Source organism: Citrobacter sedlakii NBRC 105722, assembly GCF_000759835.1.
Lineage (GTDB): Bacteria > Pseudomonadota > Gammaproteobacteria > Enterobacterales > Enterobacteriaceae > Citrobacter_A > Citrobacter_A sedlakii.
Genome location: NZ_BBNB01000017.1, coordinates 1 through 57,671, shown reverse-complemented (window position 1 = coordinate 57,671; position 57,671 = coordinate 1). Strand labels below are relative to the sequence as shown.

The following is a 57,671-nucleotide window of genomic DNA, read 5'->3' as shown; positions in this document are numbered from 1 at the left end:
CCGGCGCTGCCCAATCGCCAGTGCGGCTGTCTTGGCGTACCGTTGAAACCGGGAATGGCGCTCTCCCAGGCAAGGTTCAGCTTAAGCCGCTCCGGGCAATAGATAATATTCTGCAGCACGAGGTCATTAACCGAGGTGTAGGAGTGCTTGTCTTCCGCGCGAATGTAAAACAGATCGCCACGCGTAATCCGGTACGGACGATCATTGAGCACGTGCAGCCCGTTACCACGCCACACCATTACCAGTTCACAGAATTCATGGGTATGTTCAGCAAACACGCTCTGCGGATAGCGATCGGCGACGGCGACAGCCTGTTCATCACCGGCAAAAAAGTCTTTTTTTAACAGGACTAACTGATTCGCCACCAAAGTCTTCCCTGCCGGATGACGGTTACCGCCTTACCCGGCCTACAAAAAGCGTGACACGCAGGCCGGATAGAACGCTAACGCATCGCTATCCGGCTCCATCATTGCATCATTACTAACAAATCTCGCAGCAAAAAACGGTGACTGCATTCGCGTTACTGAAGTAACGCATCGCGTCCCTGACGGATATCGCGTGGCGACCAGTTAAACTCGCGACGAAATAGCGTCGAAAAGTGGTTACTGTCGCCGAAACCGCAGTGATAGGCGATGTCCGTTACGCTTTCATCACTGTGTCGCAGGAGGTGGCGAGCTTTGATAAGACGAAGGCGATTAAGATAGCGCTGGGGCGTCAGCCCGGTGTGCTGCTTGAGCTGACGATGCAGAGTACGCAGCGACAGCGAGAACCGGTCAGCCAGCGCCTCCCAGCATACTTCTTCGGCGAAATGGTCTTCCAGCCACGCCATCAGTTGATTCAGTCGCGCGTCGTTATTTTCCGCCCCTTCCATCAGACTGCTTCTGCGCAGTAATACCAGCAGTTGCATAAACACAATTTCGCGGTTCGCCAGCGCGGGGAGATCCATTTCTTCATCGCGTTGTTCCATCTGCGCCACCAGGTGGCGCACCTGTTGAAGCACGCTTTGGTTCACCCGCCAGTGCGAAGGGTACGCCCCATCCTGTTCCTGGGGCAGCAGTTGATCCAGCCCGGACAAAAACTGGAACGCATCGGGCGAACGGTAGAGCACATTGGTCAGGCAAAGGTTATCGGTGTGTTCATATAAGTGCCGATCGTGATCGCGAACAAAACAGACGGTGCCGCCGCTAATGGTATACGGCTGTCCGTTAAACACATGGATGCCTGTGCCGTGTTCCACAATCACAATTTCATGAAAATCATGGTGATGCTCCGGAAAGGCAGACTGTGGCAGCCGGGGCTCAATGGCGACAGGCGCTTTACCTGATGGGAAAAAATCCACGCTGTGCAGTACGGTCATGATGATCCCTTCCGGATGAAATGAACATGGCAAAATAGTAATTAAGGGTTATCAACCTCACCTTAAATTTTCGACACGAAACTGAGCAAACAGCGTCAATTTTTCAAGAAAAGGCGGGAAAGATCCGGAAATGCGGTCGACATCACATCAGGAAAACGGGGCGGTATAACTGGAAACTGTGAACGCTATCACGTTCATCTTTGCTTTCTTGCCAGCGGCTAATTATGGCTGTCAGTAACAAGAAGGTGAGCCATGACGAGGTTTTTTAGACTGAGCGCAATGAAACTCAGAAGGACCTCGCTATGACTTTTCGCCATTGTGTCGCTGTCGATCTCGGCGCATCCAGCGGACGCGTAATGCTGGCGCGCTATGACAGTGAACATCGCACCCTGACGCTGCGTGAAATCCACCGCTTCGTAAACTGCCTGCAAAAACAGGACGGTTTTGATACGTGGGACGTCGACAGTCTTGAAGACGCCATTCGCCTCGGGCTGGAGAAAGTTTGCGATGAAGGCATCCGCATTGACAGCATCGGCATCGACACCTGGGGTGTGGACTATGTCCTGCTGGATAAGCAGGGCCAGCGGGTCGGGCTACCGGTCTCCTACCGCGACAGCCGCACCACCGGCATTATGCCGCTGGCGCAGGCGCAGATCGGTAAAGGCGATATTTATCAGCGTAGCGGGATCCAGTTTCTGCCGTTCAATACGCTGTACCAACTGCGCGCGCTGGTCGAACAGCAGCCAGAACTGGTGTCGCAAGTGGCTCACGCGCTGCTGATCCCTGACTACTTCAGCTATCGTCTTACCGGCGAAATGAACTGGGAATACACCAACGCCACCACCACCCAACTGGTCAATATCAACAGCGACGACTGGGATGAGACCCTGCTGGCCTGGACCGGTGCGGAGAAAACCTGGTTTGGCCGCCCTACGCATCCCGGCAATGTCATTGGCTACTGGATTTGTCCGCAGAAGAACGCAATTCCGGTGGTTGCCGTCGCCAGTCATGACACCGCCAGCGCGGTGATCGCCTCTCCGCTGGCCGATACCCATAGCGCCTACCTCTCGTCGGGAACCTGGTCGTTAATGGGCTTTGAAAGCCGTACGCCGTACACCAACGACGCGGCGTTGGCGGCCAATATCACCAACGAAGGCGGCGCGGAAGGCCGTTACCGGGTGCTGAAAAATATCATGGGGCTGTGGCTGCTCCAGCGCGTGCTGAAAGAACGCCAGATCGGCGATCTCCCTGCGCTGATCGCCGAAACGCAGACGTTAAAAGCCTGCCGCTTCCTGATCAACCCTAACGACGATCGCTTTATCAACCCGGACGACATGTGCGCGGAAATACAGGCGGCCTGCCGCGAATCCGGACAACCGGTACCGGTCAGCGACGCGGAACTGGCGCGCTGCATTTTCGACAGCCTGGCGCTGCTGTACGCCGATGTGCTTGAAGAACTGGCGGCCCTGCGCGGCGAGGCCTTCACCCAGTTACACATCGTCGGCGGCGGCTGCCAGAACGCCCTGCTTAACCAACTCTGCGCCGACGCCTGCGGCATCCGCGTGATGGCCGGTCCGATCGAAGCCTCTACGCTCGGTAATATCGGCATTCAACTGATGACCTTAGATGAACTGAGCAACGTCGATGACTTCCGCCAGGTGGTCACCGCCAACTATAACCTGACGACTTTTACCCCTCATCCTGACAGTGAAATTGCCCGCTATGTCGCGCAATTTCACGCAAAACGACAGACAAAGGAGCTTTGCGCATGACCACTCAACTGGAACAAGCCTGGGAACTGGCGAAACAACGCTTCGCCGCTGTAGGTATTGATGTCGAGGAGGCGCTGCGCCAGCTCGATCGTCTGCCGGTATCCATGCACTGCTGGCAGGGCGATGACGTAGCCGGTTTTGAAAATCCGGAAGGATCGCTTACCGGCGGCATTCAGGCCACCGGCAACTACCCGGGTAAAGCACGTAACGCCACGGAGCTTCGCGCCGACCTTGAGCAAGCGCTGAGCCTGATCCCAGGGCCGAAGCGCCTGAACCTGCACGCCATTTATCTGGAGTCGGAGACCCCGGTTTCCCGCGACCAGATAAAACCGGAACACTTTAAAAACTGGGTGGAATGGGCAAAAGCGAACCAGCTCGGGCTGGACTTTAACCCGTCCTGCTTCTCGCATCCGTTGAGCGCAGACGGCTTCACCCTTTCCCATGCCGACGACAAAACCCGTCAGTTCTGGATCGATCACTGCAAGGCCAGCCGCCGCGTTTCCGCTTACTTTGGCGAACAACTGGGCACGCCGTCGGTGATGAATATCTGGATCCCGGACGGCATGAAAGACATTACCGTTGACCGCTTAGCGCCGCGCCAGCGTCTGCTGGACGCACTGGACGAGGTGATCAGCGAGAAACTCGATCCAGCGCATCACATCGATGCCGTGGAAAGCAAACTGTTTGGCATCGGCGCGGAAAGCTACACCGTCGGCTCCAACGAATTTTATATGGGCTATGCCACCAGCCGCCAGACCGCGCTGTGCCTGGACGCAGGCCACTTCCATCCAACTGAAGTGATTTCCGACAAGATCTCTGCCGCGATGCTTTACGTGCCGCGCCTGCTGCTGCACGTCAGCCGCCCGGTCCGTTGGGACAGCGACCACGTGGTGCTGCTGGACGACGAGACCCAGGCGATCGCCAGCGAGATCGTACGCCACAATTTGTTCGACCGCGTCCATATCGGTCTCGATTTCTTCGACGCCTCCATCAACCGCATCGCGGCATGGGTTATCGGCACCCGCAACATGAAAAAAGCGCTGCTGCGCGCGTTGCTGGAGCCAACAGAACAACTGCGCCAGCTGGAAGCCAGCGGCGATTACACCGCGCGTCTGGCGCTGCTGGAAGAACAAAAATCACTGCCGTGGCAGGCGGTTTGGGAAATGTACTGCCAGCGTCACGATACGCCAGCCGGTAGCCAGTGGCTGGAAAACGTACGCGCATACGAGAAAGCGCTCCTCAGTCAACGTCGTTAAGACAAATCGTAGGCCCGATCGGCCCAGCGCCATCGGGCAAATAATGAGACAGGTACACTATATTATGCAAAACATTACCGATTCCTGGTTTGTTCAGGGGATGATCAAAGCCACCTCCGATGCCTGGCTGAAAGGCTGGGACGAGCGCAACGGCGGCAACCTGACGCTGCGTCTCGACGAGGCGGATATTGCGCCGTTCAGCGCAGACTTCCACGCCGCGCCACGTTACATCGCCCTGAGCCAGCCAATGCCGCTGTTGGCGAACACGCCGTTTATCGTGACCGGTTCCGGTAAATTTTTCCGCAATGTGCAGCTCGACCCGGCAGCCAATTTAGGCGTGGTGAAAGTCGATAGCGACGGCGCGGGCTATCACATTTTATGGGGACTGACCCACGAGGCGGTGCCGACCTCTGAACTGCCGGCGCACTTCCTCTCCCACTGCGAGCGCATCAACGCGACCCATGGCAAAGATCGTGTGATCATGCACTGCCACGCGACCAACCTGATCGCCCTGACCTACGTGCTGGAAAACAGCACCGATCTCATCACCCGCAAGCTGTGGGAAGGCAGTACCGAGTGTCTGGTGGTGTTCCCGGACGGCGTCGGCATTCTGCCGTGGATGGTGCCGGGCACCGACGACATCGGCCAGGCCACCGCACAGGAAATGCAAAAACATTCGCTGGTCCTGTGGCCGTTCCACGGCGTGTTTGGCAGCGGCCCGACGCTGGATGAAGCGTTCGGCCTGATCGACACCGCAGAGAAGTCCGCCGAAGTGTTAGTCAAAGTGTTGTCGATGGGCGGCATGAAGCAAACCATCAGCCGTGAAGAACTGATCGCGCTGGGTAAACGTTTCGGCGTCACCCCACTCGCCAGCGCATTAGAACTGTATTAATCGCAACATCGCGCCCCGCTCACCGTTGCCGCGCTGAAACCTTACCAGAGCGGCAATATGTGGATCTCCCGTTTCGCTGTTGCATATGTCGATGTGGCTAACGGTTTTGACTGGCAGGCCGTGGCAGCCTGTGGGGTACTGAGCGGCATCCCTATCCCTGGCGGTTCCGGCGCCATGCAAGCGCAGCGCCGCCGGACATAATTTCATCGTAATTAAGGAGAATAACATGAGCTTTATGCTGGCACTTCCCAAAATCAGCCTGCACGGCGCAGGGGCGATTGGCGATATGGTGAATCTGGTTGCGAACAAGCAGTGGGGAAAAGCGCTGATCGTCACCGACGGTCAATTGGTGAAGCTTGGGCTACTCGATAGCCTGTTCACCGCGCTGGATGCGCACCAGATGTCGTATCACCTGTTTGACGAGGTGTTCCCGAATCCAACCGAAGCGCTGGTGCAAAAGGGTTACGCGGCGTATCAGGAGACGAACTGCGACTACATCATCGCATTTGGCGGCGGCAGCCCAATCGATACCGCCAAAGCGGTGAAAATCCTTACCGCTAATCCGGCGCCATCCACGTCCTATTCCGGCGTGGGCAAAGTGAAGAACCCGGGCGTACCGCTGGTCGCGATCAACACCACCGCCGGGACAGCGGCTGAGATGACCAGCAACGCGGTGATTATTGACGCCGAACGTCAGGTAAAAGAAGTGATCATCGACCCGAATATCATTCCGGATATTGCGGTAGACGATGCCAGCGTGATGCTGGATATTCCGGCGTCCGTCACCGCGGCGACCGGTATGGATGCCCTGACCCACGCGGTGGAAGCCTACGTTTCCGTTGGCGCGCACCCGCTAACCGACGCTAACGCGCTGGAAGCTATCCGTCTGATCAACCTGTGGCTGCCGAAAGCCGTGGATGATGGCCACAACATGGAAGCCCGTGAGCAGATGGCGTTCGGTCAGTATCTGGCGGGGATGGCATTCAACAGCGCCGGCCTGGGGCTGGTTCATGCGCTGGCGCATCAGCCGGGCGCGACTCACAACCTGCCGCACGGCGTTTGCAACGCCATTCTGCTGCCGATCATTGAAAACTTTAACCGCCCGAACGCCGTCGCGCGTTTTGCCCGCATCGCCGGAGCGATGGGGGTGGATACCCGCGGCATGAGCGATGAAGCGGCAAGTATGGAAGCGATTAATGCGATCCGCGCCCTGAGCAAACGCGTGGGTATTCCGGAAGGGTTCAGCGCACTCGGCGTAACCAAAGAGGACATCGAAGGCTGGCTGGATAAAGCGCTGGCTGACCCATGCGCGCCATGCAACCCGCGCACTGCCAGCCGTGATGAAGTCCGCGAGCTATACCTGGAGGCGTTATGATCCGTAAAGCATTCGTGATGCAGGTTAACGGCGACGCGCACGAAGAGTATCAGCGCCGCCATAACCCCATCTGGCCGGAGCTGGAAGCGGTGCTAAAAGCGCACGGCGCGCATCACTATGCGATCTATCTCGACGAAGCGCGCAACCTGCTGTTCGCCACCGTGGAGATTGAGTCCGAAGAGCGCTGGAACGCGGTCGCGAATACTGACGTGTGTCAGCGCTGGTGGAAACATATGCGCGACGTGATGCCCGCAAACCCGGACAACAGCCCGGTCAGCGCGGAACTGAAGGAAGTGTTTTATCTGGCGTAAGCGCCAGTGAGTCCAGGCCCGGTGAATACCGGGCCTTTTTGCATCAGAAGTAATATTTGAAGCGAACGCGGGCGCCGTAGCGGTCGTCGGAATCGTCGCCGTGAACGTCATCGCCGTCGCTGTTCATGATGGAATAATAGGTACCGAGATAAATATTGAAGTTCTCCATATCCATCACGTTGGCGAACTGATAGGACGCATGAATAGTATGAATGTCATAGGTGCCTTCATCGTTAATCCAGCAATCATCGTCGCAGACGACACCTGAATATTCATCAATCTTATTATGCGCGTAAATATACCCCAGCTCAAAGCGCTTCCACAGGGCGTTCACCCCGGCGGTAAAGTCTTTTTCACTGCTGGCATCCAGATACGCGGTGCTGACGTTAAGCACCACTCCGTTGTCCGGATCGGTCTTTAAGCCGTCCCAGGTCATGGTTAAGCCATAGCCGGTGCGGTCGGACTGATCGACAAAGTCGCCCTGTGCGTCGGTGTAGCCGTAGGCGTTATTGACCACGTTCGATTCCATCGCCGCGGCCACCGAGAACTCATCTTTTGACCACGCGATAACCGGGCGCAGATAGGCAACGTTTTTCTGTTGATCCATCTCACGACCATGGTAGTCACCCTCATTAAACAGCGCGGTACCGTCTTCCAGCAGGGTGTTGAGTTCGAAATACCAGTTATCGATTTGCTTGCTGACAAGGAAGTTACCGCCCGCGTCGGAACGTCCGCGCCCTTCTTTCATCATGTAGATATAGCCGCTGCCGTCGTCGTACAGATCGTTAGCGGTATTGCCGGAATGTTCCACAAACGTATCCTGATTCAGCGGGAACATATCGTAGGCTTCGAAACGCCCGACTTTCACCTTCCAGTCGTTTTCCTTGCCGAAGAAGAAGACCGCGTCATCAATGTCCACCGTGCCGGACATGTCCCCTAACGGCTGCGCCGAGAAGCCAGCGAAATAGCCGTTATCCAGCTTCCGCATCCCGTCAAAACCCAGCAGGATACGGCCATTCAGATCCCATTGTTCATTCGTTGTGTCAGGATCCATATTGGCATTGGTCATCGCCAGCAGGCCATGTTTGCTTTCGGCATCCATGTTGAATTCCACATCGCCGTAGATTTTCAAATCGCCGTAGCCGGAGAGCTGCAGATTTGGCGTCGCGGCGTTTTTCTGCGTTTCTTCCGTCGGTGTCTGTCCGTTAACCGGAGTGTTGCCCTGAGCGGCTTTGATTTCGCGGATCTCCGCAGCCTGCTGGACCTGTAATTGTTGTACCTGGCTTTCCGCCTGGGCCGCCCGGTTTTCCGCCGCCGCCAGTCGGGCCTCTAATTGCTCAAGCCGTTGTTCCAGAGTCAATTGCGCTGTTTTAGCGAAACCGGTATTTGCCACTAATAATAATCCGATTGCTAAAGATAACGTCGATTTCTTCATTTATTCGCTTTCCTTGAAATAAAGAATGATCAGCATTTTCCTGTAGGAATACGCGTGGTGAATAATGAGATAAGAACAATTTTATTTTTATATATATTGACACCAGCAATTGAACCCATGAATGATTAAACAGCGATTGCGGGTGTTTTCACAGGCTAATAATTATTATCATCCTGATTTATTGGTGTAAATGCAGCAAATACACAGTTCGTGAGGAATCTAACAAAAGCGGGGAAATAAACGAAATATCGTAAAAAGTTATAAATATAGATTTAATGAAAATATAATTTTGATTAATCATTGAGCGTGACGTTATTACACCACGCTCGAATTAATCGAAATAATCTTAATTTTGTTCAGCGACCAGAATTGCCTGCGTATCCGGTGCCAGCGCCTTAAATATATGTTCCCGATCGGCGGGGTAACAAATATAGTCACCCACACCTAATTCTTCCGGCGCGTCGGTCAGACCAACCAGCGCTTTACCCTGCGTCACGATGATATGCTCTATCGACCCGGGCGGATGGGGCTGTGAAACGCGGTCGGCTCCCGGCTGGGTCAGCAGTAAATAGATATCGCGACGTGCGCCAGGGGGGCACGCGGCCAGCAAAATGGCCTGATAGTGCGCCTGCTCCGCCACCACTTTTGTCCCTTCGCCCCGCCGAATCACCTGCGTTTTTTGCACCTGCGGTTCCAGCAGCCGCGCAAAGGGGATATCCAGCGCCACGCAGAGCGACCAGAGCGTTTCCAGGCTAGGATTACCGTTTCCCGCTTCCAGCTGTGAAAGTGTGGATTTGGCGATGCCTGCCCGGCGGGCGATTTCCGCCAGCGACAGTCCTGTCCGCTGACGTTCGCGTACCAGACTTTTAGCAATCACGCTGATGGGCTGTGTCATTCACGTCTCCGCGTTTTTTATAACGAACGATTCGTTCGTCTTGTAAATCGATCATGTTCCGTTCATTATAATGGAAACTCGTTCGATATGGCTAAAATGGATGAAACACCTCTTTTCCAGTCTGAAAGCAGACACGATAAAAGCGATATTTCTGGTATGCCTGGCCGTCGGCGTAGTGGGCATGTCCTACGGCTCGCTGGCGATGGCCTACGGTTTCCCGGTCTGGGTACCGTTTGTGCTCTCGATTTTTGTACTGGCCGGCGCGTCAGAATTCATGTTCATCGGCATTGTCGCCAGCGGCGGAAACCCGTTAGCGGCAGCGGCAGCCGGTTTACTGGTTAACGCCCGCCACGTACCTTTCGGCGTGACGGTGCGCGATCTGGTCGGCACCCGCGCCGCCAGCTTTTTGGGCTGCCACATTATGAACGATGAGAGCGTGGTGTTTGGCCTGTCGCAGAAAACGCCGGAGCAGCGTAAAGCCGCTTACTGGCTTTGCGGTCTGGGCGTTGCCATTCTCTGGCCGGTAGGTACCCTGCTGGGTACGGTGGTGGGACAGTTGCTGCCCGCGCCGGAAACCATCGGTCTCGACGCCGTGTTCCCGGCGATCCTGCTCGCGCTTGTGGTACCTGCTTTCAAAAACCGTACTACTTTAATTCGCGGCCTGAGCGGCGCCGCCGTGTCGCTTGCTGCCGTGCCTTTTGCGCCGGTCGGGCTGCCGGTGCTGCTTTCCCTGCTTGGCTTACTGACGAGGAAAAAATAATGGGCAACATGACGCTGTTTATCCTCGGCATCGCAATTTTATCGGCGGGTACCTACCTGATGCGCCTCGGCGGCGCAAAGCTGGGGAGTCGTCTGGCGCTTTCCGAGCGTTCGCAGGCGCTGCTTTCCGATGCCGCGACGGTATTGCTGTTTTCCGTTGCGCTGGCGACCACCTTCTACGAAGGCGAACACTTTGCGGGTATGGCGCGCGTGTTGGGCGTGGCTTTCGCGGTATTTCTCGCCTGGCGGAAAATGCCGCTGATTGTGGTGATTATCGCTGCGGCGGTGGTGACGGCGCTCTTGAGAATGGCGGGAGTGCACTAACCACTAAAACAATCGCCGATCGCGATCACATCCTGTTTAAAACTGAGTTTCATTTTTCTGATTAAGCGTAGAAAGTAGTTAGTGTCGAAGAAAAATATCAGTGTCTAGCGTCGAATAATAATCGACGCTATTTTCTACTCTACGCGGGACAAGAAAGATGGCGCGGACAGCCAAAGAAAAATTATTGCATCATATTCTGACGCATTATGCGGAAAGCATTACGGGATTCACGGCCCAGGACTGTACTTGCTTTATGCAGGTCAACCGTAGCGTCATTAGTCACTACCTGAACCGACTGTGCGACGAGGGGCGTTTACGCAAAGAAAACACGCGCCCGGTGCGCTTCTTTATTCAGCATAATGGCGCACAAAATGAGCAAGCGTCCCGTTTAGTGTCGAAAAAGGCTGATGCTTTCCAGAGTCTGACCGGCGCCGAGGGTAGCCTGGCGGAAGCGGTCGCTCTCTGCCGCTCAGCGGTGGACTATCCGGGAGACGGCTTACCTGTGCTGATCTCAGGCGAAAGCGGCGTGGGCAAGAGCCATCTCGCCTCGCTGATCTATCAGTACGCCATCGGACGCGGCGTTATCGCCGCTGATAAACCGTTTGTCGAACTAAACTGCGCTGACTACGCCAACAACCCCGAACTGCTCTCCGCCACGCTGTTCGGCTATACCCGCGGCGCCTTCACCGGCGCCGATCGTGAGAAACAGGGCGCGTTTGACGACGCCAACGGCGGCTTTCTGTTCCTTGATGAAGTGCATCGTCTGTCCGCGGAAAACCAGGAAAAACTGTTCCTGTTTATGGATAAAGGCTATTTCTATCGACTCGGCGATAACCGCACCCGCCATCCGGCTTCGTTACGCTTTATCTTCGCCACCACGGAAAATATTGACACGGCGTTGCTCAATACCTTCCGCCGACGCATCCCGGTTCGGGTAACGTTGCCTAACTTTATTTCGCGACCGCTCACAGAGCGTATCGCACAGGTCACTCTGTTCCTGTGTCAGGAAGCGGCCAACCTGGGCAGGGACATCCACCTCGATAATCAGTTGATGCGCCAGCTCGTCTCTTCGCCGGTGCGCGGCAACATCGGCGAACTGAAAAACCAGATCAAAGTCATGTGCGCCAGCGCGTGGAGCAATCACCGCGACGCCGATATCATCAGGCTACGCGGTACGCATCCGGACGGCGAAATGCTGGTGATTTCCGCCGACACAGGAGGACAGGAACCCGACGCCAGTATGCTGCTGCCTAAGGCGATGCATGATGAGGTCATTTTCCGCGATTTTTGCCACAGCGGTAATGTTCTGCTGCTGAACCGCAAAATCGAGCAGTTGCTGGCGACGGTGAAGGGCGTGGTTTCCACTGAAACGCTGTATAACGGCTACGTCTGGCAGAACACAATGCATGCGGTAAACGAACTGGAGTGTCTGACCGGCATCACCTGCGGTCCGGAGATCCGTAAAGCGCTCTGGCTTTGCCTGACCTACGCGTTGCATACGCCACAACAGGCGGAACAGGCCGATGAACTGCTGACCATTGCCGACTACGTTTCCGGCAAAGCGCGCCTGCTAACGGAGGAGTGTATTGCGCTGCTGGCGAAGCACGTCACGCATCAGCAGTTACCGCTGTTGCAGCCATTGTTCAGTTGTATCTTTCATTCTGTGGCCGGGGAAGATTCGCCGATTCAGGGCATTATTGTTTCCCACGGGCGCTCGACTGCGTCGAGCATTGCCGGCATCGCCAACCAGCTGACCGGCGGCTATTACTTTAAAGCCTTCGATATGCCCAACGCGACCTCAACCCGGGAAATTATCGACCTGCTGATAAGCCATCTGTCACGTCTTAAGCACGGCGGCGGGCTGATTATTCTGGTCGATATGGGCTCGCTGAAAGCGATCTACGAAGAGATTAAACTTCATCTGCACGGCGAGCTGCTGGTGATTAACAACGTCAGCACCGCAATGGCGCTGGATATTGCCTCGAAAATCCAGGACAAGTTGCCAATGGAGGCGATTATCGAAGGGGCGAAAGGCGCGTGGGAAGTAGAAACGCGTTATTACGCCGGAATACTTCCCGGCAACAAAATCATCATTTCGTGCATTTCCGGCGAGGGTATTTCCCGTAAGCTTAAAGATATCGTGCAGCGCTATCTGGCGCAGGAGGAGATCGACATCATCACGATGGAGTATGACGATCTGAAGTGGAAAATCGCCCGCGCCGACCCGGCGCTTAACGGCACGCGGCTGATTATCACCACCACCGAACTGGAGGCGGGGTACATCCCGCAGCTCAGCGTCGAACAGCTGATTAAAGAGAAAACGCTGGTGCTGAAGCGCGACTACTTTAACGGATTAGTCATGGAAGGCGCTCTGGAGCCGATGATCGAGGAGGTGGTCAAATTGTTTACCGTCGAGGGGGTTGCCAGCAGGTTGAACTTCCTCAATCCGGTGGTGATCATCGACGAAGTGGAAGCCGTTATTAAGCAGTATGAGTCTTTCTACAAAATCCACTTTGAAAGCTATCTGCGTATCAACCTGTTTATGCATATCGCGCTGATGATTGAGCGCGTCATGGTGAATAACGGCGTCCGGCACCGCGAAGAAGCTGAACTCACGTTGGATCAGCAGGCTTTTGTCGCCGTACATGACACTTTTTTCCAGGCGCTAAACCGTAAATACAATATCACCCTGCCGCTGACCGAAGTGCTCATGATTTATGAAATTATGGAGCCGTGGATAGCCACCGAAGCGCTCTGTTAACGTTTCTGCCAGCTACAGACTGGCAGACGCTTCGACGCTGCGTTCGCAGCCCTTTTCGACACAGCAAAAGCCCTCGAACACTACGTTTTACTTCATTAAATTCAATAAGATAAAAATATGGCATGCCGCTTGCAATACCTTCAACAGATACTGAAAAATGAAGGAATGCACAATGCGAGAGTTGTACATCGCAACCCACGGGCACTATGCGCAGGGCATTGTCTCAGCGCTGAATCTGCTGGTCGGCGACGATCATGGCGTAACGCCGATTTGCGCCTACTGCGGCGACATCGGCTCAACGGCGGAACTGGCAGCCCGCTTTGAAGCGATCGTTCAGCAGACGATTAGCCAACAAAAGGAACTGGTGCTGTTTACCGATATGCCCGGCGGCAGCGTTAACAACACCGCCGTCCAACTGCTGGTTAAATATCCGCATATCCATGTGATCAGCGGCGCAAATTTGATCATGCTGATGGAGTTCTGCCTTTCTGAACAGACCGAAACCTTAGCGCGTATCCAGGACGCCATCACCGCCGCCAGCGGTGCGATGCAGTATGTGAACCGCCTGCCTGAAATTCTTACCGCTCGTCAGGCGGAATCAAGCGTCCCTGCTGACGATATGGACGGCTTTTTTGCCGCGGAGAGGCCATTATGACCATCGCTCTGGAAACGCTTGACCCGCGCTATTTCAAACCGCAACCGGGCCTGGATCGGCGCTGGCTGAGCGAAGCGCTGAAGGAAGTTATCACGCAGATAGACGCGATGCTGCCGCGCTTTACCACAACCTTTCCGGCAGCCAGCGCGGTTGATGGTCGCTATCCTGTCGTTGAAAAAGTCGACTGGACCGAAGGCTTCTGGACCGGAATGCTGTGGCTGGCCTGGGAGGTCACCGGTGCCGATAAGTATCGCGTCATTGCGGAAGGACTGCTCGACAGCTTTGAAGAACGCCTTGATAAGCAGATTAAGGTTGATACGCACGACCTGGGATTTCTGTACCTGCTCTCCTGCGTTAACGCCTGGAAACTGACGGGCAACCGTCGCGCGCGCGAACTTGCGCTGCGCGCCGCCGAACGGCTGTATCAGCGCTTTAACGCAACGGCTGGAGTGATTCAGGCCTGGGGCGATTTGAACGATCCCGCGCGCCAGGGACGAATGATCATCGACTGTAATCTCAACGTCCCGCTGCTGTTCTGGGCGGCAAACGAAACGGGCAATAGCGCCTGGCGTGAAGCGGCTACCCACCATCTGGCGCAGGCGGCGCGCTATCTGGTGCGCGACGATGCCTCAACGTTTCATACCTTTTATATGGATATCCACAGCGGCCAGCCGCTGCGCGGCGATACCCATCAGGGCTTCAGCGACAGCTCCTGCTGGGCGCGCGGTCAGGCCTGGGGTATTTACGGTTTCGCGCTGGGTTTTCGTCATACCGGCGACGCCTGCCAGCCGGAGCTGGCGCGTAAACTGGCCCACTATTTTCTCAACCGGCTGCCGGACGATTACATCTGCTACTGGGATCTGATTTTCACTCCGCAGGATAACGCCTGGCGCGACACTTCCGCCGCCGCTGTCGCCGCCTGTGGGCTGGCGGAGCTGTTAACCCTGCTGCCGCTCAGCGACCCGCTGCGTCCCGCCTACGCGAACGCCATCGAACTGATGATGCGCAATTTACGTGAGCGCTACTTTGCCCACACGCAGGACGGCCTGCTGCGTGAAGGCGTTTACAACTATGGCCGCAACGTGGGTATTAATGAACCTAACCTTTGGGGCGATTATTTTTATTTCGAAGCCCTGGTTCGTCTTTCCCGCGTCTGGACACCCTACTTTTGCTAACTGGAGCTACACATGATTTCTTTAATTCGTATTGACGATCGCTTAATTCATGGCCAGGTCGCCGTTGTCTGGACTAAGCACCTCGGCGTCAACCGCATCCTTGTCGCCAACGATCAAATCGTAAATAACGACGTGCAGAAAATGTCGCTGCGGATGGCGGCGCCCGACACCGCGAAATGCGCCATCATGGCGGTAAAAGATGCGGGCGATGTGCTTAACGATCCGCGTTCCGAAGCGATGAAAATTATGGTGATCGTTAACAATGCCGCCGATGCCCGGCGTCTGGTTGAACAGGTGCCCGCGATAAAAAGCCTCAACGTCGCCAACTTCGGGCGCATTACCGATAATCTGGCGGCGAAAAAACGCATCAGCGATACCGTGTACGTCACGCCGGAAGACGTAGCGGATTTTCATGCCATCGCCGCGCGCGGCGTAAAAGTTGAATACCAGGTTCTGCCCTCTCATCCGGTGAAGAATTTGATTGAGATGCTGGATAGCGCCGCCAGCTAAGCGAGGTCGTCATGTTAACGTCTGCATTATTTGTCGCACTGGTGATGTATATCGCCAAGTTCGCCGACCATACGCTCGGCCAGCCGCTAATCGAACGTCCGCTGATTTGCGGCGCGATGGTGGGCTTTGTGCTGGGGGATTTTCAGCAGGGGATTATTATCGGCGCCACGCTGGAGCTGATTTTTCTTGGCACCATCACCATTGGCGGTTCAGTACCGGCCGATCTCGCCGTCGGTTCCGTCCTGGCGACGGCCTTCACCATCCTGACCAAAGCTGAACCCGCCGTCGCAGTGGCGCTGGCGCTACCAATCAGCCTGCTGGCGGTATTCGTGTATCAGGTGCTAAAGCTGGTTTACACCGCACTGGTGGAAAAATATGACGCATTGCTGGAGGAGGGACGCGATCGCGCGGCGCTGGGCATCACGCTGGGAATGACGATGTTTTACGGCGTGCCCTTTGCGGTACTGGCGTTCTTCGGCATTCTTTTCGGCACCGACGTCATCCGCAGTCTGGTCGAAAGCATTCCGGACCCGGTGATGCGCGGAATGACGGCGGTCGGTGGTATTCTGCCCGCGTTAGGCTTCGCCATTCTGTTGAAAGCGCTGTGGAACCGTAATATCGCCGCGTTCTTCTTTATCGGCTTTGCGATGGCGGCTTATTTACAATTGCCGATTATGGGTATCGCGATTATTGCCGCTTCCGTTGCGGTCTATCTGTGCTTCAACGAGTTCAATCAACTCAAGGCGAATAAACAAGCCACTGTCGCCGCGCCTGCGTCGGTGGACGATAAGGATGGGTTCTTCAATGACTGATATCCACAACAGCGCGTCGTGCGCGTATGACGACAGCAAAAGCGAAAAAAAGATGTTTCGCCAGCTGTTCTTCCGCCAGTTCCAGCTACTAGGCTCCATGAACTTTACCCGTATGGAAGGCCTGAGCTACGGCTGGGCCATCGCCCCCATGCTGAAAAAAATCTACGCAGGCGATCCCCACCGTTATACGGAGTCGCTCAAGCGAAACAGCCAGTTTTTCAACACCAATCAGCATCTGGCGCCCTTCATTATGGGACTGACCCTGTCGATGGAAAAAGAGAACGCCGCTAACCCGAACTTTGATACTTCAAGCATCAACGGCATTAAAGTGGCGCTGATGGGGCCATTCGCGGGCGTCGGCGACTCATTCTTCTATGGGGTATTGCGCATTATCGCCACCGGTATTGCGATTGGCCTGGCCTCACAGGGCAACCCGCTGGGGCCATTGCTGTTTCTGCTAATTTATAACATTCCCAGCTATCTGCTGCGCTATTACGGCGGGGTGATGGGTTACCGTCTGGGATCGAAATACATCGCTGAAGCAACGCAGTCTGGGTTACTTGGTTGTATTACCAAAGCGTCGTCGATAATGGGCTTAATGATGGTAGGCGCTATGAGCGCTAGCATGGTGAAATTTACAACCACCTTTAAAACGACTATCGCTGGGCAACCTTTTGTGCTTCAGGAGATACTCGACAAAATTTGCGTCGGGCTGATTCCTCTGCTGCTGGTGCTTGGCTGTCTGAAGCTGCTTAATAAAAAGGTGAGTCCGAATAAAGTGTTGATTATGCTGATTGTCTTTGGATTCGCCGCCGCAGGCGTTGGGGTAATTTGATGTGATACGCGCTGTGTCTGTTAGCACAGCGCGTATCAGGCCTACGGCTGGAAACGCCTGCAGACCTGACAAGGCAGAACGCCGCCGTCCGGCAAGGCTTATTTCAGCAATTCAGCAGTCATGTGCACACGGTTACCAGTATAAGCCTGGGTAATTTTGTAGGCGCTGGCGCCAGCTTGTTCAGCCTGAGCGGCGATTTTCGCTTCCGCGCTTTCCAGCGTCGAGCCGGTTGCGGTCACGGACTGCGCGGCGAAAGTACCGAAGGACGTAGCGAGAGCGATAACTGCGACAAAAGTTTTGATGCTTTTCATGATATAAACCCTTTCACTTTGTTGTTTGAGTAAGGCACTGTGCCTTGATGTGATAAATAATAGGCCGTTACTCAGACAACTGAAAGCGGAAGGATTTGCCAATCTAATTCAAATAAACTGAATGTGTTATCCGGCAATTAACCGCTGCGGGTGCGTATAAACGGTCGCCCTGCCCGGCTTACAAAAGCCCACCAGCGTCAGGTTGCAGCGCTCGGCTACTTCCACCGCTAATGTAGTGGCGGCTGAGAGCGCAAATAAGATTTCAACGCCGCACATCGCCGATTTCTGCACCATCTCATAGCTGGCGCGACTGGATACCAGCGCCGCCCCCTGTTCCCAGGCTTTTCCTTCCCCGGCACGGCGCCCGAGCAGTTTATCCAGCGCCACATGACGTCCCACATCTTCATGACCGCCCGCCAGTTCGCCACAAGGCATAACCCAGGCTGCGGCATGGGTGCATCCGGTCAGTTTTCCGATGGGCTGAAAGTCCTTCAGATGCTGTAAAGCCGGGTCGAGACTGGCGAGATGAAACGTCTGGGTGAATGGCAGCGGCTGCACCGGTTTACCAATGTCGTTAAGCTGTTCCACGCCGCAGACGCCACAGCCAGTCCGTCCAGCCAGCGCGCGGCGACGTTCTTTCAACCCCATAAAGCGGCGGCTGGAAAGCTCAATCCGCACCTCAAGCCCGTTACAGGACGGCACGACATCCATACCAAAAATATCCCGCGGGCTGGCGATGATTCCCTCAGAAAGGGAAAAGCCAACGGCGAAATGCGTAAGATCTTTCGGCGACGCCATCATCACAACGTGCGAAATGCCGTTATAGACCAGCGCAACCGGGACTTCTTCCGCGACCTCATCCCGCTGAGGATGTTGCAAATCCTCGCGCGTCCAGAGGCTAACCTCGCGATAACCCGTGACATTTGTCACATATTCGACTTCTTCTGGATGTATCTTATTCACTTTCTTTTAACCGTATAAGAACAGACGTACCAACATTGTGGTATTCTGTCACAAACCCCACCGGGACAAGGGGAAATTGACCCAATTCTGGACCTTTGCGGTCCTCTCCGCAAAGAAAAATAACAACCACTCCCTGAGCATTCAGACTGAATGTGAATGAGAAGTGACAATGTCGAAACAAGGAGCAAACCATGCAGGTCAGCAGAAGGCAGTTCTTTAAGATCTGCGCTGGCGGTATGGCAGGCACCACGGCGGCGGCACTGGGCTTCGCGCCCGGCGTAGCGCTAGCGGAAACACGGCAATACAAACTGCTGCGCACCCGCGAAACCCGTAATACCTGCACTTACTGTTCCGTTGGCTGCGGGCTGTTAATGTACAGCCTCGGCGACGGGGCGAAAAACGCCAAAGCATCTATCTTCCATATTGAAGGCGATCCGGACCATCCGGTAAACCGCGGCGCACTCTGCCCGAAAGGGGCCGGTCTGGTGGACTTTATCCACTCCGAAAGCCGCCTGAAGTACCCGGAATACCGCGCGCCAGGCTCCGATAAATGGCAGAAGATCAGTTGGGACGAGGCGTTTGACCGCATCGCGAAGCTGATGAAAGAAGACCGCGACGCCAACTACGTTGCGCAGAACGCTGAAGGCGTGACCGTCAACCGCTGGCTGTCGACCGGCATGCTGTGTGCTTCAGCCTCCAGTAACGAAACCGGCTATTTAACGCAAAAATTCTCCCGCGCGCTGGGTATGCTCGCGGTCGACAACCAGGCGCGTGTCTGACACGGACCAACGGTAGCAAGTCTTGCTCCAACATTTGGTCGCGGTGCGATGACCAACCACTGGGTCGACATTAAGAACGCCAACCTCGTCGTGGTAATGGGCGGTAACGCCGCTGAAGCGCACCCGGTCGGGTTCCGCTGGGCGATGGAAGCGAAAATTCGCAACGGCGCGAAGCTGATTGTGATCGATCCGCGTTTTACGCGTACCGCGTCGGTGGCCGACTTCTATGCGCCGATTCGTTCCGGTACTGACATTGCTTTCCTGTCAGGCGTGATGCTGTACCTGCTGACAAACGAAAAATACAACCGCGAATACACCGAAGCTTACACCAACGCCAGCCTGATCGTGCGTGAAGACTTTGGCTTCGACGATGGCCTGTTCACCGGCTACGACGCGGAGCAACGCAAATACGACAAAACCAGCTGGAACTACGAGCTGGACGAAAACGGCTTTGCGAAACGCGACACCACCCTGCAACACCCGCGCTGCGTCTGGAACCTGCTGAAACAGCACGTTTCCCGCTATACGCCGGACGTTGTCGAAAATATCTGCGGCACACCGAAAGCCGACTTCCTGAAGGTGTGTGAGTACATCGCGGAAACCAGTGCGAAAGACAAAACCGCGTCGTTCCTGTATGCCCTCGGCTGGACGCAGCATTCCATCGGCGCGCAGAACATCCGCACCATGGCGATGATCCAGTTGCTGCTCGGCAACATGGGGATGGCGGGCGGCGGCGTTAACGCCCTGCGCGGTCACTCTAACATTCAGGGGCTGACCGACCTGGGCCTGCTGTCGCAAAGCCTGCCGGGTTACCTGACCCTGCCGAACGAGAAGCAGACCGACCTGCAAACCTACCTTACCGCCAATACGCCGAAGCCACTGCTGGAAGGCCAGGTCAACTACTGGGGCAATTATCCGAAATTCTTTGTCTCGCTGATGAAGTCCTTCTTTGGCGACAAAGCAACGGCGGAAAACAGCTGGGGCTTTGACTGGCTGCCGAAGTGGGACAAAGGGTACGACGTGCTGCAGTACTTCGAGATGATGAACGAGGGCAAGGTCAATGGCTATATCTGCCAGGGCTTTAATCCGGTGGCGTCATTCCCGAATAAAAACAAAGTGATCGCGTCCCTGTCGAAACTGAAGTTCCTGGTGACCATTGATCCGCTCAACACCGAGACCTCAACCTTCTGGCAGAACCACGGCGAGTCGAACGATGTCGATCCGTCGACAATTCAGACCGAAGTGTTCCGCTTGCCGTCCACCTGCTTTGCGGAAGAAAACGGGTCTATCGTTAACTCCGGTCGCTGGTTGCAGTGGCACTGGAAAGGTGCCGACGCACCGGGATTAGCCCGTACCGACGGTGAAATTCTGGCGGGTATTTTCTTGCGTATGCGCAAGATGTACGCCGAACAGGGCGGCGCCAACCCGGAACAGGTGCTGAACATGACCTGGAACTACACCAAACCGGATGAGCCAGATTCGGAAGAAGTGGCGCAGGAAAGTAACGGTAAAGCGCTGGCGGATATCGTTGACCCGGCAACGGGCGCGGTGATCGTCAAGAAAGGCCAGCAGCTCAGTTCGTTCGCCCAGTTACGTGACGATGGTACCACCGCCAGCGGCTGTTGGATTTTTGCCGGTAGCTGGACACCGGAAGGTAACATGATGGCGCGTCGCGATAACGCCGATCCATCAGGCCTCGGCAATACGCTGGGCTGGGCGTGGGCATGGCCGCTTAACCGTCGTATTTTGTATAACCGCGCCTCCGCTGATCCACAAGGCAACCCGTGGGATCCGAAACGTCAAATCCTGAAATGGGATGGGACGAAATGGAGCGGGATGGATATTCCGGACTACAGCGCCGCCGCACCGGGTAGCGATGTCGGACCGTTTATCATGCAGCCCGAAGGGATGGGGCGCCTGTTTGCTGTCGATAAGATGGCGGAAGGTCCGTTCCCGGAACACTATGAGCCGTTTGAAACACCGCTGGGCACCAACCCGCTGCACCCGAACGTGATCTCTAACCCTGCCGCCCGCATCTTTAAGAGCGACGCCGAAGCGCTGGGTAAAGCCGATAAGTTCCCGTATGTCGGCACCACTTACCGTCTGACCGAGCACTTCCACTACTGGACTAAGCACGCGTTGCTTAACGCTATCGCCCAGCCGGAACAGTTTGTGGAAATTGGCGAGAAGCTGGCGAACAAGCTGGGCATTGCCCACGGCGATACGGTGAAAGTCTCCTCTAACCGCGGTTACATTAAGGCTAAGGCGGTAGTGACCAAGCGTATCCGCACGTTGAAAGCTGACGGCAAGGATATCGATACCATCGGTATTCCGATTCACTGGGGCTACGAGGGTGTGGCGAAAAAAGGGTTTATCGCCAATACGTTAACGCCATTCGTTGGTGATGCGAACACGCAGACGCCGGAGTTTAAGTCCTTCCTGGTGAATGTGGAAAAGGTATAACGGAGACGACTTATGGCTTATCAAACGCAAGACATCATTCGTCGTTCCGCGACTAACGGTTTCACCCCCGCGCCCCAGGCGCGGGATCACCAGCAAGAAGTGGCGAAGCTTATCGACGTAACCACCTGTATCGGCTGTAAAGCCTGCCAGGTGGCCTGTTCGGAGTGGAATGACATTCGTGATGAAATCGGCAGCAACGTCGGGGTTTACGATAACCCGACGGATTTGACCGCCAAATCATGGACGGTGATGCGCTTCTCGGAAGTGGAACAGAACGACAAACTGGAATGGCTGATCCGCAAGGACGGCTGCATGCACTGTGCCGATCCGGGCTGCCTGAAGGCGTGCCCGGCGGAAGGGGCGATCATTCAGTATGCTAACGGCATTGTCGACTTCCAGTCTGAACAGTGCATCGGATGCGGCTACTGCATCGCCGGATGCCCGTTCGACGTGCCACGTCTGAATCCGGAAGACAACCGCGTGTATAAATGTACGCTGTGCGTCGACCGCGTCAACGTCGGCCAGGAACCAGCCTGCGTGAAAACCTGCCCAACCGGCGCTATCCACTTTGGCTCAAAAGAGGATATGAAAACGCTGGCGGGCGAGCGCGTCGCCGAGCTGAAAACTCGCGGTTACGACAACGCAGGCCTGTACGATCCGGCAGGCGTCGGCGGTACGCACGTGATGTACGTGCTACACCATGCCGACAAGCCGAATCTGTACCACGGCCTGCCGGAAAACCCGGAAATCAGCGCCACCGTGAAGTTCTGGAAAGGGATCTGGAAACCTCTTGCAGCGGTCGGCTTTGCAGCGACCTTTGCGGCCAGCGTCTTCCACTACGTCGGGGTCGGTCCGAACCGTGCGGAGGAAGAAGATGACAACCTGCATGAAGAGAAAGACGAGGTGCGCAAATGAAACGTCGTGACACCATCGTGCGCTACACCGCGCCGGAACGCATCAACCACTGGGTCACCGCCTTCTGCTTCGTGCTGGCGGCGGTGAGTGGACTGGGCTTTTTCTTCCCGTCCTTCAACTGGCTGATGCAGATTCTCGGCACGCCGCAGCTGGCGCGCATTCTGCACCCGTTCGTGGGCGTGATCATGTTCGCCTCGTTCATCATCATGTTCTTCCGTTACTGGCATCACAACCTGATCAATCGGGACGATATTTTCTGGGCGAAGAACATCCGCAAGATTATCGTCAACGACGAGGTTGGCGACACCGGACGGTATAACTTCGGCCAGAAATGCGTGTTCTGGGCGGCGATTATCTTCCTGGTGCTGCTGCTGGTGAGCGGCGTGATCATCTGGCGTCCGTACTTTGCCCCGGCGTTTTCCATTCCGGTGATCCGCTTTGCGCTGATGTTGCACTCCTTTGCCGCCGTCGCGCTGATCGTGGTGATTATGGTGCATATTTACGCTGCGCTGTGGGTGAAAGGCACGATTACGGCTATGGTTGAAGGCTGGGTTACCCGCTCGTGGGCGAAGAAACATCACCCACGCTGGTACCGCGAAGTGCGTGAAAAGCAGGACAAATCATCGTCCTGACCCGCTGATTATCCATCCCAATGACTCTGGCGCCGGGAACATTGTTTCCGGCGCTATTTCGTGTCAGGCTCCGCCAGCTAATCCGAACGGTGAATAGTCTGCTCCGTTAAGATCGGGTATCGTACCGCACACATTGCGATGTCACCGGTATATCCCGCAGACCGATTGCGGTTATCATTACTGATATTCACCAGAGCGGGCGCGTGGCAGGCGCCAAATCAAGAGCGGATGACAGACCACCGATCCGCCTAACCAGGAAGCACTCAATGAGCATTCGTATCATCCCGCAAGATGAGCTGGAAAAAAGCGAGAAGCGCGCGACGGATATGATCCCACCGTTATTATTTCCCCGGCTCAAAAATTTATATAACCGTCGCGCCGAACGCCTGCGCGAACTGGCAGAGAACAACCCGCTGGGCGATTACCTGCGCTTTGCTGCGCTGATCGCCCACGCGCAGGAAGTGGTGCTGTACGATCACCCGCTTCAGATAGACCTGACCGCACGCATTAAAGACGCGAACGAACAGGGCAAACCACCGCTGGATATTCACGTTCTGCCGCGCGATAAACACTGGCAAACGCTGCTGCATTCGCTGATTGCGGAGCTGAAGCCCGAAATGAGCGGCCCGGCGCTGGCGGTGATCGAAAACCTGGAAAAAGCCTCCGAACAAGAGCTGGAACAGATGGCGAGCGCGCTGTTCGCTGCGGATTTTGCCTCTGTAAGCAGCGACAAAGCGCCGTTTATCTGGGCTGCGTTGTCGCTTTACTGGGCACAGATGGCTAACCTGATCCCGGGCAAAGCCCGCGCCGAATACGGCGAACAGCGCCAGTATTGCCCGGTGTGCGGCTCAATGCCGGTCTCCAGCATTGTGCAAATTGGCACCACGCAGGGGCTGCGCTATCTGCACTGCAACCTGTGTGAAACCGAATGGCACGTGGTGCGCGTGAAATGCAGCAACTGCGAGCAGAGCCGCGATTTGCACTACTGGTCGTTGGAAAATGAGCAGGCGGCAATCAAAGCCGAAAGCTGCGGCGACTGCGGAACCTACCTGAAGATTCTCTATCAGGAAAAAGACCCGAAAGTCGAAGCGGTGGCTGACGATCTTGCCTCGTTGATTCTGGACGCCAAAATGGAGCAGGAGGGCTTTGCCCGTAGTTCTATCAACCCGTTCCTGTTCCCGGGTGAAGGGGAGTAATCTCCTGTGAAAGTGCCGGGCGGCGCGAGCTTGCCCGGCCTACAGACGGTAAGGCGTAAGGACCTCGTCAATACCTGCAAAATCTTTTGTATTTCGAGAAATCAACGGACATTTTCTGCTCTGGGCTGTGGCCAGAATGATGGCATCAGGCAGTTTCATTCCATGCTTTTCACGCAGTAACACGCTTCTTTCCGCGATATCACGAGACACATCAATAATTTCAAAAGCGCCCATCACGGCTGCCGTTTTCGCTTCATGACCATGCCTGCGAGCGCCTACCATCACTTCCATCCAGGTAATTAAGCTGATAGCACGATGTGACGCGGTACGATCGATCGTATCCGCCGCTTCAACACGATTGTTAAAGAGATCGATGAGAATATTGGTATCAAACACTGCCATGTGTTCCATGATTACCACTCCTCGCGCAGCTTACGCTCATACTCAAGCCCATCCTCTTTGCGGTCTCCCCACAGGCCAAGCGCATCGCGGATAATCGAAGAACTCTGTTGGTCGAGGTACATTTCTATAGCTTCCCGCAACAGTTCAGCGCGCGGCTGATTTCTCAGCTGCTTGAGGTTATCCAACCGTTGAATCACGTCATCAGACAAATCGATAAGTATTCTGCCCATATCCAGTCCCGCCAAAACGCTCATATATCACCTTAGTATATCATCTGCGGTTGATTTTCAGGCAAAATACGCTTAACGAAGACAGGGTTAAAGAATATTTTGAAAATGGCGAGCGCTTTTGCGAGTCGTCTTCCAGAAGCTGGACACTACTCCTCCTCGTTCCCACCTTCTTCATAGGGACCGAAGGGCTTTGCGGGCAGGACGATATAAATGCCTTCAAATATCGCGCCGGTTGTTTCATCGCCCAACAGTTCGACCTGCAGCTGGACGCGCGCTTTTTTACCTCGCGCCAGTCGGTCAAGATCGCCGCTCAGTGAGCCGAGATCGGCTACCGCGCTGGGTCTGCCGCTGATGGGCTTGCTGTAGCGAATATGGGCGTCGGCAAGAATAATGGTGCCGCCGAGGTGGCGCTCACGCAGCATTAGCCAGATAAGTCCCCAACCGGTGAGCGTCGCCAGCGAAAACAGACTTCCGGCGAACAGCGTGTGGTGCGGATTTTGATTGCCCGTCTCCGGCATGGTGGTAATGAATTTTTGCCCGGTGTACTGCTGAATACGTACGCCCATTTTCTCGCTTAGCGGGATATGTTCATACCAGGCCTGCTGTAGCTGTCCGCACCAGTCGCCGCGATGCAATATGTCGTCGAGCGAAGCGACAGGCTTAATCATCAAAAAATGGCGTACCGGCGTGGTTTGCGGCGTGGTAATTTCGCCCTGATTCACAAAGCCCAGCTTGGCGAAGAAGTCGACCGCGTCCTCTCGAGCGCTACAGGTCACTCGCTTAACGCCCTCCTGACGCGCCACCGACTCCAGCGTCATTGCCATCAGCGTCCCCAGTCCTTTTTCCTGTACTGCGGGATCAACGGCCATAAAGCGGATAGAGGCTTCGTTATCGGCATTAATGTACAACCGTCCCACGGCAACCAGGTTACCGTCTTCATCCACGACCATCTGGTGATGCGCCATCGCGTCCCAGGCGTCACGTTCGGAACCTTTTGGCTGATGCAGCGGTTTACGCAGCATTTCCCAGCGAAACTGATAGTAACGCTCTAATTCTTCTTCTGTTTGCGGTACACGAAGGTGATACATAGCTGTACTCTCTCTTGTTACCCGCGGCCACGCCGGAAGCTGATTCATACCTGAAGCCAGAACGTCACGGGACCATCGTTGACCAGCGCAACCTGCATATCCGCAGCGAAGCGTCCGGTTTGCGTGTTCATTTCCTGCTGGCGGCAGCGCCCGACGAAATAATCGTACAGCGCCTCAGCACGTTCCGGCGTTGCCCCTTTGGAGAACCCGGGACGCATGCCGCGTTCCGTATCGGCCGCCAGCGTAAACTGCGATACCACCAGCACGCTTCCGCCCGCCTGCTGCACGTTTAAGTTCATCTTGCCGTCAGCATCGCTAAAAATACGGTAGCCCAGTACGCGCTCGCATAAGCGATTCGCTTTCTGCTCGTCGTCATCCTTTTCGACACCTAATAAGATTAAAAGTCCGTTGCCAATTTCACCCGTCACCTCTCCCTCCACGGTGACGCTGGCACGGGTTACGCGCTGAATGAGTGCAATCATGGTTGGTCTGCTTCTTCTTGTTCTGCGGCTTGTTTGAGTTTGCGGTATTCCCCGAGAGTGACAGTTATTTCCGCGCCAAGCAAGACGATACACCAGGTCCAGTATACCCAGACAAATAAAATCGGGATCACCGCCAGCACGCCATAAATGAGCTGATAAGACGGAAACATGGTGATATAAAGCGCGAAACCTTTCTTTCCTGCTTCGAACAGCACCGCAGCGACAAATGCGCCGACAACGGCATCACGATTGGGTACGCGCGTAGTCGGCACAATACTGTAAAGCAACCAGAAAGAGAGCCAGGAAAGGATCAGCGGGAAAATGCGCAGGACATCATCAATCACCGAATTGAGATCGCTTGCCCAGCGCAATGAAAGTAAATATGAGCTGATGGCAAGACTCGCCCCGGCCAGTAGCGGCCCGAGCGTCAGGATCATCCAGTACACGGCAAAAGAATAGACCTTTGGCCGCGTACGCTTGCTGCGCCAGATGGTATTGAGGGCGCTGTCGATGGCGTACATCAGCAGCAGTGCGGTAACGATCAGCCCACACGCCCCGACGGCGGTCATTTTGTTGGAATTCGCCACAAACTGTTCGATATAGCGCTGAATCACATCGCCTGTGGCGGGGATAAAGTTGGCAAAAACAAAGTGCCGGAGCTGAACGCTGACTTCGGAAAACATGGGAAAGGCGGCAAACAGCGCAAAAACAACCGCGATCAACGGCACTAAAGAGAGCAACGAGACGTAGGCGAGATTTCCTGCCAGCGTCGTCATATTGTCTTCATCAATGCGCCGCCAGAGCAGCTTTAGCCAGGCTCGGATCGGGCGCGTATGGTGCCTGGCTTTTTGATGCGCGGTTTTTAGCATAACAGCGTCGCGAAATAATCAGGAATGGTGGATTTATCGGTCACCAGAATGCTGGTCATCCCAACCTGGTTAGCCCCTTCTATATTATCGGCGTTATCGTCAAAAAAGACCGCATCGCTCGCGGAAAATCCTTCCTGCTGGAGAACGTGCTGATAGATACGCGTTTCCGGCTTGCGCATACCGAGATCCTGAGAAAGATAGATATGATCCGCCGCCTGGCGAATCTCAGGGTACTCTTCCGGCCAGAACGTGGTATGCAGACGGTTAGTGTTCGACAGAACAACCACGCGATGTCCCTGCTCACGCAGTTTATGCATGATGTCGATCACCTCAGGCCGCAGCGCGACAAACACCGCTTGCCAGCCGTGAGAAAATTGCTCATAGCTCAGCGACAGTTCCATCTCCTGACACAGCGCTTCGGCAAACGCTTCGTCAGTGATTTCTCCGCGCTCATGCTGGTGGAAGACGTCTCCCATCGTAAAACTTTGCTTTAATGACGCCAGCGGTACACGGCTCAAATCACTCCATGCCCCTAACACGCGGTTGAAGTCGATATCGACAATCACATTACCTAAATCAAAGATATAGAGCATGTTCATCTCCTTACTCGCCGTGGATGAATAACTGTAGCGGGAAAGGCGAAGTTTGACTATCCGTCTGACCGGGAAGATCAGCGAAAAAAAAGGCGATGCATTTTCAGCATCGCCTCTGGTGACATCACCCGATTATCGGGCCTGTGGTTTCAATCTTTACAACGATTTATGGCAGCCTGTCGTATCAGAAAGTGTACTTAACGCCAAGCATCGCGGAGGTATCGCTGTAGCTGTTGTCGCCCACCTGCTGCGCAACGTTACCCCAGACCTGCAGTCGTGGCGTCACCTGCCCTTCCACACCCACTTTTAGTTCGCCAATATTGCGCGTGCCGCTGATTTCATCCGTGATGGAGCCCATCTGCACGGCCTGGTTATTGGTATTATGGATCCAGTTTGCCTCTACGAACGGCTGGAACTCACGCCCTTTACCGGCGTCTTTTTCCGCGTGCCCTTTCAGGTAAGCGCGAACGCCAAGACGGGTCATCAGATTGCCGTCAGTTTTATCTTTGACAACCGTTCCGTTATTTTCACGGTGGGTATCAGCCTGCACATCCATCCAGATAACCTGGGCTTTCGGCTGGATCCAGTAAGTTGCGTTCTCACTTTCACCGAACAGGAAGCTGTAACCGCCTTCCACAGACGCCGTGATACCGTCGGATTTGTAACTTTCGCTGGCCAGATGGTCACCGCGAACGGTGTTATCGAACCAGTTGTACAATACCCAGCTGTCCAGGTAGGTGCCGGTTTTATCGGCTTCGTTCGCATACCAGGTGGCGTACAGGCCAACGCTATAACCGTCTACAGAACCGCGAGAGGCATAGCCTGTCTGGCTATTACGGGTTTTGCTTTTCTGGTTGGCATAGCCCGCCATCGCGCCGAGATGCCAGCGGTCAAGGCCGTCACTGCTCCATTGCGCCAGGTCGCCGCCAATTTGCAGGACGTAGCGGTTTGCCGTGGTTTTCAACTGCCCGCTGGCGTCGTCGAAGCGAGTATGACCGCCCTCGTTGCGCATCCACATACTGGTGACTTTTTCTTCTCCGGTCAGCACGTCGGTGTACTGCGTCTCACCCAGACGGTCGTGCAGTCGGGTGATAAACATCGTGTTGGCTGCGTAATTGTTCGCCAGATAGCTGCCAAATTCCGGACGATACTGGTGCTCAACCGGCGTGGGTTCAGGCGCAGGCGGCGTCGGTGGTGTTGGAGGCTCCGGCGGCTCAGGAGGGTCAACCGGATCGACCGGGTCTGGCGGTGTCGGAGGCTCTGGCGGATCGACCGGATCGGGATCCGGTTCTTCCGGCGGATCCACAGGCGTCAGCTCACTGGTCAGGTACCAGTCACTGGCTTTTTTCACCACATCGTAGTCATACGCGCCCGCGACAATACGTCCGGCTTTGGTGAAGGTACCGTCAGAGTTCCCTGCGACCTCAACGATTTTGATACCGTCAACAGTCAGCTCGCCCATGCCGCCAATGTTGTTAATGCCGACGTTGGTATTGCCGGAGGTATCGCCCTGTACAATCAGCTTATCGGTAAATGAACTGTCGCCTTCCAGAACCGTGTTCAGTACCAGCAACGCGTTAGTACCAATATAGTTACCCATCACGGTCAACGTCTTGAAGGTGGTCTGATCGTCGCGGGATACGCCGTCAGGGCTGTAGCGCAGCGTCGCCTGATCCAGCGTCAGGTTAGTCAGCGTGGAGTCTTTGGTCATCGTCCACAGGCTGTCGCCGCCTTTCATGTTCAGGTTAACTTTTGACGTGGCGTCTACGCTGGACGAGCCGACGAACAGGGAAGTATCTGCCATATTCAGCGCCACGGTACCGCCATTGATGGCGTTGATATTGCCTTCAATATCAAACACGCCTTCGCTGTCGGTCAGCGCCGTTCTGTCGATGTTTAACCGGTCGGTCCTGAGATACGTATCGGCAATCTCCGGCACTGCCAGCGCCTGGCTGGCAATGATTGAATCAACGCCGTTGGCCTGAATCACATCGGCGCTGTCAGCCACTCTCAGCTTCGCGCCTCCCGCCAGATACACCGTACCCGGACGGATATTATCCGTGTAGGTACCTTGCTGTTCCGTAGAGGCGTAAATAGCGAATGCGTTGGTTCCCGTGGTTGAAATATCCACCCCGTCACCTAGCTGGATAAGGCCGCCCTTATTGGCGTAAACAGCATGCCCCGCTTTGGTGGTGGTAGAAATTTCAGAGTCATCGCCGATAAAGACATACGCATTACCTTTGGTGTTATGGCTTTTCCCTTGCAGAATATCCACAATCCCCATGCCGTTGGTATCTCTGTCCCGGTTACCGGCGTAAACAGCGTAGCCTTTACTGTCTGCCACATTCGCCGCAGTACCCGTGCCTGTGACTTTCAACACGTTTTTTCCGGCCAGGACAATAATGCTGTTTGCTCCCGCGTTCTGGAAGTTATTCGCCCGGACGGCAACGCCATCTTTTACCGCAATATTCGCAGATTCAGAGACATAAACCAGAGAGTCGTAGTTATTATTAAAATCGGACGCCGCATTAATGCCGTCAGCCGACGACCCCGTGGTTTCAATGGTTAAATTTCTGGCTTTAAAAAAGACCGCTTCGCTGTTGCCCCTAATCGCATCGGCAGCAGAACCGGACGTTTTAATAGTAATGTCTTTCAGACTTGGCGCATTCATGCCGTTCGTCTGTAGATAAACACCAAAGCCCCCGAGCGGGGATGTAGCGCCTGTCCCGGTGGTTGTGACGTTAATCAGATCGTAATCACCAAGGGGGGTAACACCTGCGTAATAATAAAGTACGTTGTTATGGTCCAGCGTCAGCTCCGCGTCTGCTATCGGAACATGGCCGCCTACAGCAATAAGCGCAACGGCAATGCTTAATGCCGTCTTATTAAAAAGCGCGCTCTTTTTCAGATCTTTATTCATGGTTTTCATATTTCCACCTTTTCCTTAACGTTTGTTTTTACACGTACTCGTCAGGAATCAGGACTCCGTTTTCTAATGAAAATAACTGCTTGAAAAAACCAAAGGTAAAAGGACCGCGCTCTTTAAATTAAAGCGACGCTGAACTTAAAAATTTATGCACCTTACCTTTTACGGCATAAATATCTTTAATTAATCGGGCTGTCAATGGGTCTTAAATAACGTAAATTAATATTCAGGAGGATTTTTTCTTAATTATTTGCATTATTCCTGGGCGTTTTTTTAGCCAAAATAGAAACAACGTTCCTAAAGCCAAATCAGCAAATAAATCAAAGAGTAAAAAAAGCATTTTTTGTAAAAAGAAGGGCGTTTTAGGAGTAATGTTTTTGACACCAGGATAATTATCAAAATCTGATTTTTGTGATAAAAAACCGCCGGGACGGCGGCGATTTTTCAGTAGTGTCTTCCGGAATGCTTACGTTCAAAACGGCTAACAGGATTTATCCCCAGCGGAATGTCAGGCTTCGCCTTGAAACTGCCATCGGCTCTCAATCACCAAAGGTGAATCCACACAGACTAACTGCGGAGTACGGTTAATGCCATCAGGAGCCTGCGTAAGTGGATTGACACAGGTCGCATCTGGCTGTTTATCAAACACCACAAGACTCTGCGCAGCAGATGTCATCAAAATACTTAACTTTCCGGGCCATTTCAGTCTGACGTTTACCCCGGACGTAAAACCAAAACAGTCATCCCATGGCCCTTCACGTGGGGGGATTCTGTTGCCTGTTGGCAGTTCATCATCGCCAGGCTCTTCCTGCCAGTCTGGCTGGAAAAGAACCTGTAATTCTTCGTCTTCGCGATGAGACGTTAGCCGTTTAGCAAACCAGGGATGCCACCCGGCAGACGCCGGAAACGTTTCTGATGCTGTGCGAATTTCCAGACGCAAAATCAGGGCATCCTCTTCCAGAGCGAGCGTTTGCAAAACTTCGCCTTGCCATGGCCATGGTGAGCCAAGCAGCATAGCGAGTTTTAAGGTATCTGCGGTTTGCTCCATCACCTTCCAACAGGAATAACAAGCCATTCCATGCAGTGCATGGGGCGGTTTATTGGCAGGTAATGTATAACTCTGCTCACCCACATTTATCGTGGCGTTACCCAGCCGCCCTGCCCAAGGAACCATCGGGAAACAACCATACTGAAACGCTCTTCGTTGCGGTTCCCACTGGCGCAGCACTTCATATCCAAATGCCTGTAATGATGTCATTCTGGCACCATCATGTGGATAAACCTGTAGACGGATGTTTCCTTTGTTCAGCGTGATAACATCGCCTACCGGTCCTGGCCATAGAGCATCAAAAGCCTGTTGCAACGCTTGTTGATGCGCGTGATTGCATTTATTTTTCATGAACTTGTTCTCTGATATAGCGGTAAGAAGAAAATCGTTTCTTAGCGTCTTTTTTATTGGGTGAATGCGGCTTAATGAGCCAGACGCAAATAAAAGAGAGGGCAGAAATGGCAAAAAGGAACAGAGCAACATACCAGGGTTTGCCGTTCCCCATCGCCAAAAGAGTGGAGGCAATAAGCGGGCTCATTCCCCCCAGAATAGCTGAGAATTGATACGCAAATGAAAGCCCGGTGTAACGGACGCGGGTACCAAACATGCGGGTAAATAATGTCGGCTGAACCGCAAACATCATCGTCGGGCCTAAGTTATAGCCCAGGATCATACAGCACCAGATAATAAGCGTACTCTTCGTGTCCAGCAGGAAGAAAAATGGAAACGCAAACAGAACGCAAAAACCCGCGCCAAACAGATACATTTTCCGCTGCCCAACGCGATCAGAGATCCAGCCAACCAGTGGGCAACACACGATGCCAATCGCCGAAGCAATAAGCATACCGGTTAAAGGGATATCACTTGATAAGGCCAACTGGCTGGAGATATAGACTATGCCAAAGGCATTGATGATATTGGACGAGACGCTCTCTGCCAGTCTGGCCCCCAGTGCCAGCATGATATTCCGCGGATGCTTGCGAAAGAGCTCAATGAGAGGCGGTGCCGTTTTCTCAGACGAGGTCGCCGTATTATGCTTTTTAAAATCCAGTGTTTCTTCTGTATGTAGTCGTATAAACATGCCGACGATTAACATCACAGCGGATAACCAGAAAGGAATACGCCAGCCCCAGGAAAGAAATTGTTCCTGCGTCAGAAAATGATTACAGAGCGCAAATACGCCCGTTGCCAACATAATGCCCACCGATGCCGCTGTTTGCGGCAATGAGCCTAAAAACCCACGTTTATGTTGGGGAGCAGACTCAATGGTCATTAATGCCGCGCCACCATATTCTCCTCCCAGGCCAAATCCCTGAATCAGACGCAGAATCATCAACGTAACAGGAGCCCAAATGCCGATCTCCTGATACGTTGGGATAAAGCCGATCAAAAACGTCGAGCTACCGACAATGCCCAATGTCCAGATAAGCGTTATTTTTCGCCCAACTTTATCGCCGAAGTGGCCAAAAACAATGCCGCCTAAAGGACGCGTCAGAAAACCCACACCAAAGGTTGCGAAGGCCGCAATCAAACCAATAAAAGGATCGCTGTCAGGGAAAAACAACGGTGCAAAAACCAGTCCTGCTGCCGTACCGAAAATAAAAAAGTCGTACCATTCCATTAGCGCACCAGCAAAACTGCCAAGCACAACGCGCCTCATGGCTTTGCCAGATAACCCTTCTTTCGGTACCAGTAATTCTTTAGCCATAATTTTCCTCTCCGGGTCGGCGAGAAAGCTACGGAACAAACCACGTCAAAGGTGGAGAGCGTTATTTATAAGCGCGTCGACGCTGGCCGACGCGCCTGATAATTATTTCTCCAGTTCTGCCAGTACCTCGGCATCTTCGGCATCAACGTTAGTCCCAAGAGGTTCCCACTTAATCAGTACGCAGGTCAGGAATCCAAGGAATGGCACCATGGCCAGCCAGTAGAAAGCCTCTGTCTTCAAGGCTCCCCACAGCATAGGCCAGAAGATTAGCCCGGCAATCGCCCCTGTTCTCATGATGGCCCTTGCAAATCCTACCCCCGTCGGGCGGATAGTCGGTGGATACGAGAGCGTGGCGATCGTCATCCCTAACCCGCCTGGCCCTGCGGAATGGAAGAAAATAATCGCCCCCAGAAGGGCCAAAGAAAGCCAAGGATTTGTGGTTGCCAGAGTACCGAGTGCCAGCAAGGCAATGGTCACGAGTGCAAACCCGTACATTGATTGCAAGCGTGTTCCCAAACGCTGGAGGATCAGCGAACCAATCATCCCCCCGGTGATGCCACACAGAGCATTCACGACAGCGGAGCCCGTTAGAGCACCGGTTAACCCGCCGCTCAGAATACCGGCCAATGTCAGCGGTAAATAAACACCCACCGCGTTATACTGCCAGGCCTGCATTGTGGCAACGACGCAACCCAAGATGGTGCGCTTGCGATAGCGCGAGTTGAACAGAATGCCATATCCCCCACGCAGCTTATTTTCCGTCTTTTCTGAAGTCTGGTTCTGCATGAGTGAGGGTGCGGCGACGCGTGCCTGAACACCATAGCGTTTGGCCAGAATGTCGCAGGCCTCTTCATATCGTCCTACCCGCGCCGCCCACATCGCGGACTCGCCAATAAAGAAGTAGCGGAGGAACATGATAATGACGGCAAAAATAGCGCCAATGAAGATCCCATAACGCCAAAGCTGCTCTTCTGCAATGCCAGAGAGAAGCAGCGGCAACAGAACGAGATAGACCACCGTGGTGGAGACATACCAGGCCATTTGCCAGAGATTAACGGATGAGCCTGTTTTCTTCGACGTAGACCCGCGAAGTTCCGCAACTGCATTTGTCGCCAGAGGGAAATCTATTCCCAGGCCAAATCCCATAATTACGCGGCATACCAGCACCCACCAGATATTGGGGGCTATTGCTACCGCCGCTGCGCCTATCGTGCATAAACCCATTCCGATGATAAATGCGCGTTTTTGCCCAAAACGGTTTATTACCCGGTTGGCTAATAAACCGCCAATCAGCGCCGCAACTAAAACAGAGGCGTTAACGGTGGCGGCGAGGCCAGGGGAAATACCGAATTGCGCCGCGATGTATTTGTTACCAAATCCGACCATCGCAGCCTGATAAGCGTCAATGAGAATGCCACCCAGCGCGATAAAAATAACGCCAGCACTGGTATTGACTGCTGAATTTTTATTAACAATATCAATCACATCCTGAGGACGACTGATTGAATAAGGTGCAGGACTGGTGATGTCACTCATCGCAGTATCCTTTTTCATTGTTGTAGGGTGGCGCTGCTGTGATGCAGCGCCAGACAGAGGCTTAAGGTATTAATCTTCAGCAAATTGCAGCATGACTTTTATTGAGTCATTTTGCTGCGCACGTTCAAATGCTTTGGCAGCCTCGCCAACCGGGAACAGATCCGTCACCAGTTCACGGGTATCAAAGCGACCATCCGCAAGCCACTCAATCACGACATCAAAATCTTCCGGGATGTACATACCGGAATTGAGCAGATCGCGTTCGAAACGCTGCATCATCGGCAAAGGAATCTCACGAGGACCACTTGGTACGCCCATGCAGACGACCGTTCCACCCGCATAAACACGCGTACAGGCATCATTCAGGGTGGTCTGCGCGGCAACCACATCGATCGCCCCGGTGAAACGAACCTGTGGGTCAAGCTCACCTGGAGCCCAGACTTCTGCTGCCCCCAGTTTTTGTGCAAGCGCACGTTTAGCCGCATCCGGTTCAATGACGGTGATTTTCCCGGCCCCCATGATGCGCAGAGCCTGAACAATGGAAAGCCCGATTGTGCCTGCACCAATCACTAATACGCTCTCCAGCGAGGCTTCAGGCATACGATTGACGCAATGACGGGCACAGGCTGCGGGTTCAGCGAAGGCCAGAACTTTCAGGGGCAGAGAGGCAGGGGCGACATGGCAATTTCGGGCCGGAACAATATGCTGCGAGCGTGCAAAACCTGGTGCACGAAAACCCGCGACCTGCGGGGGTTCACAGAGATTGAAACGACCCGCTTTACAGGCACGGCATTCCATGCAAGCCATAATCGGATCGACTACGACATGATCGCCCGGTTTCACGTTCGTCACTTCACTTCCGACTTCCGTTACGCGTGCCGCAATTTCGTGCCCCGGCACAACAGGCGGTTTTGCGAACGGATGCCCCCCTTTCAGGACATGCAGGTCTGACCCACAAATACCATAGAACACCGGGGCAATGCGGACTTCATGGGGATTAAGCTGCTGGTGTGGCGCTTCGACATATTGGGTAGTGACTTTCCCAATATCAGAAAACAAAACCTGAGTAATTTTATCCATAATCATTCTCCAAATTCGTTATGAACTGGTGATTAGCGTTGAGTCATCCCTTCATCCACGATCTCCGCTAAACGTTGTAACCGTGGAACAGATACATCACGCAACATAGTTTGAGGATCCTGGGCGCCGATGACCGAAGCCCATACGGCACGCCCTGCAAGGAATCCGCTCGCGCCACCTTTAATTGCAATACGAACTGCGCGGCCAAATATATCCGCATCAACACCAGAGGAGAGAATGACCCATGGCATTTTCATTTGATCGTTCAGTTTTTGACACGCCGCCAGAAGCATCTGTTCGTCCCCTTTGCCGCCTAATGGCATCTCTGCTTTGTAGAGATCGGCGCCGGTGCCGCCTAACTCAGCCGCAGCAGCCACAATGGCGTTTTCCCTATCAAACTCCCAGCCACGACGCGGTGGACGCACGACGGGTTCAATAATGCTGACCAGACCAGCGCTGCGGCAGCGCTGTACGAATTCATTCACCATATCAAGACGCGCTTGCGCAGGTTCGTCTTCACGCCAAAGTACCAGCAGCTTCATTGCTTTTGCGCCCATTTTACGAGCCTGTTCGGGGTCAACAGCGGTATCAATTTCAACACTATCAACCGGTATACCATTGCCCGGTACGAAATGGTCAGCCGCTACGATCAGGCCACATGTATCCGCTACAGCCCCCTGCGCAACAATTTGATCGAGGCAGAATTGTTTATCAGCGAGAACAGCGGAAGCATAAGGAGACAGGATGCGCGTTGCCGCAACCTTAAAGTCCGTCAATACGCTATCGGCAACGGGTGTGGGATGTCCGGCTGCTGCAAACATCAGGCGCATCGCTTCACGCTGATCAACCGCCAGCATGGCGAATCCACCACCGGGGCGGGAAATATCTTTCAGCGTGTATGGGGTGTTATGGGAAGACATAGTAACTCCTGTGAATGTTTATAGCCTTAAAGTGAGTCCGGGCGGCCCGCCTGCTGACGAACCTGAGATAACAATGCGCTCCAGTCCTGACGACCCCTGCCGTTTTCGCTGGCACTGGCATAGTAGGTTTCTGCTGCTACGCCCATATTGAGCGGCGCACCTGTCTGATGAGCGACATCAACTGCGATACGCAGATCCTTCAACGCAAGATCCACCATAAATGCCGGACTAAGGTCTCCTTTCAGTACTTTCCCCGGCCATGTGGTAGTAAAATGTCCTTTGCCTGCGGCGGTACCACTCATCACCTTAATTGCCACATCGAGGCTTAGCCCCAGAGACTCACAAAGGACAGCGGCCTCTGCTGATAAGGCATTCAATGCAATGCTCATGTAGTTATTGATAAGCTTCACGCGGATCCCCATGCCTGGGCCACCCGCCTCTACCAGTTCATTACCCATACACAGTAGAATGGGGCGCGCGCGTTCGACCTGCTCAGGTGTACCACCAGCCAGAATTAACAGTGTGCCGTCAATGGCGTTAACGGATGTCCTGCCAACAGGTGCATCCATCATGCTGATGCCCCTCTCTTTCATCTCGTGAATCAGCGCATCGGTCTGCAATGGGTGAATAGTGGACATATCAATGACCAGCGCATCATCAGACAGGGATTCGCATACTCCCTCTTCCCCAAACAGAACTTGCCGAACGACGTCGCCATTTGGCAGCATGGTGATCACAACAGCAGCATCTTTGGCGGCGTCAGCTGGCGTTTGCGCCGCAATGGCCCCTTTTTTCACCGCCTCCTCCACAGCCTGCGGATTCAGGTCAAACACACGTAAGGTATGTCCTTTCTGTAAGAGATTGCTGGCCATTGGGCTACCCATCTGCCCCAACCCTAAAAATGCGATAGTTGTCATGAACGCTCTCCAGTCTCTGGTTGGCAAAATAATTACACATAAAGTTCTTTTTCGTCTATTTTTGAGCATATTTGTAATTTATGATGAAAAACGAGACTAGCGTCACCAATTTGATCATTTATGTCATTAAAATAAACAAAAGACGACAGCCTTACACAGGACTAAACAGATATGACCAGAATCGCATGCGTTGGGATCACCGTTCAGGATCGGATTTACTCTCTTAATCACCTGCCTGAGGGTGGAGGGAAATATCAGTCAAATCACTATATGGAGACCGGAGGCGGCCCGGCAGCCACGGCGGCGGTAGCTATTGCCAGGCTCGGCGTTGAAGTGGATTTTATCGGGCGAGTGGGTGACGATAGTTGTGGGAGTACGTTACTTAATGAGCTTCAGGGTTGGGGAGTAAATACCACATATTGCCGTCAGTACCCGAATGCCCGTTCTTCGCAGTCAGCCATTCTGGTTGATCAAGATGGCGAGCGGATCATCGTGAACTATCCGAGCCCTGACCTGAAAACCGATGCGCAATGGCTGGAATCGATCGATTTCACACGTTACGACATTGTTCTGGCTGATGTTCGCTGGCATGAGGGAACGTTAAAAGCTTTTACTCTGGCTCGTGCAGCGGGCGTCATGACCGTCCTGGATGCGGATATGACGCCGCAAGACATCGCCCCACTGGTCGCTCTCGCCGATCATGCCGTATTTTCTGCGCCTGGACTGAAGCGAATGACCGGACGGGAAGATGCCGAACAAGGGCTGAAACACGCGGCGAAACATACCGACGGCAAAGTCTATGTCACACAGGGTAATGAAGGATCGTTATGGATTGAAAATGAGCGTTTGTGTCATCTTCCCGCCTTTTCTGTCAAGGTTGTCGACACGACTGGCGCTGGGGACGTGTTTCATGGCGCAATGGCAGTAGCATTGGCGGAAAAAATGCCGACTGAACAGGCTATTCGCTTCGCCAGTGCGGTCGCCGCAATGAAATGTACACAGGCGGGTGGACGGGCCGGAATTCCTAATCGTGAGCAAACCGAATCATTTTTGTCACTTTATGCGTAAAATAGCCTGCATCGACGAAGAGACGTACAGGAGTATTCATGAGCATCACTGAAGTCACCGGGAACCCACGACACGATCAGCTTATTCATTACATTGCAGAACGCGGCTATATGAATATCGAAGAGTTAGCACAGTTGCTGGATGTGTCCACGCAAACCGTGCGCCGGGATATTCGTAAGCTAAGTGAGCAAGGGCTCATCACTCGCCATCATGGTGGGGCAGGACGGGTTTCCAGCATCATGAATACGGCTTTTGAACAACGGGAACTCTCACTGACACAGGAAAAGCGAGCGATTGCAGAAGCCGTTGCAGACTATCTTCCGGAACGTTGCACCGTATTTATCACTATTGGTACGACGGTAGAAGCCGTTGCCCGCGCCTTGCTCCATCGCCGTGATCTTCGCATCATTACAAACAGCCTGCGGGTGGCGCAAATCCTGTATAAAAACCAGGATATTGAAGTGATGGTGCCCGGTGGGACATTACGCGCGCATAATGGCGGGATTGTGGGGCCGGGTGCTGAGAATTTTATTGCTGGATTCAGAGCCGACTACCTGATTACCAGTATCGGGGCTATCGAACAGGACGGAACACTGCTGGAATTTGATGTTAATGAAGCCCTTGTGGCGAAGACGATGATCAAGCATGCGCGAAATACCTTGCTGGTTGCCGATCATACTAAATTCACCGCATCTGCCGCAGTGTCTATCGGTAATGCACGCCACGTGCGGGCTTTTTTTACAGATGCCCCACCGCCAAATACTTTCAAGCATCTGCTCAATGAAGAGAACGTTGAGCTGGTCATTGCCGAACAGGATGATGCCTGATTTTACAGAGATAAAAAAAAGCCGCTGAATTTCAGCGGCTTTTTTTCATTTTTGCTTGCCGGACGATGCCCGGTTTACCCATTACACGCCCGATGCGCTAGCAGGCATTTGGCGGGATTACTCTTCTTTCGGACCGCGCATCGCGCGACGGCGATCGTTTTCCGTCAGATGACGCTTACGAATACGGATAGACTGTGGCGTCACTTCTACCAGTTCGTCGTCATCGATGAATTCCAGCGCCTGCTCCAGGGTCATCTTAACCGGCGGAACCAGAACCGTTGCTTCGTCCGTACCGGACGCACGCATGTTGGTCAGTTTCTTACCGGTCAGGCAGTTTACCGTCAGGTCGTTGGAGCGGCTGTGAATACCGATGATTTGGCCTTCATAAACTTCCGCACCGTGTCCCAGGAACAGCTTACCGCGATCCTGCAGACCGAACAGCGCAAACGCCACCGCCTTACCCTGACCGTTGGAGATCAGTACGCCGTTGTTACGCTGGCCCACTTCACCCGGACGCACGTCGTCGTAGTGGCTGAAGGTGGAGTACAGCAGACCGGTACCGGACGTCATGGTCATGAATTCGGAACGGAAGCCGATCAGGCCACGGCTTGGGATCACGTAGTCGAGACGCACGCGGCCTTTGCCATCCGGATTCATGTTTTTCAGGTCGCCTTTACGCTCGCCCAGCGCCTGCATCACGGAACCCTGGTGCTGTTCTTCAACGTCCAGCGTCACGTTCTCGAACGGCTCTTGTTTACGGCCATCGATTTCACGGAAGATAACTTTCGGACGGGAAACCGCCATTTCGAAACCTTCACGACGCATGTTTTCGATAAGAACGGACAGGTGCAGTTCACCGCGACCGGATACACGGAACGCGTCCGCATCTTCGGTTTCTTCAACGCGCAGCGCAACGTTGTGTACCAGTTCTTTGTTCAGGCGGTCAAGGATCTGACGAGAGGTAACGTATTTACCTTCTTTACCACAGAATGGCGAGGTGTTGACGTTGAAGAACATGGTGACAGTCGGTTCGTCAACAGACAGCGCAGGCAGCGCTTCCACATTCTGCGGATCGCAAATGGTGTCAGAGATGTTCAGCTCACCCAGACCGGTGATAGCAATGATGTCGCCTGCTTCCGCCAGATCGCTGTCGATACGCTCCAGACCCAGGTGAGTCAGCACTTTACCGACTTTACCGTTACGGGTTTTACCTTCGCTATCAATGATAGTGATCTGCTGGTTCGGCTTCACTTTGCCGCGTTTGATACGGCCAATGCCGATAACGCCAACGTAGTTGTTGTAGTCGAGCTGGGAGATCTGCATCTGGAACGGACCGTCAAGGTCAACGTCCGGCGCAGGTACGTGGTCAACGATCGCCTGGTACAGCGGAGTCATGTCTTCCGCCATATCTTCGTGATCCAGACCAGCGATACCGTTCAGGGCGGATGCGTAAATGATCGGGAAGTCCAGCTGTTCGTCGGTCGCGTCAAGGTTTACAAACAGGTCGAATACCTGATCGACAACCCAGTCCGGACGCGCGCCAGGACGGTCAACTTTGTTGATAACCACGATAGGCTTCAGGCCATGAGCAAAGGCTTTTTTGGTCACGAAGCGCGTCTGCGGCATCGGGCCGTCAAATGCGTCAACCACCAGCAGCACGGAGTCGACCATGGACATGACACGCTCAACTTCACCACCGAAGTCTGCGTGCCCAGGGGTATCAACGATGTTGATACGGTAATCATTCCATTTAATAGCGGTGTTTTTCGCGAGGATAGTAATCCCACGCTCTTTCTCCAAATCGTTGGAGTCCATCACACGCTCTTGAGTTTCGGCACGAGAGTCGAACGTACCGGATTGCTGCAGCAGCTTATCAACCAGGGTAGTTTTACCATGGTCAACGTGCGCGATGATGGCGATGTTACGCAAATTTTCGATCACAACTTTGCCTCAGGCATTAGAAATAGCGCGTTATTGTACACGGATTAATCGCACTACAAAACAGGATCACAAACATCCTCCGCAAACAAGTATTGCAGAGTTTCTTTGTGATCGCTTTCACGGAGCGTTAAAAGGGTTATTCATTGTGCATTGCACCAACATGGTGCTTAATGTTCACATTAAAGCACTATTTTGGTGCAACATACGCAGTATGGTGCAGCCCTTTTGCACGATGGTGCGCATGATAACGCCTTTTAGGGGCAATTTAAAAGTTGGCACAGATTTCGCTTTATCATTTTTACGGCGACACGGCCAAATGATGAAAGAATTGAACACCTCGTTTCCACGACGACCATGACCAATCTGGAGAGTTAAGTATGTCCGCTGAACACGTTTTGACGATGCTGAATGAGCACGAAGTGAAGTTTGTCGATCTGCGCTTCACTGATACCAAAGGTAAAGAACAGCACGTCACAATCCCTGCTCATCAGGTGAATGCCGAATTCTTTGAAGAAGGCAAAATGTTTGACGGCTCCTCGATTGGTGGCTGGAAAGGTATCAACGAATCTGACATGGTGCTGATGCCGGACGCCTCTACTGCGGTTATCGACCCGTTCTTCGCAGACTCTACCTTGATCATTCGTTGTGACATCCTGGAACCGGGTACGCTGCAGGGCTATGACCGCGATCCGCGTTCTATCGCCAAGCGCGCGGAAGACTACCTGCGTTCTACCGGCATCGCCGACACGGTGCTGTTCGGGCCAGAACCGGAATTCTTCCTGTTTGACGACATCCGTTTCGGCAGCTCTATCTCCGGTTCCCATGTCGCTATTGACGATATCGAAGGCGCCTGGAACTCTGCCACCCAGTATGAAGGCGGCAACAAAGGCCACCGTCCGGCAGTGAAAGGCGGTTACTTCCCGGTCCCGCCAGTAGACTCCGCTCAGGATATCCGTTCTGAAATGTGCCTGGTGATGGAGCAGATGGGTCTGGTCGTTGAAGCGCACCACCATGAAGTGGCAACCGCAGGTCAGAACGAAGTGGCAACCCGCTTCAATACCATGACCAAAAAAGCGGACGAAATTCAGATTTACAAATATGTGGTTCACAACGTTGCGCACCGCTTCGGTAAAACCGCGACCTTTATGCCAAAACCGATGTTCGGTGATAACGGTTCCGGGATGCACTGCCACATGTCGCTGTCGAAAAACGGCACCAACCTGTTCTCTGGCGACAAGTATGCCGGTCTGTCCGAGCAGGCGCTGTACTACATCGGCGGCGTGATCAAACACGCGAAAGCGATCAACGCGCTGGCGAACCCGACCACCAACTCCTACAAGCGTCTGGTTCCGGGCTACGAAGCGCCAGTCATGCTGGCCTATTCCGCGCGTAACCGTTCCGCATCTATCCGTATCCCGGTAGTGGCTTCTCCGAAAGCGCGTCGTATCGAAGTGCGCTTCCCGGACCCGGCGGCGAACCCGTACCTGTGCTTTGCCGCCCTGCTGATGGCGGGTCTTGACGGTATCAAGAACAAGATCCACCCAGGCGAAGCGATGGACAAAAACCTGTACGACCTGCCGCCGGAAGAAGCGAAAGAGATCCCGCAGGTTGCTGGTTCTCTGGAAGAAGCCCTCAACGAGCTGGATCTGGACCGCGAGTTCCTGAAAGCGGGTGGCGTCTTTACCGATGAAGCTATCGATGCCTACATCGCCCTGCGCCGCGAAGAAAACGACCGCGTACGCATGACGCCGCACCCGGTAGAGTTTGAGCTGTACTACAGCGTTTAATCGTTTTAAGTTGCCGTGGAAACTTTTGCCTGCTCCGGCAGGTTTAAGACTGATGTCGACCCTCATCGCCGCCATTTGGCGTGAAGGTTGTCAGCAATCTGTAGCCCATCATCTGATGGGCTTTTTTCTCCGCCAACAACCTGATCCTTCGCGCTTTTTCTGCGTAAAAGCTATAATGCACTAAAATGGTGCAGACTGTCAGGAGACTGCTGTATGGCAACAGGCACGCCGCCCGATGCTGGGCAGATCCTCAATTCGCTTATCAACAGCATCTTGCTGGTCGACGATGAGCTGGCGGTACACTACGCCAACCCGGCTGCTCAGCAGTTGCTCGCTCAAAGCTCACGCAAACTGTTTGGTACGCCGCTTCCTGAACTCCTGAGCTACTTCTCCTTAAATCTTGAACTCATGCGTGAGAGTTTAGAGGCGGGACAAGGTTTTACGGATAACGAAGTGACGCTGGTGATTGACGGGCGTTCGCATATTCTTTCCGTCACCGCGCAGCGTATGCCGGACGGCCAGATTTTACTGGAGATGGCGCCGATGGATAATCAGCGCCGTCTGAGCCAGGAGCAGCTTCAGCACGCTCAGCAGGTCGCCGCACGCGATCTGGTACGTGGGCTGGCCCATGAGATAAAAAACCCGCTCGGCGGCTTACGCGGCGCGGCGCAACTGTTGAGTAAAGCCCTGCCTGACCCGGCGCTGCTGGAATACACCAAAGTGATCATTGAGCAGGCCGACAGGCTGCGTAACCTGGTCGACCGGTTGTTAGGCCCGCAGATGCCAGGCACCCATGTCACAGAGAGTATTCATAAGGTGGCGGAGCGTGTGGTAGCGCTGGTGTCGATGGAGCTACCGGATAACGTCACGCTGATCCGCGATTACGACCCCAGCCTGCCGGAGTTGCCGCACGACCCGGAGCAGATAGAACAGGTGCTGTTGAATATTGTTCGCAACGCATTACAGGCGCTGGGACCGGAGGGCGGAGAGATCGTGCTGCGCACCCGTACCGCCTTCCAGCTTACGCTGCACGGCGAGCGCTACCGTCTGGCGGCGCGTATTGACGTGGAAGACAACGGGCCGGGGATCCCTTCCCATTTACAGGACACGTTGTTTTATCCGATGGTCAGCGGTCGCGAAGGCGGCACCGGGCTGGGCTTATCCATCGCCCGCAATTTGATCGATCAACATTCCGGCAAAATTGAATTTACCAGTTGGCCAGGGCACACCGAGTTTTCGGTTTATCTGCCTATCAGGAAATAAGGTGACGTTTATGCAACGAGGAATAGTCTGGGTAGTCGATGACGATAGTTCCATCCGTTGGGTGCTTGAACGTGCTCTCGCTGGGGCGGGTCTGAGTTGCACCACATTTGAAAACGGTAACGATGTACTGAACGCACTGGCGAGTAAAACGCCGGACGTATTGTTGTCCGACATTCGGATGCCTGGCATGGACGGGCTGGCGTTGTTAAAGCAGATCAAGCAGCGCCATCCAATGCTTCCGGTCATCATAATGACCGCGCATTCTGATCTGGATGCCGCCGTCAGCGCCTATCAGCAGGGCGCGTTTGATTACCTGCCAAAACCGTTTGATATCGACGAGGCCGTCGCGCTGGTTGAGCGCGCCATCAGCCATTATCAGGAACAGCAGCAGCCGCGCAATATTCAGATCAACGGCCCCACCACCGATATCATCGGCGAAGCGCCCGCCATGCAGGACGTGTTCCGCATTATCGGGCGGCTGTCCCGTTCTTCTATCAGCGTGCTGATTAATGGTGAGTCCGGGACCGGTAAAGAACTGGTCGCCCACGCGCTGCATCGCCATAGCCCACGGGCGAAAGCGCCGTTTATCGCGCTGAACATGGCGGCGATCCCAAAGGACCTGATTGAATCCGAGCTGTTTGGTCATGAAAAAGGGGCGTTTACCGGCGCGAACACCATTCGTCAGGGTCGCTTTGAGCAGGCCGATGGCGGTACGCTATTTCTTGATGAGATCGGCGATATGCCGCTGGATGTGCAGACACGCTTGCTGCGCGTGCTGGCTGACGGTCAGTTTTACCGCGTAGGCGGCTATGCGCCGGTGAAGGTGGATGTGCGAATTATCGCCGCCACGCACCAGAACCTCGAACAGCGGGTACAGGAAGGCAAATTTCGTGAAGACCTGTTCCACCGTTTGAACGTGATACGCGTTCATTTGCCGCCGCTGCGCGAACGGCGGGAGGACATTCCACGACTCGCCCGCCACTTCCTTCAGGTCGCGGCGCGTGAACTTGGCGTTGAGGCTAAACTGCTGCACCCGGAAACCGAAGCCGCGCTGACGCGTCTGGCGTGGCCGGGCAACGTTCGACAACTGGAAAATACCTGCCGTTGGTTAACGGTGATGGCGGCCGGTCAGGAGGTGTTGATCCAGGACCTGCCAGGCGAGCTGTTTGAAGCGACAGTGCCAGACAGCCCTTCCCACTTGCAGCCAGACAGTTGGGCGACCCTGCTGGCGCAGTGGGCGGATCGGGCGCTGCGTTCCGGTCATCAAAACCTGCTATCTGAAGCGCAGCCGGAAATGGAGCGCACCCTGCTGACAACTGCGTTACGCCACACCCAGGGGCATAAGCAGGAAGCCGCGCGACTGCTCGGCTGGGGTCGAAATACCCTGACGCGGAAGTTAAAAGAGCTGGGAATGGAGTAAGCGTCGGCGCGCGCGTGTAAAGATTAATAATTGAGCGCAAATTGCCGTTATTTTGCGCTTTACTGTTCCGATGAGTTGAGTATGATCGTGCCCGGCAAACGGGGGAGACATTATGCTGGAATCGATTATAAATCTGCTATCAAGCGGAGCGGTCGACAGCCACACGCCACAAACTGCGGTCGCCGCAGTACTGTGCGCGGCGCTGGTTGGGCTGTTCAGCTAACGGAGTGCCGGATAACGCTTACGCTTATCCGGCTAACTCTTTACTGTTCGGCTTAGATCACCCGCGAGAATTGCTGCATCCGCGCTTTCTGACGCAGATAAGCATCGAAGCACATGCAAATGTTGCGAATCAGCAAACGGCCTTTCGCTGTCACCTGAATCCCTTTCGCATTCACATCCACCAGCCCATCTTTCGCCAACGGCGCCAGCAGTTTCAGATCTTCCGCGAAGTAGTCGGCGACATTGAGATCCCATTGCTGTTCAACGGCAGAATAGTCGAGACGGAAATTGCAAATCAGCGACTTGATGACATCACGACGAATACAGTCGTCACGCGTCAGGGCTATGCCGCGCCACAGCGCATTTCCCTGTTCATCCACGTGCTGATAATAGTGCTTAAGCTCTTTCTGGTTCTGCGCATAGCAGTCGCCAATCATACTGATGGCGGAAACGCCCATCCCCAACAGGTCAGTATCGCCCTGGGTGGTGTAGCCCTGGAAATTACGATGCAAAACACCTTCACGCTGGGCAATCGCCAGCTCATCGTCCGGACGGGCAAAGTGATCCATGCCAATGAACTGATAGCCGCTCTCTGTCAGCGAGGCGATGGTCTGCTGGAGAATATCCAGCTTCTGCTGAGCACTCGGCAGATCCGCGTCTTTAATCTTACGCTGGGCGGCAAACAGCGTCGGCAGATGCGCGTAGTTAAAGACGCTCAGCCGATCCGGATTCAGTTCCGCCACCCGCTTCAGAGTAAAAGCGAAGCTTTCCGGCGTTTGTTTCGGCAAACCATAAATCAGGTCAATATTGGTGGAGGTAAAACCGATTTCACGGGCATGGTGAAGCAGCGCAAAGATAAACTCTTCGTCCTGTTCGCGGTTGACCAGACGCTGCACCTCTTTATTGAAGTCCTGCACCCCCATGCTCAGACGGTTAAAGCCTTCCGCACGTAAATGATCGAGCACATCCAGTTCAATTTCGCGCGGATCAACTTCGATCGAGATTTCCGCATCGGCGTTGAAATGGAAATTATCGCGCAGCAGGATCATTAAGCGGCTGATTTGCGCTTTATTCAGATAGGTTGGCGTACCGCCGCCCCAGTGCAGCTGGCTAACCTGCCGACCAGCAAACAAGGGCGCGCGGCGCAGAATTTCCTGTTCCAGGGCATCCAGATACTGATCGGCTTTGTGCTGCTGGCGGGTGACAATCTTATTGCAACCGCAGAAGTAACAGAGTTTGTGGCAAAACGGAATGTGGACGTACAGCGAGAGCGGACGCTCAGGATAACGCGCAACGGCCTGCAAGAATGCCTGCTCATCAAACGCTTCAGAAAACTCGAGCGCGGTCGGGTACGAGGTATATCGTGGCCCGGAATAGTTATATTTCTGGATCAGGGCCAGATCCCAGTCTATTTGTTGTTCAGACATGCTCACTCCTTCCGATGGCGTCTCTGGCGGGTACGGCGTACCGGCCTCACTCCATTGCGAGTGATAAGCCGGTTGCGCAGCCACTTTTGTCGCCGCGACAACCGTTGTAGTTTAACGAATAACCACACCAGATAACATATAACCGGAAGGGTTATAAGCAGGACGGGAAGGCCCACGGTGTAAACCGTCAGTTACCCCCGCGAAGCAGGCGCATCATATCTTCCTGCTGCTCGTCTTCTTCCTCTTCTTCGTCATCATCGTAGGAGAGGCCCAGCTTCTGCATCAGTTCGTCGATGCGATCCAGTTTGGCATCCACCCAGCTCTGATCTTCGGCGCTCAGGGTTTCGCCAGCTTCCAGACGTTCTAACAGCGCATCCAGGCGCTCATCCGTTTCCAGTAAATCCAACTCAGCCTGCGGTGAAAGCATAGGTTTCTCGCTCTTCGGTTTGTGCTGTTTGGTGACTTTTTCCGTCACGCCCAATGGAATGGGGGTTTTACTGCCAATACGTGGATCTTTTGCTTTTTTCTGGTTTTTTGCGCCCGTCGCCGCGTCGCCACCCGTCGCACGACTACCCGCCGCGTGACCACGGTGTTTTTTCTGGCGCTTGCGGTCGCGAGCTTCCTGATTCAGCTCTTCGCGGGTTTTACGGCGCGCCTTTGCAGGCCCTTTGCCGCGTGGTGTAGATGTGGATTTCATAGTGATTCGTCTTTGGCTGTTTTATTCAGTATACATTTGCGCCGGAATCTAGCAGAAATAAAGAAAAAAGGCGACAGATTGCTCTGTCGCCTTTTAACCTGACTCACAACCCTTAACGGGTTCTACATTCCGTGTCGGCTCTCAACGCACCCTGTTTTTCCTTCAGCCTGGAACGTTCCGTGTCTTTTCCATTTCCGTAATCTCAACGTCTCCGGACGTCTGTCTTCCTGACAATCCTGTGTCTTCGCCTCCTGGCGCTCCTGACCCTCATCCTGAGTCGTTTATCCTTCCAGCGTCCTCGCTATAAGTAATACTCTACTCTTTTGACGAAAACAGACAAGCCATCGGGCGTGTAATACAGACATTTTCAGATTATTACACAACGTTAATAGATTGATTTAGCTAATTTAATTGATTTTCAGCCCTGCAATTATGCCTAAATTTCGTATAAGAATTGTCGGCAATGTCTCACAAAGCACAGGGTTTTTGCTTACAGACGTCGCGCGCCGAAAAATCCGTCTTTTGCTGCCGTTCAGGTATAATCGCCGCAAAGCTTTGACTGACGGAGACGACCGCTTTGATTAACTTGAATTATCAACAGACGCATTTTGTGATGAGTGCGCCTGATATTCGCCATTTACCTTCCGACACCGGAATTGAAGTGGCTTTTGCTGGCCGTTCTAACGCAGGCAAATCCAGTGCGCTGAATACGCTGACCAATCAGAAAAGCCTGGCGCGGACCTCAAAAACGCCTGGCCGTACCCAGCTTATTAACCTGTTTGAAGTGGTCGACGGTAAACGCCTCGTTGACCTGCCTGGCTATGGCTACGCCGAAGTACCAGAGGAAATGAAGCGTAAATGGCAGCGTGCGCTGGGTGAGTATCTTGAAAAACGTCAGAGCCTGCAGGGTCTGGTTGTGCTAATGGACATTCGCCATCCGCTGAAAGATCTCGATCAGCAAATGATTCAATGGGCGGTTGAAAGCAATATCCAGGTACTGGTTCTGCTGACCAAAGCGGACAAACTGGCAAGCGGCGCGCGTAAGGCGCAGTTAAATAAAGTACGCGAAGCAGTGCTGGCTTTTAATGGCGATGTACAGGTTGAAGCGTTTTCGTCGCTGAAGAAACAGGGCGTGGATAAGTTGCGGCAGAAACTGGACAGTTGGTTTAGCGATTTGGCGCCGGTAGAAGACGTACAGGACGAAGCGTAAGTTTCGTCATGCCGGATAGCGGCGTCAATGCCTTATCCGGCCTACGGACTCATCTTTATAGCAGAAAGAACGCAATAAAAAACGCCCCAGTCAGAAACTGACTGGGGCGGCTAAAATATTCAGCCAAATCCGATTACGTGAAGTAAAAGGTCTGAAAGATAGAACATCTTACCTCTGTACCCTACGCGAATAACTTTACTCTTTTTTAAGCAGCTCAGAAAGCACTTTTTGTAATTTTTTTTCATTCTTTACATAAGGAATTCCAATACTCATCACAAAATGCTTCTGCTTATGTTGCTTACTTACGAAAAAGGTGAGTTATTCCGCGTCCTCTTAGTGCGCCTGATCCCAGTTTTCACCGCTACCGACTTCCACCAGCAACGGTACGTCAATGCGCGTACAGTTTTCCATCAATTGGTGGATCTGCTTCGACACGGCATCCAGGTCGTCTTTATGCACTTCGAACACCAGTTCATCGTGCACCTGCATGATCATACGAACGCGCGGCTGCTCGCTTTCCAGCCAGGCATCAACGGCAATCATCGCACGTTTGATGATATCGGCGGCGGTGCCCTGCATCGGGGCGTTGATCGCCGCACGCTCAGCACCTGCGCGGCGCGCGCCGTTGCTGGACTTAATATCCGGCAGATAGAGACGGCGGCCCTCCAGCGTTTCAACGTAGCCCTGCTCTTTCGCCTGGGCACGCGTACGCTCCATATACTCCAGAACGCCAGGATAACGCTCGAAGTAGAGATCCATATACTTCTGCGCTTCCTTGCGCGGAATGTTGAGCTGGCGCGCCAGACCAAAGGCGCTCATGCCGTAGATCAGGCCAAAGTTGATCGCTTTCGCGCTGCGACGCTGTTCATTCGTCACGGTGTCCAACGGCAGGCCAAACACTTCCGCCGCGGTGGCGCGGTGGATATCTTTGCCTTCTGCAAACGCGGTCAGCAGCCCTTTGTCACGCGACAGATGCGCCATAATGCGCAGTTCAATCTGCGAATAGTCGGCAGACACAATAACGTAGTCCTTCGGCGGGATGAACGCCTGACGGATACGACGTCCTTCTTCGTTACGTACCGGAATATTTTGCAGGTTCGGGTCGGTGGACGATAAACGCCCGGTTGCGGTGACGGCCTGATGATACGACGTATGTACGCGCCCGGTTTTCGGGTTAATCATTAACGGCAGTTTGTCAGTGTAGGTCGATTTCAGCTTCGCCAGACCACGATACTCCAGTATCACCTTCGGCAGTGGGTAATCCAGCGCCAGCTCTTCCAGCACCTCTTCCGACGTTGACGGCGCGCCTCCTGGGGTTTTCTTCAACGGCTTGATCCCCTGTTTTTCAAACAGGATGGTTTGCAGTTGTTTGGTTGAAGAAAGATTAAACGCTTCTCCTGCGATGTCGTGCGCTTTCTGCTCCAGCTCCGCCAGACGCAGCGTAATCTCTTCTGAATGCTTGTGCAGAACCGCCGGGTCGATCATCACACCGTTGCGCTCAACGCGGGAAAGCACCGGCACCAGCGGCATTTCGATGTTTTCGAAAACGTTCAGCGGTCCTTTATGCTGCTGAAGTTCTGGCCACATTTTCAGATGCAGTTGTAACGTGACGTCCGCATCTTCTGCCGCGTAGCGTCCCGCCTCTTCCAGGGCAATCTGGTTAAAGGTCAGCTGATTTTTGCCTTTGCCAGCAATCTCTTCGAAGGTGATGGTTTTGTGTTTCAGCCAGCGATCGGAGAGACTGTCCATATCGTGACGTCCGGCCACGCTGTTCAGGATGTAGGACTCCAGCATGGTATCAAAGGCAATGCCGCGCAGTTCTATGCCATAGTTCGCCAGAATGCCGCGATCGTATTTCAGGTTTTGCCCAACCTTGCGGACATTTTCGTCTTCCAGCAGCGGCTTGAGCAGTTCCAGCGCGCGGTCACGGGCGATCTGATCCGGCGCATCCAGATAATCATGCGCAACCGGAACATACGCCGCCACGCCGGGTTCAATAGCAAACGACAGTCCCACCAGGTTGGCGGTGAGGTTATCAAGGCTGTCCGTTTCAGTATCAAAAGCGAACACTGGCGCTTTTTTCAACTTCGCGATCCACGTTTTCAGCGTCGCTTCATCAAGGATGGTGACGTAGTTGTCATAAGAGAGCGCGGCGGCAGGCACGTCAGAGGCTTCATCAATCACAATCGTCTCTTGCGGTTTAGCCGCAGGCTTCGCGCCCTTCGCTTGCAGCCATTTTCCAGCCTCGACATCGGCGGTCCAGCGTTTGAACTCGTATTTGCGGAACAGGCCCAGCAGCTCATCGGCAATCGGCTGCTGTACAGCCAGTTGTTCACAGGTCAGTTCCAGTTCGACGTCGGTTTTAATGGTTGCCAGCTGGTAAGAGAGATAAGCAACTTCTTTATTTTGCTCAAGTTTACCCGCCATCGTTTTCGCCCCGCGAAAGGTCAGTCCGGCGATTTTCTCCGGCTCGGCATAGAGAGTATCAAGTCCTCCCAGCCCCTGGAGCAGCGCCTGGGCGGTCTTCTCGCCGACCCCCGGTACGCCCGGTATGTTGTCCGAGGAATCGCCCATCAGCGCCAGAAAGTCGATGATAAGCTCTGGCGGTACGCCATATTTATTGACCACTTCCTCCGGGCCCAGAATCGTGTTGGTCATGGTGTTGATCAGCGTAATATTGGGCGTAACCAGCTGCGCCATATCTTTATCACCGGTACTGATCAGCACCGGACGGCCCACCTTCTCGGCCTCGCGCGCGAGGGTGCCGATCACATCGTCCGCTTCCACGCCCGATACAGCCAGTAATGGCAGGCCCATCGCTTTCACCATCGCGTGCAGCGGCTCGATTTGCGCACGCAGGTCATCCGGCATCGGTGGGCGATGCGATTTGTAATGCTCGAATAACTCGTCACGGAAGGTTTTGCCTTTAGCATCAAACACCACTGCGGCATGCGTTGGCTGATACTGCAGGATCAGGCTGCGCAGCATGTTGAGGACGCCATACATCGCGCCTGTCGGCTCCCCCGCGCTGTTGGTCAGCGGCGGGAACGCATGGTATGCGCGATAAAGATAAGAGGAGCCATCTACAAGGATAAGTGGGTTTTCTGGGATCTGAACCATAATGTCCGTGCCTGTTTATCAGATTATGGGTAAAGGATGCCACAGACGGGATGAAAACATCAGTTTTTCGCCGCATTTGTAGGAATTCTTTTGTCGATCTTCGGGATCGCTCGCAACATTATCTGTGGATAACTTTGTGCATAATTAGTTTTCTTCGATTTAATTTCAAATGCATATTTTTGCGATAACTCATTTTACATATTATTTTCAATAAGTTATAAAATTAACCAGGAATTTTCCTCACCTTTTCAGTGAAATATGAAATGTGGATAGATAAGCTGTCTTTTTTGAATCAGCGAAGAACCGTCATTTGGATCGTTTTCTGATAAAATCAGCCACCTTGCGCATTTAAGCGCACTGTTTATGGCTAATCCTTTGAATACATTATTGATGACGAGATTGCTCGCTTCGCTGACGTTATTGCTGAGCATCGTACTGACCATTTTAGTCACTATTATCTGCTCTGTGCCGATCATCGTTGCCGGGATCGTAAAGCTTCTGCTCCCCGTCCCCAGCGTTTGGCGCAGGGTCTCCCTGTTTTGTAATTTTATGATGTACTGCTGGTGCGAAGGGCTGGCGCTGCTGCTACATCTAAATCCCTGGCTGAAATGGGATGTGGAAGGTCTGGAAGGGCTGAGCAAGAAAAACTGGTATCTGCTGGTTTGTAATCACCATAGCTGGGCAGATATCGTGGTACTTTGCGTACTCTTTCGTAAACACATTCCCATGAATAAGTACTTTCTCAAGCAGCAGTTAGCATGGGTACCTTTTATTGGCCTCGCCTGCTGGGCACTGGATATGCCGTTTATGAAGCGCTATTCGCGCGCTTATTTGCTGCGCCACCCGGAGCGGCGCGGTAAAGACGTGGAAACGACCCGCCGCTCGTGCGAGAAATTTCGTGCGCATCCGACAACCATCGTAAATTTTGTCGAAGGTTCCCGCTTTACTGAAGAAAAGCGCCAGCAAACCCGTTCACCGTATAAGAATCTGCTGGCGCCTAAAGCCGCGGGGATCGCAATGGCGCTAAACGTGCTGGGCGCCCAGTTCGACAAATTGCTTAATGTCACATTGTGCTACCCGGACAATGACCAGACGCCCTTCTACGACATGTTGAGAGGTAAGCTGACGCGCATTGTGGTTCGCGTGGATATGCAGCCCGTTACCCGGCAACTGCACGGGGACTACGTTAACGATAAAGACTTTAAGCGCCATTTCCAGCGCTGGCTGAATACGCTGTGGAGTGAAAAAGACGCCCAAATAGAGGCAATAAAAGCTGAAAATAATAAAGCCGGTCAGTGACCGGCTTTATTATTATTTTTTGCTGACCAGATATTTCACGGTATCTGCGTACTGCTGTACAAAGATATCCATGCTGCTGGTGTCCATCCCCTGCGGATTCACCTGATATTTGCCGTTAACAAACATCGCCGGAACGCCACTCAGTTCCAGGTCGGCCGCCGCTTTTTCCTGCTGTGCGACCAGTGATTTCACCACAAAGCTGTTCCACGCCGCGTCGTAGTCTTCACCCTTAACGCCAGCATCAACGAACACTTTACGAATATCCGCTACGCTTTGTACTGTCTGGTTTTTCTGTACCGCTTCGAACATCGGCACGGTTACTTTATCTTCCACACCCAGCGCCATCGCTACGGCCCACGCCTGGGTCAGATCTTTACCCAACGGGCCGAGGAATTCGACGTGGTATTTGGTCATTTTGACGCCTTCCGGCAGTTTTTTCTTCACGTTATCAGAAACATGAAGCACTTCTTCGAACTGGTAGCAGTGTGGGCAATAAAAAGAGAAGAATTCCAGCACCTGCGGCTCACCGGCAACGGGCTTTTCCAGTGTGGAGTACTGCTTGCCATCCTGGAATTGCGCTGCCGATGCGCTAAAAGCTAAAACCATACCAGCCAGCGCCAGCCAAATCTTTTTCATGATTGCGTCTCCGATTAATACATAGGTGTTAATTGTAATGGGGGTTCGTGCAGGATTTTAGTCTGCTCGATGAACGTCGCGGTCTGACGCTGCCAGTAATCTTCCCCGGTTAACCACGGGAAATTCTTAGGAAAGGCAGGATCGTCCCAACGACGCATCAGCCAGGCCAGATAATAAACTAAACGCATCGCGCGTAAAGGCTCTATTAGCCCGATTTCAGCCGGATTAAATTCACTAAATTCTTCATACGCTTCGATAATCGCTTCCAGCTGCATGCGCTGTTCCGCTTTGTCTCCATTCAGAAGCATCCAGAGATCCTGTATAGCCGGACCGTTACGGGAATCATCTAAATCCACAAACAGGGGTCCATCGCGCCAGAGAATGTTCCCGGCATGACAGTCGCCGTGTAGTCGCAGCATGTCAAACGATGTATGCCAGCGATCCGTCACCGCTGCGATCAGCGCATCGGTCGCTTTCAGGAAGGCCGTCTTCTGTCCGGAGGGAATAAGTACGGCATGCTCAAACAGTTTGCGCGGTTCAGTGAGGTATTCTTCCAGACCGATGGTGGGGCGGAACGTAAAAGGCTGACGTCGTCCGGTACGGTGCATACGCCCAAGATAGCGGCCAACTGACTCCATCTGATCGATATTATCCGCTTCAAACTGTCGGCCGCCTACGCTCGGGAAGATGGCGAAGTGGAATCCCTGATGATGCAACAGCGTCTGGCCATCAAAGGCCAGCGGTGCGGCCACCGGGACATCATCATTCACCAGTTCCTGCGCAAAATGATGCTCTTCCAGGATCTGTCCAACGGACCAGCGCTCAGGGCGATAGAATTTCACAACAAAACGCTGGCGATCTTCATCCTGAAACTGATAGACGCGGTTTTCGTAGCTGTTCAGCGGGGTCAGTCCGGAATCCACCCGGATCCCCTGTTCAAACAGCGCATCCATGATGGTATCCGGGTGTAATGTCTGGAAAGTAAAAGCGTTATCGTTCATCCCATCATCCGGAAAATGCTTTGAATGATTCAGGATATCATTTCATGACGGTTTCGGTTGCGCCGCTTACAAGCTTTTACTCTTTAATTACGCCGCGTGCGCGCAGCAGCGCCGTTTTGAAATCTTCCTCGTAGTCTTTCTGAATCCCGGGAATAACGGCGTCTTTGGCAGAGTCGCGCATTTTCAGGTGATAGATCAGAATGTCGTCAGTTAAATCCGCCAGCTCGCCGTCAAAACCTGACTCTTTGGCCAGTTTCTGCAAAAATTGCAGCAGGTTCAGGTCTGGCTCCTTTTGCCAGGCAGGCTGGAGGAGTTCAATAACTTCATTCAGACGTTTACATTTCATGGTAGTGCTCCTTACTCTTGAGACAGACACGTTAGCAGGGTCAATCCCACAATAAAAGAGGCGATATCAGTGAATGAGGATAGTGCAATAACAGGGGTTGTGCTGGCGGGCGGAAAAGCCAGGCGAATGGGCGGAATAGATAAGGGGTTACTTGAACTACAAGGGAAGCCGCTGTGGAAACACGTTGCCGATACGCTCTTATCGCAACTGGATAGTGTGATGGTGAACGCAAACCGCCATCTTGATCGCTATCGCGCCGGTGGGCTGAAGGTTATCACCGATTCACTGGAGGATTACCCCGGTCCGCTCGCCGGTATGCTTTCCGTTTTTCAGCAGGCGGAAGGCAACTGGTTTCTGTTTTGCCCGTGCGACACGCCGTTTATTCCTGATGATTTGGTCGCTCGCTTGCGACATCAGCGACACAATGCGCCAGTGGTATGGGTTCACGATGGCGAGCGGGATCATCCTACCATCGCGCTGGTAAATCGCTCGGTTCAGCCATTTTTGCAGCAGTATTTGTGCTCTGGTGAGCGCCGGGTAATGGTTTTTATGCGCCAGGCAGGCGGACATGCCGTTGATTTCAGCGATTGCAAAGAAGCTTTCGTAAACGTGAATACACTTGAGGAACTTGCCAGATGGCAGGACAAACCATAATCCCTTTACTGGCGATAGCTGCATGGAGTGGAACCGGAAAAACCACGCTGTTAAAAAAGCTGATTCCAGCGCTTTGCGCCAGCGGCGTCCGTCCGGGTTTGATCAAGCATACCCATCATAATATGGACGTGGATAAGCCAGGCAAAGACAGTTATGAACTGCGTAAAGCAGGAGCCATGCAAACCCTGGTCGCCAGCCAGCAGCGTTGGGCTCTAATGACTGAAACGCCAGAAGAAGCAGAGTTGGATTTAGCGTATCTGGCAAATCAGATGGATGCTTCTAAGCTGGACCTGGTGCTGGTAGAAGGGTTCAAGCATGAAACAGTGGCGAAGATCCTATTATTCCGCCAGGAATGCGGTCACGGGGTGGATGAACTGGCTGTAGACGAGCATGTCATTGCGATTGCCAGTGATGTGCCGCTTGACGTGAGCGTACCCGTTCTGGATATAAATGATATACCGCAGATCGCCACCTTTATTTTGGACTGGCTGAAGGGGAATTCCTCGCCGTCGCCCGAATAAAGCAAAGCCGCCATCCCGTGCCGGATGGCGTTGCGCTGAGATGGCCTGTA

54 protein-coding genes and 2 pseudogenes (1 of these 56 running past the window's edge) are annotated in these 57,671 nt (G+C 53.8%); 28 read left to right on the top strand and 28 right to left on the bottom strand.

Annotated elements, in window-relative coordinates; genetic code table 11:
* Both rhaR and rhaS read right to left on the bottom strand, forming a co-directional pair.
* Positions 1-365 carry the beginning of an HTH-type transcriptional activator RhaR gene (gene rhaR, locus CSE01S_RS20455; RefSeq protein ID WP_042292682.1) on the bottom strand. Its footprint begins 484 nt before the window's first position, so 365 of the gene's 849 nt are visible here — the first part of the coding sequence; it begins with the start codon at positions 363-365; the stop codon falls past the left edge of the window.
* 155 nt (positions 366-520) lie between these two features.
* Entirely contained in the window at positions 521-1,357 is an 837-nt protein-coding gene (rhaS, locus tag CSE01S_RS20450; RefSeq protein WP_042292528.1) for an HTH-type transcriptional activator RhaS, read from the bottom strand.
* Between the two features lie 302 nt (positions 1,358-1,659).
* Between rhaS and rhaB the strand changes: the two genes are divergently transcribed.
* The 6 genes and pseudogenes from rhaB (at position 1,660) to rhaM (ending at position 6,963) form a co-directional block, all read left to right on the top strand.
* On the top strand, positions 1,660-3,129 hold the full coding sequence (rhaB, locus tag CSE01S_RS20445) for a rhamnulokinase (RefSeq protein WP_042292526.1): 1,470 nt from the start codon (positions 1,660-1,662) through the stop codon (positions 3,127-3,129).
* Positions 3,126-4,385, top strand: a complete 1,260-nt coding sequence (gene rhaA, locus CSE01S_RS20440; RefSeq protein WP_042292523.1) for an L-rhamnose isomerase — start codon at positions 3,126-3,128, stop codon at positions 4,383-4,385. Before rhaB ends, rhaA begins: the two co-directional genes overlap by 4 nt.
* A gap of 64 nt (positions 4,386-4,449) precedes the next feature.
* Positions 4,450-5,277 (top strand): rhamnulose-1-phosphate aldolase, encoded by an 828-nt coding sequence (gene rhaD / locus CSE01S_RS20435; RefSeq protein ID WP_042292520.1) that lies wholly within the window; start codon positions 4,450-4,452, stop codon positions 5,275-5,277.
* 51 nt (positions 5,278-5,328) lie between these two features.
* A pseudogene (locus tag CSE01S_RS23200) lies at positions 5,329-5,448 on the top strand (ABC transporter permease); the annotation flags it as partial.
* 55 nt (positions 5,449-5,503) lie between these two features.
* Complete coding sequence (fucO, locus tag CSE01S_RS20425; protein ID WP_042292515.1) at positions 5,504-6,652, top strand: lactaldehyde reductase; 1,149 nt, start codon at positions 5,504-5,506, stop codon at positions 6,650-6,652.
* Positions 6,649-6,963, top strand: coding sequence for an L-rhamnose mutarotase (rhaM, locus tag CSE01S_RS20420; protein ID WP_042292513.1), 315 nt, complete (start codon positions 6,649-6,651; stop codon positions 6,961-6,963). Before fucO ends, rhaM begins: the two co-directional genes overlap by 4 nt.
* A gap of 43 nt (positions 6,964-7,006) precedes the next feature.
* Here rhaM and CSE01S_RS20415 read toward each other — a convergent pair whose 3' ends face one another.
* Both CSE01S_RS20415 and CSE01S_RS20410 read right to left on the bottom strand, forming a co-directional pair.
* Positions 7,007-8,398 (bottom strand): carbohydrate porin, encoded by a 1,392-nt coding sequence (locus tag CSE01S_RS20415; protein ID WP_042292512.1) that lies wholly within the window; start codon positions 8,396-8,398, stop codon positions 7,007-7,009.
* Between the two features lie 346 nt (positions 8,399-8,744).
* Complete coding sequence (locus CSE01S_RS20410; protein ID WP_042292509.1) at positions 8,745-9,293, bottom strand: helix-turn-helix domain-containing protein; 549 nt, start codon at positions 9,291-9,293, stop codon at positions 8,745-8,747.
* Between the two features lie 100 nt (positions 9,294-9,393).
* Between CSE01S_RS20410 and CSE01S_RS20405 the strand changes: the two genes are divergently transcribed.
* The 8 genes from CSE01S_RS20405 to CSE01S_RS20370 all read left to right on the top strand — a co-directional run bounded on the left by CSE01S_RS20405 (position 9,394) and on the right by CSE01S_RS20370 (position 17,124).
* On the top strand, positions 9,394-10,053 hold the full coding sequence (locus CSE01S_RS20405; RefSeq protein ID WP_042292507.1) for an AzlC family ABC transporter permease: 660 nt from the start codon (positions 9,394-9,396) through the stop codon (positions 10,051-10,053).
* On the top strand, positions 10,053-10,376 hold the full coding sequence (locus CSE01S_RS20400) for an AzlD domain-containing protein (protein ID WP_042292504.1): 324 nt from the start codon (positions 10,053-10,055) through the stop codon (positions 10,374-10,376). The genes CSE01S_RS20405 and CSE01S_RS20400 overlap by 1 nt, the downstream gene beginning before the upstream one ends.
* Before the next feature lie 157 nt (positions 10,377-10,533).
* Positions 10,534-13,137 (top strand): sigma 54-interacting transcriptional regulator, encoded by a 2,604-nt coding sequence (locus CSE01S_RS20395; RefSeq protein ID WP_042292502.1) that lies wholly within the window; start codon positions 10,534-10,536, stop codon positions 13,135-13,137.
* Between the two features lie 172 nt (positions 13,138-13,309).
* Positions 13,310-13,792: a PTS sugar transporter subunit IIA gene (locus CSE01S_RS20390; RefSeq protein ID WP_042292499.1), complete on the top strand. Its 483-nt coding sequence runs from the start codon at positions 13,310-13,312 to the stop codon at positions 13,790-13,792.
* The gene (locus CSE01S_RS20385; protein ID WP_042292494.1) at positions 13,789-14,967 is read left to right on the top strand and encodes a glycoside hydrolase family 88 protein; all 1,179 of its coding nucleotides are present in this window, start codon (positions 13,789-13,791) and stop codon (positions 14,965-14,967) included. The genes CSE01S_RS20390 and CSE01S_RS20385 overlap by 4 nt, the downstream gene beginning before the upstream one ends.
* A 12-nt stretch (positions 14,968-14,979) precedes the next feature.
* Positions 14,980-15,477, top strand: coding sequence for a PTS sugar transporter subunit IIB (locus tag CSE01S_RS20380; protein ID WP_042292491.1), 498 nt, complete (start codon positions 14,980-14,982; stop codon positions 15,475-15,477).
* 11 nt (positions 15,478-15,488) lie between these two features.
* A complete protein-coding gene (locus tag CSE01S_RS20375) occupies positions 15,489-16,289 on the top strand; it encodes a PTS mannose/fructose/sorbose/N-acetylgalactosamine transporter subunit IIC (protein WP_042292489.1) in 801 nt (266 codons plus the stop codon).
* Positions 16,282-17,124, top strand: a complete 843-nt coding sequence (locus tag CSE01S_RS20370; protein ID WP_042292487.1) for a PTS system mannose/fructose/sorbose family transporter subunit IID — start codon at positions 16,282-16,284, stop codon at positions 17,122-17,124. Before CSE01S_RS20375 ends, CSE01S_RS20370 begins: the two co-directional genes overlap by 8 nt.
* A 98-nt stretch (positions 17,125-17,222) precedes the next feature.
* Here the strand turns inward: CSE01S_RS20370 and CSE01S_RS20365 are convergent, their stop codons facing one another.
* Positions 17,223-17,435, bottom strand: a complete 213-nt coding sequence (locus CSE01S_RS20365; protein WP_042292481.1) for a YdgH/BhsA/McbA family protein — start codon at positions 17,433-17,435, stop codon at positions 17,223-17,225.
* A 126-nt stretch (positions 17,436-17,561) separates the two neighbouring features.
* Positions 17,562-18,398, bottom strand: coding sequence for a formate dehydrogenase accessory sulfurtransferase FdhD (gene fdhD / locus CSE01S_RS20360; RefSeq protein ID WP_042292478.1), 837 nt, complete (start codon positions 18,396-18,398; stop codon positions 17,562-17,564).
* A 191-nt stretch (positions 18,399-18,589) separates the two neighbouring features.
* Between fdhD and fdnG the strand changes: the two genes are divergently transcribed.
* The 4 genes from fdnG (at position 18,590) to fdhE (ending at position 24,383) form a co-directional block, all read left to right on the top strand.
* On the top strand, positions 18,590-21,640 hold the full coding sequence (gene fdnG, locus CSE01S_RS20350) for a formate dehydrogenase-N subunit alpha (RefSeq protein WP_084589048.1): 3,051 nt from the start codon (positions 18,590-18,592) through the stop codon (positions 21,638-21,640).
* Positions 21,641-21,652: 12 nt separating this feature from the next.
* Positions 21,653-22,555 (top strand): formate dehydrogenase subunit beta, encoded by a 903-nt coding sequence (fdxH, locus tag CSE01S_RS20345; protein ID WP_042292469.1) that lies wholly within the window; start codon positions 21,653-21,655, stop codon positions 22,553-22,555.
* Entirely contained in the window at positions 22,552-23,187 is a 636-nt protein-coding gene (gene fdoI / locus CSE01S_RS20340) for a formate dehydrogenase cytochrome b556 subunit (RefSeq protein ID WP_042292467.1), read from the top strand. The genes fdxH and fdoI overlap by 4 nt, the downstream gene beginning before the upstream one ends.
* Before the next feature lie 266 nt (positions 23,188-23,453).
* A complete protein-coding gene (fdhE, locus tag CSE01S_RS20335) occupies positions 23,454-24,383 on the top strand; it encodes a formate dehydrogenase accessory protein FdhE (RefSeq protein ID WP_042292465.1) in 930 nt (309 codons plus the stop codon).
* Between the two features lie 39 nt (positions 24,384-24,422).
* Here the strand turns inward: fdhE and CSE01S_RS20330 are convergent, their stop codons facing one another.
* The 13 genes from CSE01S_RS20330 to yihU form a co-directional block, all read right to left on the bottom strand.
* Positions 24,423-24,794: a type II toxin-antitoxin system VapC family toxin gene (locus CSE01S_RS20330; protein WP_084589047.1), complete on the bottom strand. Its 372-nt coding sequence runs from the start codon at positions 24,792-24,794 to the stop codon at positions 24,423-24,425.
* 2 nt (positions 24,795-24,796) lie between these two features.
* Positions 24,797-25,039, bottom strand: coding sequence for a ribbon-helix-helix domain-containing protein (locus tag CSE01S_RS20325; protein ID WP_042292462.1), 243 nt, complete (start codon positions 25,037-25,039; stop codon positions 24,797-24,799).
* Positions 25,040-25,161: 122 nt separating this feature from the next.
* Positions 25,162-26,103 (bottom strand): fatty acid biosynthesis protein FabY, encoded by a 942-nt coding sequence (gene fabY, locus CSE01S_RS20320; RefSeq protein ID WP_042292459.1) that lies wholly within the window; start codon positions 26,101-26,103, stop codon positions 25,162-25,164.
* 44 nt (positions 26,104-26,147) lie between these two features.
* On the bottom strand, positions 26,148-26,585 hold the full coding sequence (gene dtd, locus CSE01S_RS20315) for a D-aminoacyl-tRNA deacylase (RefSeq protein WP_042292457.1): 438 nt from the start codon (positions 26,583-26,585) through the stop codon (positions 26,148-26,150).
* Positions 26,582-27,454: a virulence factor BrkB family protein gene (locus CSE01S_RS20310; RefSeq protein ID WP_042292454.1), complete on the bottom strand. Its 873-nt coding sequence runs from the start codon at positions 27,452-27,454 to the stop codon at positions 26,582-26,584. The genes dtd and CSE01S_RS20310 overlap by 4 nt, the downstream gene beginning before the upstream one ends.
* Positions 27,448-28,047, bottom strand: coding sequence for a glucose-1-phosphatase (gene yihX / locus CSE01S_RS20305; RefSeq protein ID WP_042292451.1), 600 nt, complete (start codon positions 28,045-28,047; stop codon positions 27,448-27,450). The genes CSE01S_RS20310 and yihX overlap by 7 nt, the downstream gene beginning before the upstream one ends.
* A gap of 184 nt (positions 28,048-28,231) precedes the next feature.
* Entirely contained in the window at positions 28,232-30,976 is a 2,745-nt protein-coding gene (locus CSE01S_RS20300; protein ID WP_042292449.1) for an autotransporter outer membrane beta-barrel domain-containing protein, read from the bottom strand.
* A gap of 505 nt (positions 30,977-31,481) precedes the next feature.
* Positions 31,482-32,372, bottom strand: coding sequence for an aldose epimerase family protein (locus CSE01S_RS20295; RefSeq protein ID WP_042292447.1), 891 nt, complete (start codon positions 32,370-32,372; stop codon positions 31,482-31,484).
* Positions 32,362-33,729 (bottom strand): MFS transporter, encoded by a 1,368-nt coding sequence (locus tag CSE01S_RS20290; protein ID WP_042292445.1) that lies wholly within the window; start codon positions 33,727-33,729, stop codon positions 32,362-32,364. The genes CSE01S_RS20295 and CSE01S_RS20290 overlap by 11 nt, the downstream gene beginning before the upstream one ends.
* Positions 33,730-33,831: 102 nt before the next feature.
* On the bottom strand, positions 33,832-35,265 hold the full coding sequence (locus CSE01S_RS20285) for an MFS transporter (protein WP_042292442.1): 1,434 nt from the start codon (positions 35,263-35,265) through the stop codon (positions 33,832-33,834).
* A 69-nt stretch (positions 35,266-35,334) separates the two neighbouring features.
* Positions 35,335-36,345, bottom strand: a complete 1,011-nt coding sequence (locus CSE01S_RS20280; protein WP_042292678.1) for a zinc-dependent alcohol dehydrogenase — start codon at positions 36,343-36,345, stop codon at positions 35,335-35,337.
* A 32-nt stretch (positions 36,346-36,377) separates the two neighbouring features.
* Entirely contained in the window at positions 36,378-37,265 is an 888-nt protein-coding gene (locus CSE01S_RS20275; protein WP_042292440.1) for an aldolase, read from the bottom strand.
* A gap of 26 nt (positions 37,266-37,291) precedes the next feature.
* Positions 37,292-38,182 (bottom strand): sulfolactaldehyde 3-reductase, encoded by an 891-nt coding sequence (gene yihU / locus CSE01S_RS20270; protein WP_042292436.1) that lies wholly within the window; start codon positions 38,180-38,182, stop codon positions 37,292-37,294.
* 171 nt (positions 38,183-38,353) lie between these two features.
* Here yihU and CSE01S_RS20265 point away from each other — a divergent pair, with 171 nt between their 5' ends.
* Entirely contained in the window at positions 38,354-39,250 is an 897-nt protein-coding gene (locus CSE01S_RS20265) for a sugar kinase (protein WP_042292434.1), read from the top strand.
* Between the two features lie 38 nt (positions 39,251-39,288).
* Positions 39,289-40,077, top strand: a complete 789-nt coding sequence (locus CSE01S_RS20260) for a DeoR/GlpR family DNA-binding transcription regulator (protein ID WP_042292431.1) — start codon at positions 39,289-39,291, stop codon at positions 40,075-40,077.
* A gap of 117 nt (positions 40,078-40,194) precedes the next feature.
* Here the strand turns inward: CSE01S_RS20260 and typA are convergent, their stop codons facing one another.
* Positions 40,195-42,018 (bottom strand): ribosome-dependent GTPase TypA, encoded by a 1,824-nt coding sequence (gene typA, locus CSE01S_RS20255; RefSeq protein WP_042292429.1) that lies wholly within the window; start codon positions 42,016-42,018, stop codon positions 40,195-40,197.
* Between the two features lie 377 nt (positions 42,019-42,395).
* Here typA and glnA point away from each other — a divergent pair, with 377 nt between their 5' ends.
* The 4 genes from glnA to CSE01S_RS23195 all read left to right on the top strand — a co-directional run bounded on the left by glnA (position 42,396) and on the right by CSE01S_RS23195 (position 46,711).
* Positions 42,396-43,805 carry a glutamate--ammonia ligase gene (gene glnA, locus CSE01S_RS20250; RefSeq protein WP_042292427.1) on the top strand — a complete coding sequence of 470 codons (1,410 nt, stop codon included), beginning with the start codon at positions 42,396-42,398 and terminating at the stop codon, positions 43,803-43,805.
* A 213-nt stretch (positions 43,806-44,018) separates the two neighbouring features.
* Entirely contained in the window at positions 44,019-45,068 is a 1,050-nt protein-coding gene (gene glnL / locus CSE01S_RS20245) for a nitrogen regulation protein NR(II) (RefSeq protein WP_042292424.1), read from the top strand.
* A 10-nt stretch (positions 45,069-45,078) separates the two neighbouring features.
* Complete coding sequence (glnG, locus tag CSE01S_RS20240) at positions 45,079-46,488, top strand: nitrogen regulation protein NR(I) (RefSeq protein WP_042292676.1); 1,410 nt, start codon at positions 45,079-45,081, stop codon at positions 46,486-46,488.
* A gap of 112 nt (positions 46,489-46,600) precedes the next feature.
* Positions 46,601-46,711: a YshB family small membrane protein gene (locus tag CSE01S_RS23195; protein WP_090050632.1), complete on the top strand. Its 111-nt coding sequence runs from the start codon at positions 46,601-46,603 to the stop codon at positions 46,709-46,711.
* 52 nt (positions 46,712-46,763) lie between these two features.
* On the opposite strand, the gene hemN is transcribed toward CSE01S_RS23195, so the two are convergent.
* The 3 genes and pseudogenes from hemN to CSE01S_RS23565 all read right to left on the bottom strand — a co-directional run bounded on the left by hemN (position 46,764) and on the right by CSE01S_RS23565 (position 49,199).
* A complete protein-coding gene (gene hemN / locus CSE01S_RS20235) occupies positions 46,764-48,137 on the bottom strand; it encodes an oxygen-independent coproporphyrinogen III oxidase (RefSeq protein WP_042292421.1) in 1,374 nt (457 codons plus the stop codon).
* A gap of 187 nt (positions 48,138-48,324) precedes the next feature.
* A complete protein-coding gene (gene yihI, locus CSE01S_RS20230; protein WP_042292418.1) occupies positions 48,325-48,834 on the bottom strand; it encodes a Der GTPase-activating protein YihI in 510 nt (169 codons plus the stop codon).
* Between the two features lie 112 nt (positions 48,835-48,946).
* Positions 48,947-49,199: pseudogene (locus CSE01S_RS23565) on the bottom strand (hypothetical protein).
* 212 nt (positions 49,200-49,411) lie between these two features.
* Here CSE01S_RS23565 and yihA point away from each other — a divergent pair.
* Positions 49,412-50,044, top strand: a complete 633-nt coding sequence (gene yihA, locus CSE01S_RS20220; RefSeq protein ID WP_042292415.1) for a ribosome biogenesis GTP-binding protein YihA/YsxC — start codon at positions 49,412-49,414, stop codon at positions 50,042-50,044.
* Between the two features lie 119 nt (positions 50,045-50,163).
* On the opposite strand, the gene spfP is transcribed toward yihA, so the two are convergent.
* Positions 50,164-50,211, bottom strand: coding sequence for a small protein SpfP (gene spfP / locus CSE01S_RS23640; RefSeq protein WP_071892919.1), 48 nt, complete (start codon positions 50,209-50,211; stop codon positions 50,164-50,166).
* Positions 50,212-50,377: 166 nt separating this feature from the next.
* Complete coding sequence (gene polA / locus CSE01S_RS20215; protein WP_042292412.1) at positions 50,378-53,164, bottom strand: DNA polymerase I; 2,787 nt, start codon at positions 53,162-53,164, stop codon at positions 50,378-50,380.
* Between the two features lie 363 nt (positions 53,165-53,527).
* On the opposite strand from polA, the gene yihG reads away from it, so the two are divergent.
* Positions 53,528-54,463, top strand: coding sequence for a 1-acylglycerol-3-phosphate O-acyltransferase, YihG family (gene yihG / locus CSE01S_RS20210; RefSeq protein ID WP_042292410.1), 936 nt, complete (start codon positions 53,528-53,530; stop codon positions 54,461-54,463).
* A 12-nt stretch (positions 54,464-54,475) separates the two neighbouring features.
* On the opposite strand, the gene dsbA is transcribed toward yihG, so the two are convergent.
* The 3 genes from dsbA to CSE01S_RS20195 form a co-directional block, all read right to left on the bottom strand.
* Positions 54,476-55,099, bottom strand: coding sequence for a thiol:disulfide interchange protein DsbA (dsbA, locus tag CSE01S_RS20205; protein ID WP_042292408.1), 624 nt, complete (start codon positions 55,097-55,099; stop codon positions 54,476-54,478).
* Positions 55,100-55,113: 14 nt separating this feature from the next.
* The gene (locus CSE01S_RS20200) at positions 55,114-56,100 is read right to left on the bottom strand and encodes a serine/threonine protein kinase (protein WP_042292406.1); all 987 of its coding nucleotides are present in this window, start codon (positions 56,098-56,100) and stop codon (positions 55,114-55,116) included.
* 76 nt (positions 56,101-56,176) lie between these two features.
* Positions 56,177-56,446, bottom strand: coding sequence for a YihD family protein (locus CSE01S_RS20195; RefSeq protein ID WP_012133952.1), 270 nt, complete (start codon positions 56,444-56,446; stop codon positions 56,177-56,179).
* Positions 56,447-56,515: 69 nt separating this feature from the next.
* Here CSE01S_RS20195 and mobA point away from each other — a divergent pair, with 69 nt between their 5' ends.
* Together mobA and mobB are read left to right on the top strand one after the other, a co-directional pair.
* Positions 56,516-57,100 carry a molybdenum cofactor guanylyltransferase MobA gene (mobA, locus tag CSE01S_RS20190; protein WP_072015041.1) on the top strand — a complete coding sequence of 195 codons (585 nt, stop codon included), beginning with the start codon at positions 56,516-56,518 and terminating at the stop codon, positions 57,098-57,100.
* Complete coding sequence (gene mobB, locus CSE01S_RS20185; RefSeq protein ID WP_042292398.1) at positions 57,082-57,621, top strand: molybdopterin-guanine dinucleotide biosynthesis protein MobB; 540 nt, start codon at positions 57,082-57,084, stop codon at positions 57,619-57,621. The genes mobA and mobB overlap by 19 nt, the downstream gene beginning before the upstream one ends.
* Positions 57,622-57,671 lie beyond the last annotated feature (50 nt).

Excerpts from the sequence above, each read along its gene's own strand:
- glnA (WP_042292427.1), top strand. The coding sequence starts at position 42,396 with ATGTCCGCTGAACACGTTTTGACGATGCTGAATGAGCACGAAGTGAAG.
- CSE01S_RS20310 (WP_042292454.1), bottom strand. The coding sequence starts at position 27,454 with ATGCTAAAAACCGCGCATCAAAAAGCCAGGCACCATACGCGCCCGATC.
- CSE01S_RS20415 (WP_042292512.1), bottom strand. The coding sequence starts at position 8,398 with ATGAAGAAATCGACGTTATCTTTAGCAATCGGATTATTATTAGTGGCA.
- CSE01S_RS20390 (WP_042292499.1), top strand. The coding sequence starts at position 13,310 with ATGCGAGAGTTGTACATCGCAACCCACGGGCACTATGCGCAGGGCATT.
- CSE01S_RS20195 (WP_012133952.1), bottom strand. The coding sequence starts at position 56,446 with ATGAAATGTAAACGTCTGAATGAAGTTATTGAACTCCTCCAGCCTGCC.
- CSE01S_RS20370 (WP_042292487.1), top strand. The coding sequence starts at position 16,282 with ATGACTGATATCCACAACAGCGCGTCGTGCGCGTATGACGACAGCAAA.
- CSE01S_RS20290 (WP_042292445.1), bottom strand. The coding sequence starts at position 33,729 with ATGGCTAAAGAATTACTGGTACCGAAAGAAGGGTTATCTGGCAAAGCC.
- CSE01S_RS20330 (WP_084589047.1), bottom strand. The coding sequence starts at position 24,794 with ATGGAACACATGGCAGTGTTTGATACCAATATTCTCATCGATCTCTTT.
- CSE01S_RS20265 (WP_042292434.1), top strand. The coding sequence starts at position 38,354 with ATGACCAGAATCGCATGCGTTGGGATCACCGTTCAGGATCGGATTTAC.
- CSE01S_RS20380 (WP_042292491.1), top strand. The coding sequence starts at position 14,980 with ATGATTTCTTTAATTCGTATTGACGATCGCTTAATTCATGGCCAGGTC.
- CSE01S_RS20395 (WP_042292502.1), top strand. The coding sequence starts at position 10,534 with ATGGCGCGGACAGCCAAAGAAAAATTATTGCATCATATTCTGACGCAT.
- glnL (WP_042292424.1), top strand. The coding sequence starts at position 44,019 with ATGGCAACAGGCACGCCGCCCGATGCTGGGCAGATCCTCAATTCGCTT.
- CSE01S_RS20385 (WP_042292494.1), top strand. The coding sequence starts at position 13,789 with ATGACCATCGCTCTGGAAACGCTTGACCCGCGCTATTTCAAACCGCAA.
- rhaA (WP_042292523.1), top strand. The coding sequence starts at position 3,126 with ATGACCACTCAACTGGAACAAGCCTGGGAACTGGCGAAACAACGCTTC.
- dtd (WP_042292457.1), bottom strand. The coding sequence starts at position 26,585 with ATGATTGCACTCATTCAGCGCGTAACCCGTGCCAGCGTCACCGTGGAG.
- fdhE (WP_042292465.1), top strand. The coding sequence starts at position 23,454 with ATGAGCATTCGTATCATCCCGCAAGATGAGCTGGAAAAAAGCGAGAAG.
- rhaS (WP_042292528.1), bottom strand. The coding sequence starts at position 1,357 with ATGACCGTACTGCACAGCGTGGATTTTTTCCCATCAGGTAAAGCGCCT.
- CSE01S_RS20365 (WP_042292481.1), bottom strand. The coding sequence starts at position 17,435 with ATGAAAAGCATCAAAACTTTTGTCGCAGTTATCGCTCTCGCTACGTCC.
- CSE01S_RS20405 (WP_042292507.1), top strand. The coding sequence starts at position 9,394 with ATGAAACACCTCTTTTCCAGTCTGAAAGCAGACACGATAAAAGCGATA.
- mobB (WP_042292398.1), top strand. The coding sequence starts at position 57,082 with ATGGCAGGACAAACCATAATCCCTTTACTGGCGATAGCTGCATGGAGT.
- glnG (WP_042292676.1), top strand. The coding sequence starts at position 45,079 with ATGCAACGAGGAATAGTCTGGGTAGTCGATGACGATAGTTCCATCCGT.
- CSE01S_RS20400 (WP_042292504.1), top strand. The coding sequence starts at position 10,053 with ATGGGCAACATGACGCTGTTTATCCTCGGCATCGCAATTTTATCGGCG.
- CSE01S_RS20275 (WP_042292440.1), bottom strand. The coding sequence starts at position 37,265 with ATGTCTTCCCATAACACCCCATACACGCTGAAAGATATTTCCCGCCCC.
- CSE01S_RS20300 (WP_042292449.1), bottom strand. The coding sequence starts at position 30,976 with ATGAAAACCATGAATAAAGATCTGAAAAAGAGCGCGCTTTTTAATAAG.
- rhaM (WP_042292513.1), top strand. The coding sequence starts at position 6,649 with ATGATCCGTAAAGCATTCGTGATGCAGGTTAACGGCGACGCGCACGAA.
- CSE01S_RS20260 (WP_042292431.1), top strand. The coding sequence starts at position 39,289 with ATGAGCATCACTGAAGTCACCGGGAACCCACGACACGATCAGCTTATT.
- CSE01S_RS20325 (WP_042292462.1), bottom strand. The coding sequence starts at position 25,039 with ATGAGCGTTTTGGCGGGACTGGATATGGGCAGAATACTTATCGATTTG.
- yihX (WP_042292451.1), bottom strand. The coding sequence starts at position 28,047 with ATGCTCTATATCTTTGATTTAGGTAATGTGATTGTCGATATCGACTTC.
- CSE01S_RS20410 (WP_042292509.1), bottom strand. The coding sequence starts at position 9,293 with ATGACACAGCCCATCAGCGTGATTGCTAAAAGTCTGGTACGCGAACGT.
- hemN (WP_042292421.1), bottom strand. The coding sequence starts at position 48,137 with ATGTCTGAACAACAAATAGACTGGGATCTGGCCCTGATCCAGAAATAT.
- yihI (WP_042292418.1), bottom strand. The coding sequence starts at position 48,834 with ATGAAATCCACATCTACACCACGCGGCAAAGGGCCTGCAAAGGCGCGC.
- fabY (WP_042292459.1), bottom strand. The coding sequence starts at position 26,103 with ATGTATCACCTTCGTGTACCGCAAACAGAAGAAGAATTAGAGCGTTAC.
- CSE01S_RS20375 (WP_042292489.1), top strand. The coding sequence starts at position 15,489 with ATGTTAACGTCTGCATTATTTGTCGCACTGGTGATGTATATCGCCAAG.
- dsbA (WP_042292408.1), bottom strand. The coding sequence starts at position 55,099 with ATGAAAAAGATTTGGCTGGCGCTGGCTGGTATGGTTTTAGCTTTTAGC.
- polA (WP_042292412.1), bottom strand. The coding sequence starts at position 53,164 with ATGGTTCAGATCCCAGAAAACCCACTTATCCTTGTAGATGGCTCCTCT.
- yihG (WP_042292410.1), top strand. The coding sequence starts at position 53,528 with ATGGCTAATCCTTTGAATACATTATTGATGACGAGATTGCTCGCTTCG.
- CSE01S_RS20200 (WP_042292406.1), bottom strand. The coding sequence starts at position 56,100 with ATGAACGATAACGCTTTTACTTTCCAGACATTACACCCGGATACCATC.
- CSE01S_RS20285 (WP_042292442.1), bottom strand. The coding sequence starts at position 35,265 with ATGAGTGACATCACCAGTCCTGCACCTTATTCAATCAGTCGTCCTCAG.
- rhaD (WP_042292520.1), top strand. The coding sequence starts at position 4,450 with ATGCAAAACATTACCGATTCCTGGTTTGTTCAGGGGATGATCAAAGCC.
- yihU (WP_042292436.1), bottom strand. The coding sequence starts at position 38,182 with ATGACAACTATCGCATTTTTAGGGTTGGGGCAGATGGGTAGCCCAATG.
- fdoI (WP_042292467.1), top strand. The coding sequence starts at position 22,552 with ATGAAACGTCGTGACACCATCGTGCGCTACACCGCGCCGGAACGCATC.
- CSE01S_RS20295 (WP_042292447.1), bottom strand. The coding sequence starts at position 32,372 with ATGAAAAATAAATGCAATCACGCGCATCAACAAGCGTTGCAACAGGCT.
- CSE01S_RS20280 (WP_042292678.1), bottom strand. The coding sequence starts at position 36,345 with ATGGATAAAATTACTCAGGTTTTGTTTTCTGATATTGGGAAAGTCACT.
- CSE01S_RS23195 (WP_090050632.1), top strand. The coding sequence starts at position 46,601 with ATGCTGGAATCGATTATAAATCTGCTATCAAGCGGAGCGGTCGACAGC.
- fdxH (WP_042292469.1), top strand. The coding sequence starts at position 21,653 with ATGGCTTATCAAACGCAAGACATCATTCGTCGTTCCGCGACTAACGGT.
- fucO (WP_042292515.1), top strand. The coding sequence starts at position 5,504 with ATGAGCTTTATGCTGGCACTTCCCAAAATCAGCCTGCACGGCGCAGGG.
- rhaB (WP_042292526.1), top strand. The coding sequence starts at position 1,660 with ATGACTTTTCGCCATTGTGTCGCTGTCGATCTCGGCGCATCCAGCGGA.